The sequence below is a fragment of the Neomegalonema sp. genome (assembly GCF_028688855.1).
In the GTDB taxonomy this organism is placed as follows: domain Bacteria; phylum Pseudomonadota; class Alphaproteobacteria; order Rhodobacterales; family Rhodobacteraceae; genus Neomegalonema.
The window spans coordinates 274,813-327,649 of record NZ_JAQTXI010000001.1; the positions used below are offsets into that span (position 1 = coordinate 274,813).

Annotated in this window: 40 protein-coding genes (1 of these 40 cut by a window edge); 10 read left to right on the forward strand and 30 right to left on the reverse strand. The window is 70.5% G+C overall.

From position 1 onward, the window contains the following. A protein-coding gene (gene pyk / locus PHN62_RS01375; RefSeq protein WP_300145200.1) for a pyruvate kinase crosses the window boundary here: on the reverse strand, positions 1–1,369 show its 5' portion. 59 nt of this gene lie to the left of the window's left edge; only the first 1,369 of its 1,428 coding nucleotides appear in the window; the start codon lies at positions 1,367–1,369; the stop codon falls past the left edge of the window. A 324-nt stretch (positions 1,370–1,693) separates the two neighbouring features. Here pyk and PHN62_RS01380 point away from each other — a divergent pair, with 324 nt between their 5' ends. The 5 genes from PHN62_RS01380 to PHN62_RS01400 all read left to right on the forward strand — a co-directional run bounded on the left by PHN62_RS01380 (position 1,694) and on the right by PHN62_RS01400 (position 5,071). Beyond that, a complete protein-coding gene (locus PHN62_RS01380; protein ID WP_300145203.1) occupies positions 1,694–2,494 on the forward strand; it encodes an SseB family protein in 801 nt (266 codons plus the stop codon). A 172-nt stretch (positions 2,495–2,666) separates the two neighbouring features. Beyond that, entirely contained in the window at positions 2,667–3,281 is a 615-nt protein-coding gene (locus PHN62_RS01385; protein ID WP_300145206.1) for a riboflavin synthase, read from the forward strand. A gap of 13 nt (positions 3,282–3,294) precedes the next feature. Continuing rightward, complete coding sequence (locus PHN62_RS01390) at positions 3,295–3,852, forward strand: 6,7-dimethyl-8-ribityllumazine synthase (RefSeq protein ID WP_300145209.1); 558 nt, start codon at positions 3,295–3,297, stop codon at positions 3,850–3,852. Continuing rightward, positions 3,845–4,387, forward strand: coding sequence for a transcription antitermination factor NusB (gene nusB, locus PHN62_RS01395; protein ID WP_300145211.1), 543 nt, complete (start codon positions 3,845–3,847; stop codon positions 4,385–4,387). Before PHN62_RS01390 ends, nusB begins: the two co-directional genes overlap by 8 nt. Positions 4,388–4,492: 105 nt before the next feature. Beyond that, positions 4,493–5,071, forward strand: a complete 579-nt coding sequence (locus tag PHN62_RS01400; protein ID WP_300145213.1) for a DUF998 domain-containing protein — start codon at positions 4,493–4,495, stop codon at positions 5,069–5,071. 6 nt (positions 5,072–5,077) lie between these two features. Here the strand turns inward: PHN62_RS01400 and PHN62_RS01405 are convergent, their stop codons facing one another. Beyond that, positions 5,078–5,638 carry a gamma-glutamylcyclotransferase gene (locus tag PHN62_RS01405; protein ID WP_300145216.1) on the reverse strand — a complete coding sequence of 187 codons (561 nt, stop codon included), beginning with the start codon at positions 5,636–5,638 and terminating at the stop codon, positions 5,078–5,080. Positions 5,639–5,730: 92 nt separating this feature from the next. On the opposite strand from PHN62_RS01405, the gene PHN62_RS01410 reads away from it, so the two are divergent. Next, positions 5,731–8,214, forward strand: coding sequence for a DUF2125 domain-containing protein (locus PHN62_RS01410; protein ID WP_300145218.1), 2,484 nt, complete (start codon positions 5,731–5,733; stop codon positions 8,212–8,214). A 172-nt stretch (positions 8,215–8,386) separates the two neighbouring features. Here PHN62_RS01410 and recF read toward each other — a convergent pair whose 3' ends face one another. From recF to PHN62_RS01445, 7 genes are all read right to left on the reverse strand, one after another. Next, entirely contained in the window at positions 8,387–9,532 is a 1,146-nt protein-coding gene (recF, locus tag PHN62_RS01415) for a DNA replication/repair protein RecF (RefSeq protein ID WP_300145221.1), read from the reverse strand. Then, positions 9,532–10,659: a DNA polymerase III subunit beta gene (gene dnaN / locus PHN62_RS01420; protein ID WP_300145224.1), complete on the reverse strand. Its 1,128-nt coding sequence runs from the start codon at positions 10,657–10,659 to the stop codon at positions 9,532–9,534. Before dnaN ends, recF begins: the two co-directional genes overlap by 1 nt. 163 nt (positions 10,660–10,822) lie before the next feature. Further along, positions 10,823–11,821 carry a threonine/serine dehydratase gene (locus PHN62_RS01425; RefSeq protein ID WP_300145229.1) on the reverse strand — a complete coding sequence of 333 codons (999 nt, stop codon included), beginning with the start codon at positions 11,819–11,821 and terminating at the stop codon, positions 10,823–10,825. Continuing rightward, positions 11,818–12,711 (reverse strand): alpha/beta hydrolase, encoded by an 894-nt coding sequence (locus PHN62_RS01430; protein ID WP_300145232.1) that lies wholly within the window; start codon positions 12,709–12,711, stop codon positions 11,818–11,820. Before PHN62_RS01430 ends, PHN62_RS01425 begins: the two co-directional genes overlap by 4 nt. A 254-nt stretch (positions 12,712–12,965) precedes the next feature. After that, positions 12,966–14,936, reverse strand: a complete 1,971-nt coding sequence (locus PHN62_RS01435; protein WP_300145235.1) for a lytic transglycosylase domain-containing protein — start codon at positions 14,934–14,936, stop codon at positions 12,966–12,968. 71 nt (positions 14,937–15,007) lie between these two features. Continuing rightward, on the reverse strand, positions 15,008–15,448 hold the full coding sequence (locus PHN62_RS01440) for a DUF2237 domain-containing protein (protein ID WP_300145239.1): 441 nt from the start codon (positions 15,446–15,448) through the stop codon (positions 15,008–15,010). 48 nt (positions 15,449–15,496) lie between these two features. Further along, entirely contained in the window at positions 15,497–16,381 is an 885-nt protein-coding gene (locus tag PHN62_RS01445; RefSeq protein ID WP_300145242.1) for an NAD(P)-dependent oxidoreductase, read from the reverse strand. Between the two features lie 206 nt (positions 16,382–16,587). On the opposite strand from PHN62_RS01445, the gene PHN62_RS01450 reads away from it, so the two are divergent. Continuing rightward, entirely contained in the window at positions 16,588–19,098 is a 2,511-nt protein-coding gene (locus PHN62_RS01450) for a penicillin acylase family protein (RefSeq protein WP_300145245.1), read from the forward strand. Between the two features lie 5 nt (positions 19,099–19,103). Here PHN62_RS01450 and PHN62_RS01455 read toward each other — a convergent pair whose 3' ends face one another. The 5 genes from PHN62_RS01455 to PHN62_RS01475 all read right to left on the reverse strand — a co-directional run bounded on the left by PHN62_RS01455 (position 19,104) and on the right by PHN62_RS01475 (position 24,360). Then, complete coding sequence (locus PHN62_RS01455; protein WP_300145248.1) at positions 19,104–20,327, reverse strand: EAL domain-containing protein; 1,224 nt, start codon at positions 20,325–20,327, stop codon at positions 19,104–19,106. Between the two features lie 87 nt (positions 20,328–20,414). Next, complete coding sequence (locus PHN62_RS01460; protein WP_300145250.1) at positions 20,415–21,047, reverse strand: GNAT family protein; 633 nt, start codon at positions 21,045–21,047, stop codon at positions 20,415–20,417. Position 21,048: 1 nt separating this feature from the next. After that, the gene (locus PHN62_RS01465) at positions 21,049–22,308 is read right to left on the reverse strand and encodes a pitrilysin family protein (RefSeq protein ID WP_300145253.1); all 1,260 of its coding nucleotides are present in this window, start codon (positions 22,306–22,308) and stop codon (positions 21,049–21,051) included. Beyond that, positions 22,305–23,705 carry a threonine synthase gene (thrC, locus tag PHN62_RS01470; protein WP_300145255.1) on the reverse strand — a complete coding sequence of 467 codons (1,401 nt, stop codon included), beginning with the start codon at positions 23,703–23,705 and terminating at the stop codon, positions 22,305–22,307. Before thrC ends, PHN62_RS01465 begins: the two co-directional genes overlap by 4 nt. A 142-nt stretch (positions 23,706–23,847) precedes the next feature. After that, complete coding sequence (locus PHN62_RS01475) at positions 23,848–24,360, reverse strand: DUF3576 domain-containing protein (protein ID WP_300145257.1); 513 nt, start codon at positions 24,358–24,360, stop codon at positions 23,848–23,850. A 331-nt stretch (positions 24,361–24,691) separates the two neighbouring features. On the opposite strand from PHN62_RS01475, the gene PHN62_RS01480 reads away from it, so the two are divergent. Next, positions 24,692–25,816, forward strand: coding sequence for a porin (locus PHN62_RS01480; protein ID WP_300145259.1), 1,125 nt, complete (start codon positions 24,692–24,694; stop codon positions 25,814–25,816). A gap of 277 nt (positions 25,817–26,093) precedes the next feature. Continuing rightward, a complete protein-coding gene (locus PHN62_RS01485) occupies positions 26,094–26,309 on the forward strand; it encodes a cold-shock protein (RefSeq protein ID WP_018631313.1) in 216 nt (71 codons plus the stop codon). A gap of 717 nt (positions 26,310–27,026) precedes the next feature. Here PHN62_RS01485 and PHN62_RS01490 read toward each other — a convergent pair. The 12 genes from PHN62_RS01490 to PHN62_RS01545 all read right to left on the reverse strand — a co-directional run bounded on the left by PHN62_RS01490 (position 27,027) and on the right by PHN62_RS01545 (position 43,985). Then, a complete protein-coding gene (locus tag PHN62_RS01490) occupies positions 27,027–27,275 on the reverse strand; it encodes a DUF1127 domain-containing protein (protein WP_300145262.1) in 249 nt (82 codons plus the stop codon). A 313-nt stretch (positions 27,276–27,588) separates the two neighbouring features. Continuing rightward, entirely contained in the window at positions 27,589–28,980 is a 1,392-nt protein-coding gene (locus PHN62_RS01495; protein WP_300145265.1) for a cytochrome P450, read from the reverse strand. Between the two features lie 117 nt (positions 28,981–29,097). Further along, on the reverse strand, positions 29,098–30,624 hold the full coding sequence (locus PHN62_RS01500) for an oligosaccharide flippase family protein (RefSeq protein WP_300145267.1): 1,527 nt from the start codon (positions 30,622–30,624) through the stop codon (positions 29,098–29,100). Continuing rightward, complete coding sequence (locus PHN62_RS01505) at positions 30,621–32,000, reverse strand: glycosyltransferase (RefSeq protein ID WP_300145269.1); 1,380 nt, start codon at positions 31,998–32,000, stop codon at positions 30,621–30,623. Before PHN62_RS01505 ends, PHN62_RS01500 begins: the two co-directional genes overlap by 4 nt. A 75-nt stretch (positions 32,001–32,075) precedes the next feature. Continuing rightward, complete coding sequence (locus tag PHN62_RS01510; protein ID WP_300145272.1) at positions 32,076–32,957, reverse strand: SDR family oxidoreductase; 882 nt, start codon at positions 32,955–32,957, stop codon at positions 32,076–32,078. A gap of 17 nt (positions 32,958–32,974) precedes the next feature. Beyond that, a complete protein-coding gene (locus tag PHN62_RS01515) occupies positions 32,975–33,724 on the reverse strand; it encodes a sulfite exporter TauE/SafE family protein (RefSeq protein ID WP_300145275.1) in 750 nt (249 codons plus the stop codon). Positions 33,725–33,859: 135 nt separating this feature from the next. Then, positions 33,860–34,816 (reverse strand): cell wall hydrolase, encoded by a 957-nt coding sequence (locus PHN62_RS01520; RefSeq protein ID WP_300145278.1) that lies wholly within the window; start codon positions 34,814–34,816, stop codon positions 33,860–33,862. Between the two features lie 271 nt (positions 34,817–35,087). After that, a complete protein-coding gene (locus tag PHN62_RS01525; protein WP_300145281.1) occupies positions 35,088–36,056 on the reverse strand; it encodes a methylmalonyl Co-A mutase-associated GTPase MeaB in 969 nt (322 codons plus the stop codon). Then, on the reverse strand, positions 36,053–38,872 hold the full coding sequence (locus PHN62_RS01530) for a valine--tRNA ligase (RefSeq protein ID WP_300145283.1): 2,820 nt from the start codon (positions 38,870–38,872) through the stop codon (positions 36,053–36,055). The genes PHN62_RS01525 and PHN62_RS01530 overlap by 4 nt, the downstream gene beginning before the upstream one ends. Positions 38,873–38,995: 123 nt before the next feature. Beyond that, positions 38,996–40,594 carry a PAS domain-containing sensor histidine kinase gene (locus PHN62_RS01535; RefSeq protein ID WP_300145287.1) on the reverse strand — a complete coding sequence of 533 codons (1,599 nt, stop codon included), beginning with the start codon at positions 40,592–40,594 and terminating at the stop codon, positions 38,996–38,998. A gap of 92 nt (positions 40,595–40,686) precedes the next feature. Then, positions 40,687–42,972 (reverse strand): HAMP domain-containing sensor histidine kinase, encoded by a 2,286-nt coding sequence (locus PHN62_RS01540; protein ID WP_300145290.1) that lies wholly within the window; start codon positions 42,970–42,972, stop codon positions 40,687–40,689. Positions 42,973–43,184: 212 nt separating this feature from the next. Continuing rightward, positions 43,185–43,985, reverse strand: a complete 801-nt coding sequence (locus PHN62_RS01545; protein WP_300145293.1) for an undecaprenyl-diphosphate phosphatase — start codon at positions 43,983–43,985, stop codon at positions 43,185–43,187. A gap of 213 nt (positions 43,986–44,198) precedes the next feature. Between PHN62_RS01545 and PHN62_RS01550 the strand changes: the two genes are divergently transcribed. Continuing rightward, positions 44,199–45,194, forward strand: coding sequence for an LLM class flavin-dependent oxidoreductase (locus PHN62_RS01550; RefSeq protein WP_300145295.1), 996 nt, complete (start codon positions 44,199–44,201; stop codon positions 45,192–45,194). A gap of 9 nt (positions 45,195–45,203) precedes the next feature. On the opposite strand, the gene PHN62_RS01555 is transcribed toward PHN62_RS01550, so the two are convergent. The 4 genes from PHN62_RS01555 to PHN62_RS01570 all read right to left on the reverse strand — a co-directional run bounded on the left by PHN62_RS01555 (position 45,204) and on the right by PHN62_RS01570 (position 52,810). Further along, complete coding sequence (locus tag PHN62_RS01555; protein WP_300145298.1) at positions 45,204–45,611, reverse strand: hypothetical protein; 408 nt, start codon at positions 45,609–45,611, stop codon at positions 45,204–45,206. A 72-nt stretch (positions 45,612–45,683) separates the two neighbouring features. Next, the gene (locus PHN62_RS01560; RefSeq protein WP_300145301.1) at positions 45,684–46,187 is read right to left on the reverse strand and encodes a GNAT family N-acetyltransferase; all 504 of its coding nucleotides are present in this window, start codon (positions 46,185–46,187) and stop codon (positions 45,684–45,686) included. Positions 46,188–46,208: 21 nt separating this feature from the next. Next, the gene (locus tag PHN62_RS01565; protein WP_300145303.1) at positions 46,209–46,793 is read right to left on the reverse strand and encodes a uracil-DNA glycosylase family protein; all 585 of its coding nucleotides are present in this window, start codon (positions 46,791–46,793) and stop codon (positions 46,209–46,211) included. A gap of 98 nt (positions 46,794–46,891) precedes the next feature. Then, positions 46,892–52,810, reverse strand: coding sequence for a DUF481 domain-containing protein (locus PHN62_RS01570; protein WP_300145306.1), 5,919 nt, complete (start codon positions 52,808–52,810; stop codon positions 46,892–46,894). Positions 52,811–52,837: the final 27 nt, after the last annotated feature.

Here is a 52,837-nt window from a genome sequence, read left to right on the forward strand (position 1 = left end):
CGAAAGGCACCCCCGCGATGATCGCGATCTTGTCCTCGTCTCCGGCGAACTCATGCGCCCGCACGGCGCGCACGGCCTCGGCGACCGCCTCGCCGAACATCTTCACCTCGGGCACCTTCACGCAATGCAGGCCCCACACGAGGGTCAGCTTGCGCGACGTGGACTCCAGCGGCGTCAGCGCGAGGATCGGCACCCGCGGACGCTCGCGGGCGGCGGCCATGGCGCTGGTCCCCGAATGGCTGAAGCAGCAGATGGCCGCCAGCTGCGTCGTCTCGGCCACCTCGCGGGCGGCGGCGGTCATGGCGGCGGCGGTGGTGGCGGCGGCTGCGCCCCGGGCGGCCTCGACGACCTGACGATGCAGGGGATCCTGCTCGATGGTCACGGCCACGTCGTTCATCACGGTCACGGCCTCGACGGGATATTGCCCCGCCGCCGATTCCGCCGAGAGCATCACCGCGTCCGCGCCCTCGAAGACGGCGTTGGCCACGTCCGAGACCTCGGCGCGGGTGGGGGTGGGGGCCTCGATCATGCTCTCCAGCATCTGGGTGGCGACCACCACCGGGCGCCCGAGGCTGCGCGCCAGCCGCACGATGCGCTTCTGGGTGGTGGGCACCTGGGCCAGAGGCATCTCCACGCCGAGATCGCCGCGCGCCACCATCACGCCGTCGGACATCCGCAGGATGGATTCGAGATCCTTCACGGCGGCGGGCTTCTCGATCTTGGCCATGACGAGGGCGCGTCCGGCGACCAGCTCCTTGGCCTCGCGCACGTCGTCGGCGCGCTGGACGAAGGACAGGGCGATCCAGTCGGCGCCCAGCTCGCAGGCGAATTCGAGATCCTCCTTGTCCTTGGGCGTGAGGGCGGCCAGCGGCAGCACCACGTCGGGCACGTTGACGCCCTTGCGGTTGGAGATGACGCCGCCCACCTCGACGCGGGTTTCGGCGAAGTCCCGGCCGCAGGACTCGACCTTCAGCCGGATCTTGCCGTCGTTGACCAGCAGCGTCGCGCCGGGCTTCAGCGCCGCGAAGATCTCGGGATGGGGCAGAGGGGCGCGCCGGGCGTCTCCGGGCGTCTCGTCGAGGTCGAGCCGGAAGGGGGCGCCCTCCGCGAGTTCGGCGGCGCCGTCCTGGAACACGCCCACCCGCAGCTTGGGGCCCTGCAGATCGGCCAGAACCCCGATGGGCCGTCCGGTCTCGGATTCCAGAGCCCGGATATGCGCCATGCGGGCGCGGTGGTCGTCATGGGAGCCGTGGCTCATGTTGAGCCGGAAGACGTCGGCGCCTGCGAGGAACAGGGCGCGGATCTGGTCGTAACCGGAGGAGGCCGGGCCAAGCGTGGCCAGGATCTTCACATTGCGTCGACGCCTCATCGAACCCTCCTGGCGGCCAGCTGAAAGGGGCGGGGGGGCCGAACCCCCGCAGAGCCCCCTTCAGGCTCTATAGCGCAGCCAAAGCGCTTTGTCTCAAGCGCGGACGGGCCGATTCTTGCTTTGTCTGACGGAGGGCGGAAGAATCGGACCCGCCCGCCCCGCCAGAGGCCCGAAGCGCGCCTCCGCCCGCCCGGAGCGGTCTGCGGAACGGTCTCCGGAGCGGGCGCTCTTGCGGCCATTTGGAGCTTTACAGCCGCTGCGGGGGACGTCATGAGGAAGACCGCGCCCGCGCGCCGAGAGCCCGCGCGCCGAGAGAAGGACGCCATGACCGATTCCCACGCCGCCAACGGAGCCGCGCCGCGCTCCCACACCACGCTCGACGCCGCCTTCCTCGAGGCGCAGCGCAATCCCGAGGCCTCGCCCCGGTTCTTCGACGAGCTCATGGCCACCACGCTCTTCCTGCCCATCCACGAGGAGCCCGAAGAGACCGTCAGCGGCGGACAATCCATCTCGCCCATCGTCTTCGAGGTGGACGGCGAAGAGACCGTCCTCGTCTTCGACAGCGAGGAGCGCCTCGCGGAATGGGCCACCGAGCCGGTGAACTACGTCGGGCTGCCGGGAACGGCGATCTTCGAGATGTTCGACGGCAGCGAGCAGGTCGGCCTGAATCTGGGCGTCGCGCCTTCCTCCCTGATCATCACGCGCGAGAACGTGGAATGGCTCCACGAGCGCGCCCTCGAAGCCACCCAGACCGAAGAGGTGCCCGCGGGCGCCAGCCTGCGCGTCGAGCCTCCGACCGAGGCGCCGCGCGAGGCGGTGGCGGCCCTGACCTCGCGGCTGGCGGGCTTCCGCGCCGAGATCGAGGAGGCGACGCTCTTCCGGCTCTTCGTCGAGGGCGCCGACGGGCGCGAGACCAGCCGGCTGGTTCTGGCTCTGGCGCCGACGGCGCTCGGGGCCCATCGCGCCGACGAGGTGGCGGCGGCTCTGGCGAAGACGGCGCGTTCGTCCTTCTCCATCGCCGAGCCTCTGGAGGTGACGATCCTCCATCCGGGCTCGGAGCTGCTGGAGAAGGCCCGGAGCGTGGGTCTGCGCCTGCCGATCATCGATTTCGGCTCGCTGAACTGAGCGCAGGCGGGGAGCCTGGGCCGCGAGGCCTTGAGGCTTTCCGGAGGCTTTCCGCGCGGGAGGCCGTCGAGCGGTTTCCGGAATGTCGCGCGGTCGTGTTAAGAGATGTCGGGAGAAGGAGCGTCCGGAGGGTCCGACCCGATCCGGCGGCGCTCCGCAGGGAGGCGCGGCGATGTTCACCGGAATCGTGACCGATCTGGGCGAGGTGCTCGACCTGGAGCCCCAGGGCGAAGGCCTGCGGGTGCGCCTGAGGACCAGCCTCGACCTCGGGGACGCCCCTTCGGGCGCCTCCATCGCCTGCGCGGGGGTCTGCCTGACCATCACCGCCCGCCGCCGCGACGGCGCAGGCTGGAGCTTCGACGCCGACGTCTCGAAGGAGACGCTCGACAAGACGACGCTCGGGCTCTGGCGTCCCGGGCGGCGGGTCAATCTGGAGCGCCCGCTGAGGCTCGGCGACGAATTCGGCGGCCATGTGGTCTCGGGCCATGTGGACGGCGTGGGCGAGGTGGTTTCGGTCGCGCCGCAGCGGGACTCCAGCCGCCTGCGCTTCCGCGCGCCGAAGGGCCTCGCGCGCTTCATCGCGGAGAAGGGTTCGGTGGCCGTGGACGGCGCCTCCCTGACGGTCAACGCCGTCGAGGGGGCGGAGTTCGAGGTGAACCTCATTCCGCATACTCTGGCCGTCACGAGCTTCGGCGAACTGACGCCGGGTCTGCCCGTGAATCTTGAAATCGATCTGCTCGCCCGCTACGTGGCGCGTCTGAAGGACGCCGCCGTCGAGGGCGTCTGAGGGAGTTTGCATCATGGCCGAATCCGAGGCCCCCGCCGGCCCTCCGCCGAAGGTTCCCGCCGGCACGCGGGTTCTGCTCGTCGTGGCGCCCTTCTACCGCGACATCGCCGATCTCCTGATCGAGGGCGCCAGGGCGCGCCTGAAGGAGGCCGGAGCCTCCGCCGATCTGGTCGAGGTGCCGGGGGCTCTGGAGATTCCGGGCGCCGTGGCTCTGGCCGCCGGCTCGGGTCGCTACGACGGCTATGTGGGGCTCGGCTGCGTGATCCGCGGCGAGACCACCCATTATGAAACCGTCTGCGAGGAATCCGCGCGCGGGCTGATGGACCTCACCCTGAAGGGCGAGGCCGTGGGCAACGGGATCCTCACCGTCGAGACCCGCAAGCAGGCGCTCAAGCGCGCCAATCCCGAGAAGATGAACAAGGGCGCGGGCGCCGCCGACGCGGCTCTGGCGCTGATCGCGCTGCGGGCGCACTGGGGCGCGCCGGAGCCGGTCGGGGCTCGCAGGTCCAGCTTCGCGCCGGATTCGGAGCATATCGTGGTCGCCTCTGCGGGAGCGGGACGACATGGCTGATCCGGTTCCGGAATCTTCGGGGACGGACCCCTCGGGAGCTTCGGCTCCCGAGGAGAAGCGCCCGCAAAAACCCGGCCATCAGGAGAAGCGCCTGATGCGTTCGGCCGCCCGTCTCGGGGCGGTGCAGGCGCTCTACCAGATGGAGATGACCGGCGTGGGCTGGCGCTCGGCGCAGCTGGAGTTCGAAGCCCACCGGCTCGGGCGGGTGGTGGACGAAGCCGAATACCGCATGCCCGACCTCGGGCTCTTCCGCGAGCTGCTGCGCGGCGTGGTGGAGCGTCAGGGCGAGCTGGACCGGAGCATCGACTCGGTTCTGGCGAAGGACTGGCCCATCGCGCGGATCGACCCGATCCTGCGGGCGGTCTTCCGGGCGGCGGCCTACGAGCTGACCGCCCGCGCCGACGTGCCCGCCCGGGCGGCCATCGTGGAATATGTGGACGTGGCGCGCGCCTTCTTCGACCAGGGCGAGGAATCGCGCTTCGCCAACGGCGTGCTCGACGGGCTCGCGCGTCTGTTGCGCCCCGGCGAGTTCTGATCTCCGGAGCGGAAGCCTTGCGCTGAAAGGGAGCGGTCCTCGATCCGGCGCCGGGAGGGGCGCTCTCGTCCGGGATCTTCCGGCGCCCTTCTCAGGGGGCGCGTGATGACGCAGCTTCTCTTTCTTCTCGCCGGAGCGGCCTATCTTGTGCAGCTGGCTCTGTTCGCGCTGCTGCATCTTCGGGGCGGGCGCGACCCCGTCTCCGAGGCGGTGAGCGATTACGGCGTCGGGCCGGGCCGGCGGCTCTTCGCCCTTTACGGAGCGGCGGGAATCGCGGCGGCGGCCGCGCTCGCCGGGGCGCTGCTCGCGGATGGACGCTTTCCGGCGCAGGGCTGGCTCTATCTTCTGGCCATGGCGGTCCTGAGGCTCGGGGTTCTGGCCTTCCCGACCGATCTGGAGGGCGAGCGCCTCACGCGAAGCGGAAGGGCGCATTATCTCTTCGCCGTGGCGAGCTTCGCGCTGGCCTATATGGCCGTGGACGTCCTGTCGCCCTTCGCCGCGAGCCTGGCGGCGGAAGGGGCGCGGCCTCTGTTGAACGGCCTGGGCCGGGTCGTCGCGGCGTCTCTGGCGGGCGTCGTGATCTGCCTGATTCCAGCGTTGCGCCGGATCTTCGGGCTGGTCGAGCGGATTTTCCTGCTGTCGGTTCTGCTGTGGCTGGGGCTCTTCGCCTTCGCCATGGCCTGACTCCGCTCAGGAGGCTCCGCCTTCCAGCAGCCCCGCGACCCGCACGCCGAGATCCTCCATCTCCTCGTCGCGGACGCCCTCGGCGCGCAGGGCCTCCAGCGTGCTGAAGAGATAGTCCGGATTGGGTCCCCGCCGCCCCTGGGCGCGGGCGATGATCGCCGCCTGCTCCGCGAGGCTGAGGCCTCCGGCGTGCTGCGGATGCCCGAGGCGCGCCAGATAGCAGACCGCCTCCGCCGCGCCGCCCGCCTCGTCGAGCAGCCGGACGGGCCGCCAGGCCTCCTCATAGGCTCCGGTCACGAGCTCGCGCGCCCTCAGCCCCGCGAGAGTCTCCTCGACGGCCCCAGCCGCCACCCGGAAGGCCACTCCCCGACAGGTCGCGCCTTCCGTGGGCTCGAGGGTCAGCACCAGCCCCGGACGCTCCGCCGTGCCCCGATATTCCGTAGACCACAAGGCGAATCTCCGGGCGCATCCCTCCAGCAGCGCGGGACGGCGCTCCACATGGGGAAACCCGGGATTCCACATCAGCGAGCCATATCCGAAGACCCACAGATCCTGTTGCAGCGCCATATTTCTCGCTCCTCGCCTTCTCATGAGCCTGCGAAAGCCTTATATAGGGGCCCGGTGTGAGGAGGGCGAAACTTCGCCGAAGGAGCGTGCATATGGGTAAGATGGGCAAGGGCCTTGTCGCGGTGGTCGCTTTGGCCGCAGCCGCCTGGGCTGGCGGCTGGTTCTACGTCAAGGGCAAGATCCCTCAGGCCATCGCGCAGCAGACCGCCGCGCTGAAGGCTCAGGGTCTGGAGGTCGCCCATGGCCCCGTCACCGTGACCGGCTTCCCCTTCAGGCACGACGCCCGCATCGAGAACGTCGTGGCGACCGCCACGCGCGATCAGCTCGGGCAGAAGGTCGTCGCCGCGACGACCATTCCCTGGATCGAGGGATCCTGGGCGATGTTCTCGCCGAGCAAGGGCCGCGTCACCGGGATCGCCGAGACCTCCAGGGTCGACGTGACCATGGGCGAGCGCCGCTTCGCGGGCGATCTGAAGATCGCGAACCTGCGCGGCGCCGTGGACGGCTCCGATTCTCGGGCCGCGGCCTACGACCTCGCCGCCGATTCGTTCGGCCTGACGCTCGCGGGCGCCCTCACCGACGCGCAGAAGCTGCTGCCCGGTCCGCGCGACGTCTCCGTGCGCACGGGCCCCGTCACGCTGAAGGGGACCACCGGCGGCGCCGAGACCTTCGAGAACGTCCTCGCCGATCTGGTCACGACGGTCCGCAGCTCCCAGCCCAACCCCGACTTCACCCAGGAGGGCCTGGTCGAGAGCGTGGCGACGCTCGGGCTCTCCAGCCTGACCGCCCGGGGCTCGCGCCAGGGCGAGACCCGGACCGGCGAACTCCTGCTGCCCGCGCTGATCGACCTGAAGGTCAAGACCGGCGAGCTCCCCGAGGTCGCCATTCCGATGAAGTCGACCAACGCCCGCCTGAACTTCGTCGACGCCCCCGAGAAGATCGACTTCACCCTGAGCGGCGACGCCCTGAGCTACGCCATGACCCAGAGCGAAGGCCCCATCTCGGTTTCTTCGGACGCCGGCTACGGGAAATTCGAGTTCAAGGGCCATGTGGGCAAGGCGACCCTCGCCGAATTCGACCCCGCCAGACTCGAAGCGGGCGCGATCCCCGATTTCTCGAAGGTGGATTTCCGCGTCGCCTACAAGGCCGACGATTCCCACGTGCTCATGAAGTCGACGCCCAACGAGGCCGCCGAGCCCGATCCCTTCAACGCCATGCCGCCCATTCCGGCCTTCGATCTGGACGTCCGGACCGGCCGGAGCGACGGCGTGATCGCCGTGGAGAAGGGCGTCTTCGATCTTTCGGGCGTTTCGGCGGCCAACGTCTTCACCTTCTCCGGCCCCGCCGAGGTCTCGGGCGAGATCGGCAACATGGTCGCGAAGATCAACGGCCCGCTGCTCGCGGCCGAGGCGCCGCAGCCTTTCGTCGTCGAATACGACCTCGACAAGGTGACGCTCAACGAAGGCGCCTGGGATCTGATCGATCCCACCGGAGCCCTGGACCGCCAGATCAACCGCCTGCGGCTCGCCTTCTCGGGCGACCTCACGCTGAACGCCAGCCTCGGCGATCAGGAGACGCTGGAGGCGGCCATGGCGGCGGGCAAGGAGCCCGTCTTCCCGAACCGCGTCAAGATCGACGACGTGACCATCGACGCCCTGGGCCTGGTGGCCAGGGCGAGCGGAGAAGCCGCCTTCGACGCCGCGAATCCCGCCGCTCCGCCCCGGGGCGCGGCCGTCGCGAGCCTCCGGAACTGGAGCCCCTTCCTGACCTCTCTGGCGAACGCGGGCTTCGTGCCCCCGGACGCCGTCGGCATGGCCGAAGGCATGATCGGCATGCTCGGCGAGACCAACGAGGCGGGCGAGACCATCTTCAACGTGGTCGCGGGCGAAGACGGCGTGCTGACGGTGAACGGCAATCCTCTGGGCGAGCTGCCGGGGATCGGCGGCCCCTCCCTGGAGCCCTCTTCCGATGACGAATGGCCTCTGGAGGAGGAGCTTCCGCTCGACGAGGAGGAGTTCGACGGCGTCGAGGAGCAGGAGCTTCCGCCGATCATCGAGGCGCCCGCGCCCCTGACCCCCGGGATCGCGCCCGCGCCCGCCATCGCCCCCGAAGCTCCGGCTCCGGTGGAGACCGCTCCGCAGGAGGCCGTTCCCGCGCCTGCGCCTGTCGCTCCCGGAACCGAGGGCAGCCTTCAGGATCTGCGCCAGAACCTCGAACAGGGGGCTCACGAGCTCCATCAGGAGGCCGGACAGGAGCTCCAGCGCCTTGAGGAAGGCGCGCGCGAGAGCCTCGAAGGGCTTCAGGAGGCTCTCCCCGGCGGCGAGCAGATCCGCCGCGACGCCGAACAGGGCGTCGAGGGCCTTCAGCAGGGCCTCCAGGACATGCGCGAGGGCCTGCCGAGCGTCGATCAGCTGCGTCAGGGCGCCGAGGAAGGCGCGGAGCGCCTCCAGCAGGGCGTCGAGGAAGGCGCGGATCGTCTCCGGCAGGGCGTCGAGGAAGGCGTCCAGCGCCTGGAGAACGGCGTCGAGCAGCTGCGCGAAGAGGTCGATCCGACCCATCCGAGCACCCATCAGTAAGCCCGCGACGCGGCCTTGAACGTCGCCCCCGACCCCGCGCGGGTCGGGAGGCGGCCCGCAGACCGCAGGTCGGGACGAAGACGAATCGGAACGGCGCCGGAGGGCTTCCTCCGGCGCCTTTTTTCATGTCCATGGGCGGGGAAGGGGCGGAGGCCCGCGCGATCCGCAGGGCTCAGCCCTCCAGCACCGAGCCTTCCAGCGTCTCGCGCACGCTCAGACGCAGGGTTCCGGGCGGCGCGGCCTCGAAGAGCCGCATCTCGGCGCCGGTCATCCAGACCTGGGCCCCCAGATCCGCCAGAGCCTGAAACAGCGCGGCGCGGCGTCCGGCGTCGAAATGGGCGGAGATCTCGTCGAGCAGCAGCACCGGCGGCGCGTCGTCGAACTCCGCCAGAGCGCGGGCGTGGGCGAGGATCATCCCGACCAGAAGCGCCTTCTGCTCTCCCGTGGAGCAGAGCGCGGCGGGCGTCTCCTTCCCGACGTAGACGGCTTCGAGATCCATGCGATGAGGCCCGATCAGCGCGCGGCGGGCTGCGGCGTCGCGGGGGCGGCCCTCGGCGAGGCGGCGGCGGAAGGCGGCCTCGGTTTCTTCGGGGGAGAAGCCCTCGGCGAGCGCCGCTTCCGGCAGGCCGGTCAGATTCAGGCGGGCGACGGGGAAATCTTCGGAAGCCTCCTCCGCGGCGGCGCTCAGGCGGCGCAGGGTCTCCATGCGGGCGGAGGACAGCGCCGTTCCGGCGCGGGCCATCTCGTCTTCGAGGGCGTCCAGCCAGCGGGAATCGGCGCGGGGATCCTCGAGCAGGCGGTTGCGTTCGCGCATGGCCCGCTCATAGGCGAGGGCGCGCTCGCCATGCTCCGGGACGAAGGCCAGCGTCAGGCGATCCCAGAAGCGGCGGCGGTCGCCGGGAGATTCGAGAAACAACCGGTCCAGCGCCGGAGTCAGCCAGACCAGCCGCGCCGGAGCCCCCAGAGCCGAACGCCCGAGCTCGCGGCCGTCGATGCGCGCGAGTCGGCGGCCTTCGGGATCCGCGCCGACGCGCAGCTCCGCCGAGTCGGCCTCGATCTCCGGCGCGCGCCAGAGGGCTTCGACGGCCCAGCCCGCGCGTTCGGGACGGCGGGCGAACTCCTCCGGCGAGGCCCCGCGCAGGCCTCGCCCCGGCGCGAGCAGCGAAAGGGCTTCGAGGAGATTGGTCTTGCCCGCGCCGTTGGGGCCGGTCAGCGCGACCGAGGCTCCGTCGGGAATCTCCAGCTGCAGGGCGCTCCAGGAGCGGAACCGCGCCAGACGCAGCCTCAGAGCCGCCCGCGCCGGAGCCCCGCCCGCCATCACACGCGCATCGGCATGACGACGTAGAGCGCGCTTTCGTCCTCGCCGTCGCGGGCGAGCATGGGCGCGTTGGGATCGGCGAGGAAGAAGGCCGCGTCGCCCTTCTCGATCTGCCCGAGGATGTCGAGCAGATAGCGGGCGTTGAATCCGATCTCCAGCGGCGCGGCGCCATAGCCGACGAGCAATTCCTCGGCGGCGCTGCCGCTGTCGGGGCTGATGACCGAGAGGGTCAGCTTGTCCTCCTCCAGGGTCAGCTTGACGGCGTTGGTCTTGTCGGTGGCGACGGTGGCCACGCGGTCGACCGCGGCGGCGAGCAGCTTCGGATCGGCGTGCAGGCGCTTGTCGTTATGGCGCGGGATGACGCGCGAATAATCGGGGAAGTCGCCCTCCACCACCAGAGAGGTGAGCACCACCGGTCCGCAGGCGAAACGCACCTTGTCCTCGGAGATGGAGACCTCGACTTCGGCTTCGGCGTCCTCCAGCAGCTTGCCCAGCTCTGTGACGGTCTTGCGCGGCAGGATGACGCCCCTGGCGGGCATGGCCTCGGCGCCCGAGGGCGGATCGGTCTCGATGCGGGCGAGGCGATGGCCGTCGGTGGCCACGGCCCGCAGTCGCCGCAAGCCGCCCTCGGCCTGGGCCAGATGCAGATAGACGCCGTTGAGGTAATAGCGCGATTCGTCGGAGGACATGGCGAATTTCGCCTTGTCGAGCATGCGCTTGAGCGCCCCCGCCTTCATGACGAAGCGCGCGGCGTATTCGGCGGTGGCCATGCGGGGGAAATCGGCGTCGGGCAGGGTGGCCAGCTCGAAGCGCGAGCGCCCGGCCACGATCTCCAGACGCGCGGCGGCGGGATCATGGCTCAGCGAGATCTGCGCGCCGTCGGGCAGCTTGCGGATGATCTCGTGGAGCGTCTGGGCGGGCGCCGTGGCGCCGCCCGGGGTCTCGACCTGGGCGGCGGCGCTCTCGACGGCCTCGACGCCGAGGTCCGTGGCGGCGAGGGTCAGGCGTCCGTCTTCGGCGCGCAGCAGCACATGGGCGAGGATGGGCATGGTCTGCCGCCGCTCGACGACGCTTTGCACATGGCTCAGAGCCTTCAACAAGGCGCCGCGTTCGAGAATCGCCTTCATGGAGCCGTCCTTCGCGCTGATCCGACCGTAAATCCGGGTTTTGGGGCCGCAGATTATCCGCCCGATCCGCAAAAGACCAGAATCTTGCGCGCGTTCCGCAGGCGGGATTCGCGCCCCGCCGAGCCTCCCGGCTGGCTGTTCGGCCGCCCGTTCGGCCGCCCGTTCAGCCGCCTGTCGCGAGGGCGCGGGCGAAGACCGCCGGATCGACGTTGCCGCCCGAGGCGACCACGATCACGGCCTCGCCCCGGATCGCCTCGCGCCGGAAGAGCGCCGCCGCCAGAGAGGCGGCTCCGCCCGGCTCCAGCACGATCTTCAGCCGCGCGAAGGCGGCGGCCATGGCGCGCAGGGCCTCTTCGTCGCTGACGGCGAGGCCGGGTCCGAAGGCGCGGCGGCCGATGGCGAAAGGCAGAACGCCGGGGCTCGGCGACATGAGCGCGTCCTGAATCGAGCCCCCCACGGCGTGATTGCTCCGGATGGCGCCGGCCTCCAGCGAGCGCGCCCAGTCGTCGAAGCCTTCGGGCTCGGCGGTGCGGACGGTCAGGCCCGGCGCGCGCTCGGCCAGAGCCAGAGCAACCCCCGAAGCCAGTCCGCCGCCCGAGCAGTTGACCAGGACGCTGGCCTCCGTCACACCCGCTTCAAGGGCCTGATCGGCGATCTCCAGCCCGACCGTGCCCTGTCCGGCGATGACGAAGGGGTCGTCGAAGGGAGGCACGAGCGTCAGGCCGCGCTCCTCGGCGAAGCGGCGGGCGATGGCGGCGCGATCCTCGGTGCGGCGGTCGTAGAGGACCACCTCGGCGCCGTAACGGCGCGTGGCCCCGATCTTGGCGGCGGGGGCGTCCTTCGGCATGACGATCACGGCGGGCATGTCCTGGAGCTTCGCCGCATAGGCCACGCCCTGAGCGTGGTTCCCCGAGGAGAAGGCGACCACGCCGCGCGTGCGGGCCTCGCCCTGGAGCGCCGAAAGCCGGTTCCAGGCGCCGCGGAACTTGAAGCTGCCCGTCCGCTGGAGGCATTCCGCCTTGACCAGCAGGCGGCGTCCGGCCTGTTCGTTGAGGAAGGGATCTTCAAGCAGCGGCGTGCGGCGGACGACTCCGGCCAGCCTTCCGGCGGCGGCGAGGACGTCGCCGAATCCCGGCGGCGCGAGGTTCGCGGCGGCGCTCACAGGACGCGCTCGCGCGAATCGAGCCGCGCCAGGAAGGCGTCCAGCGCGTTGAGCGCCTCGGGCTCGTCGAGGAAGGGCACATGCCCCCGGCCCCGCACGGTGGCGGTCACGAGGTCGGGCTTCACGCGGCGCATCTTCGCCACGGTCTCCAGAGTCAGCAGATCGGAGTTCTCGCCCCGGATCAGCAGGGTCTCCTTGTCGGCGAGGGCGCGGAACTGCGGCCAGAAGTCTCCGCCGGGCCCCGATTTGGCGGCGGCCAGGGCGGCGTCGCGCATCCTGGGGTCGTAGTCGAGCTCGATCCGGCCTTCGGGAGTCTCGCGGAAGCTGCGCCGGGCCCAGGCGAGCCATTGCGCTTCGGTGATCTGGAAATCGGCGGCGTTGTTGACCTTCAGGGCGGCCACGGCGTCGGCCCAGGTTTCGAGCGGCTCGGGCCGGATCCCGAGATAGCCGAAGATCCGCGCCAGACCCTGAGGCGCCAGCTCCGGCCCGACGTCGTTCAGGGCCACGCCCCGCACGAGGTCCGGGCGCACGCCGTTGAGGATCAGCGCCTGAAGTCCGCCCCGCGAGGTGCCGATGATGGCGCAGGGGCGGCGCAGCTCGTTGGAGACGAGCTGCAGCACGTCGCCCACCTCGACGATGAGGTTGTAGTTTTCGAATTTCGGATCGTGGTCCGAGGCCCCGCGCCCGCGCGCGTCGAGCGTCAGCACGCGGCGATCCGCGGAGAGGCGGCGGGCGAGCTGGTCGAAATCCTTGCCGTTGCGGGTCAGGCCCGCGAGGCAGATCACCGGGGTGCGCTGGGAGAAGGGCGAGCCGTAATCGCGGAAGGCGAGGTTCAAGCCGTCGGCCGCGCGGAAGCTTCGGGCCCGATGGCCCTCTTGCGCCGATTCCATAGCCCCCACCCCATCTTGCGCGGCTTGCCTGCAGTCCGTCCGGAGACCCCGCAACGCCCCATTCCGGGACGGAGAGTAACGCAATCGGCGCGCAAGGCAAGGGAAAAGGAACTCGCCTCTCAGGCGTATCCGCGGATTCTCCGCGTCGCGCCGCGCAAGAGGCTTCAGGCCAGGAGATTGAATATGTTCACGAACATCGAAGGCCCTTCAGGCACCGGGAGGGCTCCGGCGCCTTTTCCGGGCGGAAAAACCGTTTACCGTTGGGCGAGTCGATGCTCTGGAGCGGGCTCTCCCAAACGGAAGCGGTAAACGTAATAGCCTTCCACCACGCGCTGAACGTAATTGCGCGTCTCCGAGAAGGGGATCGATTCGATCCAGTCCACGGCGTCCACGCCCGCCGCGCGCGGATCGCCCAGAGCGCCGATCCACTGACGCGCCCGGCTCGGTCCGGCGTTGTAGGCCGCCGCCGCCAGCACCACCGAGCCCTCGAACTGATCGAGCATCCGCTCCAGATAGCAGGCCCCGAGCCGGATGTTGGCGGCGGGGTTCCCCGTGAGCGACGCGGCGTCCGAGGGCGCGCCGACCACGCCGCCGACTTCGCGGGCGGTGGGCGGCATGAGCTGCATCAGCCCGCGCGCGCCCGAGCGGCTGACGGCTTCGGCGTTGAATTCGCTCTCCTGACGGATGATGGCGTAGATGAAGGCGGGCTCCACCCTGGATCCGCAGCCCGAACGCGCGGGCAGGGGAGCCAGAGGATAGGAGGCGTTGGGCAGCAGCACGCCCTTGATCAGGGCCTGTTTGCCGACCGCCACGCCCGCGCCCCAGAGTTCGGCGTCGAGGGCGGCCTGTCCGACGCTGCGCAGCCCCGGTTCGTCGAGATTGCGCGCCAGAGCTCCGAAATACTCCTGGGTCCGGCGGGCGTCGCCGGAGGCCGCGATGGCGAATCCCATGCGCGCCGCGTCGCGCCAGTCGGCGGGGGGCGGAGCCTCGGCTCCGGCGGCGGCGGGCGCGCGCAGACCGTCGACCGGCGCGCCGCCGAGCTTCGTGGCCGCGAGCTGGCCGTAGAAGGTGGTCGAGAAGGCCGCCGCCCTCTGGCGCCAGACGCGGGCCGCCGGAGCGTCTCCCGCGCGGGCCGCGGCCTCTCCCGCCCAATAGGCGCCGCGCGCGCGGCTGATGGGCATGCGGGCGGTGTCGTGGATGCCGCCGAAGAGACTCCGCGCCGCGCCGAAGTCGCCCGTATGGCGCAGGGCCATCCATCCGGCGAACCAGTCGAGTTCGGCCTGATCGCCGCCCGGCGCGAGTCCATGGGGCGTGGCGAAGTCGAAGGCCCGCCGGTATTGCTTCGCCTCATAGGCTTGGCGCGACCAGATCCGCCGCCTTTCGGCCCAGCGCTCCGGCGCGCCGAGCTTCCCTTCGCGGGTGGCTTCGAGCAGCATGGCCTGAGCCTCGGCGATCAGGCCGCGTCCGTTGCGCCAGACCATCCGCCCGTGCGCCACGCCCGGATGGGCCCTGAGGGCGGCGGGCAGGGCGGAGAGCAGGGCGTTGGCCTGATCCTGGCCGCGCAGCAGCGCCAGCCGCGTCTCCGCGAGCCGCCGCGCCTCGGGGCCGACCAGCGGCAGCATGCGTTGCGCCTCGGCGAGACGGCCGTCCCAGAGCAGACGCTCCAGCCGGGCCTCGTGCGCCCCCCGGGAGAGGGCGTCGCCATGACGGGCGGTCATCTCGCGCTCCTCGCCCGCGTCGAAGACCAGCCCCGCCCAGGCCCGCGCGGCGACCGCCGCGGCGTCGGCGGCCCGACCCTGCGCCTTGAGCGCGTCGGCCAGGCGCAGCGCGCCCCGGGCCGTCAGGGGAGCGTTGGCGCCGAAGAAGGCGACCACCTGCGCCGGAGGCGTGGCGGCGGGCGTCTTGCGCTCGGCGATGCGGCGGATGGCGGTTTCGGCGGGCCAGCCGCGATGCTCGGCGAGCCATTCGGCGGCGGAGTCGAAATCGGCGGCGCGTTCGTCCTGCAGGCGCAGCCAGCGGACCATCTGCGGCCCGGCGGCGTCGCCCGAGCGATGGGAGGCCGTGGCGGCCGTTCCCCAGTCGCCCTTGTCGGCGGCGACCCGGGCGGCGCGCAGTTCGCGCCCGGCCGCGTCGGAGAATTCGCTCAAGGGATGGGCCGACGCCTGCGTCGCCGCGCAGAAGCCCGCCAGAAAACCCGCCAGAACGCCGATCCGCCTCATCGCCATCACAATCCCGATTCTTCGCGCGGGGCGCCCTGAAGCGCCATGGGGTCGTCGCGCGCCGCGCCTGCGGGCCTTCAGCGCGCCTCGTCTTCGTCGGTCTCCTCCGGCGGCGGGGCCGCCATGGAGAGCAGGGCTTCGAGGGGCGCCTGGAGCAGCGCCTCCCGATGGGTCGCGGCGAGCACCACCTTCGGAGCGGCTCCGGCTTCGTAGGCCTCGCGCCAGCGCGAGGCGCAGAGGCACCACCGGTCTCCGGGCTTGAGTCCCGCGAACCGAAATTCGGGCCGCGGAGTTGACAAATCATTGCCGCGCGTCTTGGAGAAGGCGAGAAACTCCGCCGTCAGCACGACGCAGACGGTGTGGGAGCCTAGATCCTCGACGCCCGTGTCGCAACAGCCGTTGCGGTAAAATCCCGTGAGCGGCTCGCGCGAGCAGGATTCCAGAGGCCCGCCCAGCACGTTGCGCGAGGGCGCGCGGCGGCGGATCACGATCACGGGAGGATTGGGGGGGCCGCTCATCCGGAATCTCCGGCCGGGGATTCCGGCGTCAAGAGGGGTGGGGGGAGGTCAGTCCTTGAGGCGCATGACCAGGCTGGAGGTGTCCCATCTGCCGCCGCCCATCTTCTGGACGTCGGCGTAGAACTGGTCGACCAGGGCGGTCAGGGGCAGTCTGGCGCCGGTGCGGCGGGCCTCGTCGAGCACGATTCCGAGATCCTTGCGCATCCAGTCCACGGCGAATCCGCGATCCGGCTGGAAGGCGCCCGAGGCCAGCCCTTCGGCCATCCAGCCGTGCCGGTTCTCCATCTGCCAGCTTTGGGCCGCGCCCTTCGAGATCACGTCGATCACGGCGCCGGAATCGAGGCCGGAGGTCTCGGCGAAGGCCAGCGCCTCCGCGAGTCCCTGGACGACTCCGGCGATGCAGATCTGGTTGACCATCTTGCAGAGCTGCCCCGCGCCCGAATCGCCGAGGCGCCGGCAGAGCTTCGCATAGGCGGCCATGACCGGCTCGGCGCGGTCGTAGACGGCCTGGTCTCCGCCGCACATGATCGCGAGGGCGCCGTTCTCGGCGCCCGCCTGACCGCCCGAGACGGGGGCGTCGAGGAAGGCGAATCCGCGCGTCGCGGCCTCTGCGGCCAATTCGCGCGCGACCGCCGCCGAGGCGGTGGTGTGGTCCACGCAGACGGCGCCCGGCGCCATGGCCGCGAAGACTCCCTCCGGCCCGAGGGTCACGGCGCGCAGATCGGCGTCGTTCCCGACGCAGATCATGACGAACTCCGCGCCCTGGGCGGCCCGGGCGGGGGTCGGGGCGCTGGCTCCGCCATGTTTCGCGACCCAGGCCTGCGCCTTCGCGGGGCTGCGGTTGTAGACGGCGACCTCATGGCCCGCCCGCTTGAGATGTCCGGCCATGGGGAAGCCCATGGCTCCCAGACCGACGAAGGCCGTCCGCGCCATGATCCGCGCTCTCCTTCCGCATGAGGCCCGCCCGAGGTCCGGAAAGCGTGGTGCTCCCCCTATCGTTTTGCGCCGCTTCGAGCCCCGCATGGAGCGTTGACCGCTTCGCGCAGGACGGATACGCCCCCAAGGTGGCGGGGCGCGGCCTTCGGGTCAAGCCCGCCGGGCGCAGGTGAGCGGCCGGCGACATGGCGGCGGGAGCGGCGATGGGAGGATTTCTGCGGGCGGTCCGGCGGCTGACGACGGCTCTGCTTCTGGCGGGCGCGGGCGGGCTTCTGCTGGCCTGGTTCCTGGCCTCCCGGTCCCTGCCGGACTACGGCGGGCGGCGGATCGCGCCGGAGCTTTCCGCCGAAGTCGAGATCCTGCGCGATTCGCGGGCCATGCCGCATGTCTTCGCCTCCAGCGAGGCCGACGCCTTTTACGCGCTCGGCTACGTCCACGCCCAGGACCGTCTCTGGCGGATGATTCTCGCGCGCAAGACGGCGCAGGGGCGTCTTGCGGAGCTCTTCGGGCCTTCCGCCCTCGGGCTGGACGAATATCTGCGGGCCCTGAATCTCTCCGGACGCTCCGAAGCCAGCCTGCGGGCGCTGAATCCGGCGACGCGGCGGATTCTGGAGGCCTATGCGGCGGGGGTGAACCTGCGGCTTTCCGAAGCCCGCACGGGCCTCGGGCGCGGCGCGCCGGAGTTCTGGCTCCATCCCGATCCGCTGGAGGACTGGCGGCCCGCCGATTCCGTGGCTCTGCTGAAGCTCTTCGCGCTCGGGGCGAGCAAGGCCCAGGCGGAGGAGCTGCGTCGGGCGCTTCTGCTGAACCGTCTGCCGCCGGAGCGGGCGCTTCTCGTCTTCGAGGCCGAGGGCGCGGCGGATCTGCCGCCGCCTCCGGCGGAGATGGGTCCGCCTCCGCCTCCGCCGGGTCCGCCTGCGCTGCGTTCGCCGCCGCCGGTCCCCGACCGCGACGCCGAGCGCCTGGCGCCTCATGTGGGGCTTGCGGCCCTGACGAGTCCGGGGGCGGCGGGAGCCTCCAACGTCTGGGCGGTGAGCGGCGCGCGCACGGCGGCCCGCACGCCGATTCTGGCCAACGACCCGCATCTTCCCCTGACGGCCCCGACGCAATGGCACATGGCGCGGCTCCAGGCGCCTGGACTGCGCGTGATGGGCGCGACCCTGCCTGGAGTCCCGGCGGTGATCTTCGGGCGCACGGCCCGCGTGGCCTGGGGCGGGGCGGCGCTCGGGGCGGATGATCAGGACCTCTTCATCGAGCGCATCGCGCCGGGCGACGGCTCGGCCTATCTGACGCCGGAGGGGGCGCAAGCCTTCCTGGAGCGCCGCGAGACCCTGAAGGCGCGGGGCGCGGCCTCGCGCGAGGTCGCGATCCGCGAGACGCGCCACGGCCCGGTGCTGCCTCTGGAGCTCTTCGACCTCGCGGCGATCACGCCCGAGGGCCATGTCCCGGCCCTGGCCTGGACGGGGCTCGCCGAGGACGACACGACTCTGGACGCCTTTCTCGGGCTGAACCGCGCCCAGACCCTCGAAGACGCGCTGCGGGCTTCGGAAAGGATCGTGGCGCCGGCTCTGGCTCTGGCGGTGGCCGACGAGGGCGGCGTGGCCATGACGGCGGCGGGCCGGGTGCCCCTGCGCCCCGAGGCGAGCCGCACGCGCGGCTATCTGCCCGCGATGGGCTGGACCGGCGAAGGCGACTGGCTCGGCTGGATGGAGCCGGAGGATCTGCCGCGCAAGGTGCGTCCGCCGGAGGGCCGGGTGGCGGCGGCCAACGCCCGCATGGGCGCCGAGGCCTATCCGCGGCACATCTCCTTCGACTGGGACGCTCCGTGGCGTCTGGCGCGGATCGAACGCCTGCTGGAGCGCGACCCCCAGACGGCGGCGGGCTTCCGCCAGATCCAGAACGACGTCGGCTCCGACATGGCCATCGCGGTTTCGCCCGTGATTCCGGGTCCGCTCTGGAAGGCGGAGTCCGAGGGGCCGCCGCCGACCGATCCGCGCCGTCTGCGCCGTCTGGAGGCGCTCAAGCGGCTGATGCTCGAATGGAACGGCGAGATGCGCGCCGAGGCCGCCGAGCCGCTGATCTTCACCGCCTGGCTCGACGTGCTGACCGGCCGTCTGCTGAAGCAGGGTCTGGGCGAGGCTGCGGCGCGTCTGCCGGGGGCGCGTCCCGAATTCCTGCTGCGGGTCTTCGAGGCGGGTCCGGTCGGCGAGGCCTGGTGCGCGGCGGCGGGATCCTCCTCGGCGCGCGGCTGCCAGGATCTGGCGGGGGAGGCTCTGGACGAGGCGCTCGACCGGCTCTCCGCGACCTGGGGCCCCGACCTCTCCGCCTGGCGCTGGGGGCGGGCGCATCCGGCGATCCACCAGCACGACCCTCTGGGCGAGCGTCGGCTTCTGGGGCTGGATCTCGGCTGGATCTTCGACATCGTGCATGAATCGGGCGGCGACGACCACACGATCAATCGCGGCCTGATGCGCTGGACCGGCCCGCAGCCTTACGCCAACCGCCATTCGGGCGGCTATCGGGCGATCTACGACTTCGCCGACCTCGACCGCTCGCTCTACGCCCTGAGCACGGGGCAGAGCGGCCATTTCCTGTCGCGCTTCTATGCGGATTTCTCGATGCTCTGGCGGGCGGGGGATTACGCGACGCTCTCCATGCTGCGCGAGGACGCCGAGGCGGGCGCCGTGGGCGTGATGCGCCTCACGCCGCCATAAACCTTTCAGCCTGCGTCCTGCGGCCAGGCCTCGCCCATGCGGGGGCGCCATTCGGGCTCCGCCAGGGGCGGGCCGACTTGATGCCCCTGGGCGTAATCGAGGCCCGCCCGGCGCAGCGCTTCGAGATGCCGGGCCGAGCGCGCCCCCTCGCCGACGGTCTCCATCCCGAGCGTCCGCGCCAGAGCCCCGAGGCTCTCCAGCAGCCGCGCGCCCTGAGCCGATTCCGTCGCGCGCTCGACCAGGGCGGCGTCGATCTTGAGCAGATCGGCGGGCAGGGCGGAGAGCCTTTCGAGATCGCTGTGGGCGGCGCCGAAATCGTCGAGGGCCACGCGGAATCCGGCGGCCCGCAGGATCTCCAGCCGCCGCGCCGCCGCGCCGGAATCGCCGAGGGCGGTCGATTCGGTGATCTCCAGCACCAGCAGGCCGGGCGCGCAGCGCGCCTCCGCGCAGAGCCGCAGGGCCATGTCGGGGAAGTCCTCCGCCTCCAGCTGCTGCGGCGCGACGTTCACCCCGAGCCGGAAGCCCGGCGCGGCCTCCCGGCTCCAGCGGCAGGCGGCTTCGGCGGCCATGCGCAGCGCGGCTTCGCCCAGAGGCCGGATCAGCCCGCGCCGCTCGGCGACGGGAATGAAGCTCGCCGGGCCGGGCGCCTGAGCCGCCGTCAGCCGCAGCAGGGCCTCGGCGCCGGAGATCCGTCCTCCCCGCAGATCCAGCAGCGGCTGGAAGAGCAGCGTCAGCCCCTGATCCTTCAGCGCGGCGCGCAGGAGCGCTTCAAGGGCGGAATCGGCGCGCGTGAGCTCCCGGCGCAGCCGCGTCCGGGCCTGGACCGCCGCCGCCCGCCAGATCCCGAGGTCGCGCCGCGCGGCCGCGGGCCTCTCGACGGCGGCCCAGCCCATGGCCAGCTCCGGTTCGAGCCTCAGGCCCCCCACCGCCAGAGAGCCCGAGAGCCGCGTCCTCATCCGCTCGCCGAGCGCCCGCGCGCCCTGGGAATCGGCGGCGGCGGCCACGAGGAATTCGAAGCTCTCCCCGAAGCGGGTCCGCAGACGGTCTTCGGGCCTCAGCCCGTTGCGCAGCCGCGCCCCGAGCGCCGCCCCCGCCGCCCGCCTCAGCGCCGGATCCCGGAGCCTTTCGGCCTCCTCGCACTGGAAGCGGGCCGAAAGCCGGACGAGCGCGCAAGGCGCCTCGCCTTCGCCGCGTCCCCGCCGGAGGCTTCCCCGTCCATCAGATCCCACAGAGCTTCACCCGCGTCGCTTCGCCTGGATTCCGGCGCGTCCGGAGCCTCTGGCGGAAATATCCGGATCACGTGAATTCGGCGGGCATCATCGCGTGAGCGGCGCGTCTTCCGCAAGCAGGGAAAAGAGGAGATGATCCTCCGGACGCCCGTTGACCTCCAGATAGCCGCGCGCGAGCCCCTCCTGCTGGAAGCCCAGACGCCGCAGCAGGCGCTGCGAAGGGAGGTTGGCGGGCAGACAGGCCGCCTCCAGCCGCCGCAGCCCGAGTCTCTGGAAGGCGTGGGTCCGGGCGGCGGCGACGGCCTCGGTCATGAGTCCGCGCCCGGCCCAGGCCTGGCCCATCCAGTAGCCGATCTGCGCCGAAGAGGCCGCGCCGCGCCGGATCTGGGTCATGGAGAGCCCCCCCACCACCTCCTCGCGCCGCTCGCGCAGGAAGAGCAGCCAGAACCGCGCGCGGTCGGCCTCCATCTCGGCGCGCATCCAGGAGAGCCGCCGCCGCCAGGACGAACGCCCGAGATGGTCGCTCGGCCAGAGCGGCTCCCAGGGCTGGAGGAATTCGGCGCTGGCCCGCCGCACGGCGATCCAGGATTCGCCGTCGGCGGCGCGGGGCGGCCGCAGGATCAGCCGCGCCGATTCGAGCCTGTCGGCTTCGCGCGCCGGCGGATCGGGCGGCTCCACCGCCTCCCGGATCCTCCGCAGAAGATCGAGGGGCGCGCGCATCTCAGCCCGCCAGACGTTCGGCGAAGGCTTCGGTCTCCAGCGCCTTGTCGATGGGTCCGTAGAGCGCGAGGGCCGGGGCCTGTCCGAGCAGACCGGCGCCGAACTCCCGGAGCCTCGGGGCGTCGGCGGCGTCGATCCGCGCGAGGGTCTCTTCGGTGGGGACCACGCGTCCATAGGTCAGCAGCTGCCGCGCGAGCCTTTCGGCGCGGCTCATGGGCGATTCGCGGCTCATGAGGATGGAGGCGCGGATCTGGGCGCGGGCGCGGGCGGCCTCCTCTTCGGAGAGATCCGCGGCGCCCTTGCGCATCTCCTCGGCGAGGGCGCCCATGGCCTCGGCGATGCGGGCCTCGCCGACTCCGGCGTAGACGGTGAATTCGCCGCTGTCGCTCTGGCTCTGGGCGAAGGCCGAGACGGTGTAGCAGAGTCCGCGCTTCTCGCGGATCTCCTGGAAGAGCCGCGAGGACATGCCGCCGCCCATGGCCGTGGCGTAGACCTGCGCGAGGGTCAGCCTTTCGGGATCATGCACGCCGGGAGCGGGCAGCGAGAAGGCGACATGGGCCTGCTCCAGAGCCTTCTTCTTGCGCCGGACGCCTCCGGTGAAGCGGGCGGGTTCGAATCCGGCGCGGGCCTCGGGGGCCATGTCGCCGAAGAGCCCCTCCACGAGCCTGAGGATCTGGTCGTGATCCACGGCGCCCGCGGCGGCCACCACGATGGAGCCGGGCTTGTAATGCCGGCCCATGTAGCCCTGGATCTGTTCGCGCTTCAGAGCCTTGACGGTCTTGCGGGTGCCGAGGATGGAGCGCCCGAGGGGCTGGCCCTCGTAGCTGACCTCCTGGAGCCATTCGAAGAGCACGTCGTCGGGGGTGTCGAAGCACTCGCCGATCTCCTGGAGAATCACCTCGCGCTCGCGCTCCAGCTCCTGGGGGTCGAAGACCGAGTCGCGGAGGATGTCGGCGAGGATGTCCAGCCCGAGCGGCGCGTCTCCGGCGAGCACGCGCACGACGTAGGCGGTGGATTCGCGGGCGGTGTAGGCGTTGATCCATCCGCCGACGTTCTCGATCTCCTCGGCGATGCGGCGGGCGCTGCGCCGCCGGGTGCCCTTGAAGGCCATGTGTTCGAGGAAATGGGCGGCGCCGTTTTCGGCGGGGGCCTCCGAGCGCGCGCCGACGTCCACGAAGACGCCGACGGCGGCGCTTTCGAGATGGGCCATGCGTTCGGTGGCGACGCGCAGGCCGTTGGGCAGCTGGTCGACGCGGATCATGCGCGGGCCTTTCCGCGGATATGGGCCTGGACGGCGGCCAGATCGTTGGGCAGGCGCGTCACGCGTTCGGGGCGTGCGTGGAGGTCGGCCAGATGCGGCGGCAGGGCGGGACGCTCGCCCGTGGCGGCCTCGACGGCTTCGGGGAACTTGGCCGGATGGGCGGTGGCCAGGGCGACCATGGGCCGCCGCGAATCGCCTCTGACGCGAGTCGCGGCGGAGATCCCGACCGCGCTGTGGGGATCGACGAGGAAGCCCGCCTCCCTGCGGATCCGCGCGATGACGGCCCGAGTCTCGGCTTCGTCGGCGGAGGCGGAGTCGAATTCGGCCCTCAGCCGCTCCAGAGCCCGGGGCGGCAGGACGAATTCGCCCTTCGCGGAGAGATCCTGCATCAGGCCGGAGGTCGCGGCGCCGTCGCGGTCGAGCAGCTCGAAGACCAGACGCTCGAAGTTCGAGGAGATCTGGATGTCCATGCTGGGGCTGCTGGTGGGCAGGGTGGCGGCGGCGCGGCGATAGGTTCCGGTCTTCAGCGTGCGGTCGAGGATGTCGTTGGCGTTGGCGGCGACGACCAGCCGCCCCACGGGAAGCCCCATGCGCCGGACGGCCCATCCTGCGAAGATGTCGCCGAAATTGCCGGTGGGCACGCTGAAGTCGATCTCGCGGCCCGGCCGCGCCCCGAGCGCCGCCAGAGCCCGGACGTAATAGACGCTCTGCGCCAGGACGCGCATCCAGTTGATGGAGTTCACCGCCCCGAGGTTCAGCGAATCCCGGAACTCGAAATCGTTGAACATGGCCTTGAGCAGGGCCTGGCAATCGTCGAAGTCGCCCTCGACGGCGAGGGCGTGGACGTTGGCTTCGGTGGGGGTGGTCATCTGGCGGCGCTGCACCTCCGAGACCCGCCCATGCGGATAGAGGATGAAGACGTCGACGTTCCCGCGGCCCCGGAAGGCCTCGATGGCGGCGGCGCCGGTGTCGCCCGAGGTCGCCCCGACGATGGCCATGCGGGCGTTTCGCCGCTGCAGGGCCGCGTCGAAGAGCTGGCCGATGAGCTGCATGGCCACGTCCTTGAAGGCGAGCGTCGGCCCCCGGAACAGCTCCATGAGCCAGTCGTTGGGCCCGATCTGGACCAGAGGCGCCACGAGCTTCGAGTCGAAGCGGCCATAGGCGGCTTCGAGCAGCGGCAGCAGCTCGGCGTCGGGGAAGGCCTCGCCCATGAAGGGGCGCAGCACGCGCGCCGCCGTCTCGACGTAGCCCAGGTCCGCGAAGGACTCGAGATCGGCTTGCGAGAAGCCCGGCCAGCTTTCGGGGACGTAAAGCCCTCCGTCGCGCGCCAGCCCCGTCAGCATGGCCTCTTCGAAAGGCAGGACCGGAGCCGCGCCCCGCGTGCTGACGTATCGCATTCGTGAAGTCTCCGTGTTCGATCCTCGCACCCGGAAGGGATGCGATGCGCCTTACTATCTCCGCCTGCGCGGCGATTGAAGGGGAATGAGGCGGCGGAGCCCTCCGCCCCGCCGCCGCTCCGGATTCAGAGGGGCCGCAGCTTCAGCGCCCGGTCTCCTGGATGCGGATCTGCCGGGCGCGGAGCAGGATGGCGTCCTCGAGCCTGCGGGCGGTGTCGGCGGCGACGGGCGCGTCGCGCCATCCGCCCACGCCGTCGCTCACCTGCCGGTTGATCACCACCTCAAGGGCGTTGGCGCTGAGCTCGGCGCTCTTCACATAGGCGGTGGCCTTGACGCGCTCGTTGGGGTTGGGCCCGATTCGCCCCCAGTCAGTGGTGACCGCCCCGCCGAGCGGATCGGCCGAAGCCAGCGGCAGGATCGAGAGCGTGTCGAGCGCCGCCCGCCAGAGATAGGCGTTGACGCCAAGCGTCTCGACGGCCCCGCGCCGCCCCGAGGCGCCGCCGAAGAGCTTCAGTCCGCCCTCGCCGAAGATTCCCGGCTTGGGATTGTGGATCGGATCCGGCGGCCCGATCTCGACGCCCCTGGGGGCCGAGCATCCGCCCAGAACCAGGGCTGCAAGAGCCGCCGTCGCGGCTGCGCGCGCGGATTTCGTCATGCGATGTCCTCTGCAAGGGGCCTCCGCCGACCGGAGCCGCCGGAGCCGCCGCCGTCCTGCGACGAGACGCAGGCGCGGATTCCTTGCGAGAATCTAAACAAGGGCGCCCGGGATGCCAAGCGCCGCAAGACGCCTCCGGAGGGGTAAAATCCGGGGCGTTCGAAGTAAAAACTGTGTCCGGCTTGTAACAACGCGCCTTCGTCGTCAGGGGTGATCCTATTCCGGCTTGACCAAAGAGGGCCCCATCAGGCTACAAAGCGCGAGGTGGAAGAGCGTTAATCGGCTTTCGCCGCGCATGCAAACGAACTCACACTACAGTGCGAGGGACCAAATGAAGAAGATTCTTTTCGGCACTTCCGCCTTGATCGCGACCACCTTCGCGTCGGTCGGCGGCGCCTCCGCGGCCGGCCTCGAGCTGGACTTCTCCGGCAGCTACACCTTCGGCGCCGGCTATCTCCACTCCAAGGCCTTCACCGACCGGACCTCCCGCGGCGCCTTCCTCGCCGACGGCGAGCTGGTCGCCACCGCGAAGGGCACCCTCGACAACGGCCTGACCTTCGGCGCCCGCCTGGTCTTCCCGATCGAGACCTCGACCGGGCCGAGCACCACCGATCACGTCCGCCGCGCGACCCTGGTCGACGCGACCGGCAACCCGATCCTGGATGCGAACGGCAACCAGCAGTTCATCAACTACACGGATCGCGACACCGTCACCGGCCGCGCCGACTGGTACGAAGAGTCCGTGGGCTGGGTCGAAGGCGGCTTCGGTCGTCTCGAGGTCGGCCATGAGGACGGCGCTCACGACCGCAGCACCCCCGGCGTGAAGGGCACCTGGTTCAACGCGGCCAACGGCGGCGGCTTCCTCTTCGACCATTTCGACGGCACCGCCGGCGGCTGGAGCTTCGATGGTCGCGAGACCGGCGACGCGCTGAAGGTCACCTACTGGACCCCGTCGTTCTCCGGCCTGAAGGCGGGCGTGTCCTACGTCCCGAACGCGCGCGGCGGCCGCGGCGCCAACACCGAGCTGTCGAGCACGAACGACGCCTGGGAGTTCGGCGTCCGTTATAACGGCAATTTCAACGACGTCACCGTCGACGTCGGCGGCGGCTACACCATCGACCCGGCCGGCAACCGCACCGACGACGCCTGGGCCGTCGGCGGCAACCTCGGCTTCCGTCAGTTCACCGTGGGCGCGGCCTACGAGGATGACGGCAACGGCTGGGACGGCTTCGGCGTCGGCGGCGCCTACAACACGGGCCCCTGGACCTTCGGCGTCGGCTACGGCCGCGGCGACTCCATCACCCGCGTCAAGGGCGAAGTCGCGCAGGGCGCCTCGCTGGGCGTCGACTACGAGCTCGGCCAGGGCGTCGTGATCTCGGCCGGCGTCGAGTGGATCGACCCGCCGCACGCTTCGGACCGCTTCGGCGCGGGCCTCGTGACGCAGCTCTCCTTCTGAGGATCGCCTGCGCGCGCCAGTATCCGACTTTTGAGCGGGCTTCGGCCCGCTCTTTTTTCGTGCGGAATGTTCTTTTTATGTTCTATAGCGCGGACGTGATGGACCGCCCTCGGCCGCTCTTCTGGAGCGCGAGTTTTCCCTTTCGCGGCGTCCCCCACCCATGGTATAGATCGCACGCTACCGACTTGCGGATGACTTGAGCTTCGGAAACGAGCTGAACAAACGGCCGCTGGACGGCTGAGCTTTCGTTTGGACGCCGAATTTCAGGAGCATTGCGATGACCGCTGGCACCGTCAAGTGGTTCAATCCCGAGAAGGGATATGGGTTCATTCAGCCCGAGACCGGGGGACAGGACGTGTTCGTCCACATCTCCGCGGTCGAGCGGGCGGGCCTCACCACCCTCACCGAGGGTCAGAAGATCAACTTCGAGCTGATTCAGGACCGTCGCGGCCGTTCTTCGGCGGGCGAACTTCGGGTTACGGCGGCGCGCTGAACACGTCCGCCTCATGCTCTTGAAATCGGCGAAAGCGGTCCGCGAGGGCCGCTTTCGTCGTTTCGGGGGGGGCGGAAAGGAGGCGAAATCCCCTGTGAAGACAGGGGCTTGCGGCCTGAAGCGCAATCGGGGCGGGTTGGAGCTGCTGCCCGGATGAACTGCGCCGCCCCGGAGGAGCGGGAGCTCTGGAACGCCCCCGGCCCGGTGGGAAAAACGCTCCTGACCCGGGATCGGGCGCCGCCGCCGGGCGAGCGGCGGGCCGCCCGGAGAGGGGTGGAGCTCGGCTTCCCGAGGCCGCGCCTTGCGGCTTCATGGGCGCAGGGGATCGAGGCGCGCGGCGGCTTCGAAAGCCCGGATCCCCGTCGCCCCAGGGGCGATCCGCGAGGCGTGGCGGCTGGCGGCGTTGCGGAGGAGATCGCCCTCTTCATCTCCGACCTGGTTCCTGAAACATGGCGATCTTCGCCAGGAGCGCGCTCCGGATCCTGAAGATCAGGGGTCAAGTCGGGACCGGATGCGAGGCCGTCGAGAGCCGGTCTGCGCCTGTGGAACAGCGCGCCTGGGGGCGTCTCCCGCGTCATGGATCGTCGTGGATCGCCCGGATGCGGCGGCGCCGCTCTGGCGGCGGGCGCGACGAAAATCCGCCCCGGACGTGGTCCGAGGCGGATCAGAAGGCTTGAGGATGGGGCCGATTCGCCCTGAGCGTCCGGGGTTGCGGCCTCACGCGAGGCGGCTTCCGGCGTAGATGGTCGTCAGGTTGGAGACGCGGGCCAGGTTGCGGCCGTAGACGTCGCCGGCGACGATCTGCTGCTCGGGCTGGGCGCCGTAGCTCTGCTGCACGACGAAGTCGATGTCGCCGCGGCTCAGGCCGATGTCGGCCAGCTGGCGGTCGGTCATGGAGCCCAGTTCGGAGGCGAGGGCGCGGCTCTGGGCCTGGCGGGAGAAGTAGGAGACGATGCTCTTGAACATGGTGAGATCTTTCTAGAAGGCCGGTTGCGAGGCGGCGGTTCTTGCTTTCGGATCCTCCGGCTCTCCGGAGGTCCTCGCCGCTCTCTTGTGCAATGCAATATAGGACGAAACCCCCGCAGCTCCAATCCCGCTCCGGCGCATATCACCCTTGCCAGCGGCGCAAGGCTCTCTCAAAACGATTTGAAAGGGGTTGAACGGGCGAAAACCAGTTTCTTGCGCGCTCAGGGAAAAGCCTGCGTCCCGAGCCTTTCGCTCTTGCGGAAAAGGCGCCTGACTCTCCCGGAGCGAGTTTGTCCGGATCGACAGACGCCTTTCAGGCTCCCCCGGCGGCGGCTCTCGGCGCGACGCGCAACGGGGGTCCTCCGGTCGGCTTGAGGCTCAGCCGCGTGAGGGGCCGCACCTCGACGCCCTCCAGAGGCGCGAAGCTCAGGCGGCGCAGGATCTCCGCCAGAATGAGGACCGCCTCGGTCAGGGCGAAGCTCGCCCCGACGCAGATCCTCGGGCCCGCGCCGAAGGGCAGGAAGGCGCCTTTGGGAATCCGGGCGGCGCGTTCGGGCGAGAAGCGGTCGGGGTCGAAGGCGTCGGGGTTCTCCCAGAGCCGCCGATGGCGATGGATCGCATAGAGCGGGATGATGAAGACGTCCCCCGCGCGGATCTCCAGATCCCCGAGCCGATCCGGACCCGCCGCCGTGCGCAGGGCCGCCGGAATGGTCGGATAGAGCCTCAGGGCTTCGTTCAGCACCTGCTTCAGCCAGGGCAGACGGGCGACGTCGGCGAGGCGGGCGGGGGCCTCGCCGAGAACCTCGCGGATTTCGGCGGCGGCGCGCTCCTGAGCCTCGGGATGGGTTGCGAGGAGGTGGAGGCTCCAGGCCAGGGCCAGAGCGGTCGTCTCATGCCCGGCCACGATCAGCGTCAGGATGTTGTCGACGATGGCTTCGTCGTCCAGCCGGGCGCCGGTCTCGGGATCTTCGGCGGCGATGAGCCGGTCCAGAAGATCCGGCGTCGCGGAGGCGCCCCTCTGCGCCCTGCGCGCGACGGTCATCTCGCGGAAGGCGTCGCGCAGCCCCGCCACCGCCCTGGCGCCTCGCCGGATGCGGGGCCTCGGCAGCCAGGAGGGCGTCGGCGCGAGATCCAGAACCCCGAGCCTCCCCGCCGTGTCGAGATAGACGTCCACCGCCTTGCGCAGCTCCTGACGGTCGAAGCCCGCGCCGCCGCCGAAGAGCGTCGCCATGATGACGTCATAGGTGGCTCTGGCGGTTCCCTCCGAGGCGCGGACGATTCCTCCGGGCGCCCGGGCCCAGGCTTCGGCCAGTTCGGTCCCGGCGCGGGTCATGGCGGCGGCGTAGCCCTCGAAGACGCGGGGCTGGAACAGGGGCGCGATGGCCCGCCTCTGGCGTCGCCAGACTTCATCCTCCGCGAGGATCAGCCCCTCGCGCAGGCCCGGCCCGAGGATTCGCCGCGTCAGGAGGCTCTTGTGATAATTGGCGGCGTTCTCGACGAGCAGACGGCGCGTCTCCTCCGGGCCGGTGGCGTAGAAGACCCGGGGCCCGAACAACACGGGCTGCTCGACGAGGAACTCCTCATAGGCGGTCTGAGGGACCATCTCCATGTCGTCGGCGCCGCGCAGCATGCGCCAGAAGGCCCGAAGCAGGGTCAGAGGGCGCGGCGGCGGCGAGAATCGCGGCGGAAGGGCGGGTTCGGCCATGGGAGAGCCTCCTGAAGCGGCTCCCGGCATATGGGCGCGCGGCCCGGCCTGCGCAATTTCAGAGCATTGTCCGGCGACGCCGAAAGAGCTTCGCGTCGCGAAAATGCGACCACGGATCTAGGAGGCCTTCCGCCGCAGGAGCCGCGCCATGAGGCCGAAGCCGAGCGATTCCGCGCCTTCGGGGCGTCCGGCCGCCCGCCAGAGCCCCCAGAGCGCCGCCACATAGACGACCGCGCCAAGTCCCGCCGCCGCCAGGCAGAGCAGCGCGGGCGGAGTCCCTTCCGGCGCGCGCCGCAGGAAGCTCCAGACGACCAGAGCCATGGCCGCCGTGGCCCAGGGGATGCGGCGTCCCGGCGCGAGGGTCGCCCCCGGAGGCAGATCCAGCCGTTTCAGCGCCGCGCGCAGATTCAGCCCGAAATAGACCGCGCTCATGGCGACCACGCCCCAGGCGCCGCCTTGCAGACCATCCAGCCTGAGCCCCAGCGCCATGCCGCTCGCGCCAACCACGAGAGAAGCGAGCGAGATGGGCGCGAGTCCTCGGGGCGCTCCGGTGGCCATCAGCACGGGTTGGCAGTTCCCCGCCGCCGCCGTGAGGAATCCCGCCAAGGCGAGAATCCGCAGCACGGGGGCGGCCTCGGTCCATTGCGGGCCGAAGGCGAAGGCCACCAGCGGATCGGCGATCAGCGCGACTCCCGCCGCCATGGGCGCCGCCGCCAGAGCCACCGCCGCGAAGGTGACGCCGAAATCGCGGCGCAGGGCCGAAAGGTCGTTCTGAAGCTTCGCGTAGCCCGGCAGAAGCGCCCGCCGCGCCGGAGCCGCGATCTCGGTCGCGGCCAGATGGGCCAGTTCATGAGCCAGCAGATAGAGGCTCACCGCGCCCGGCCCGAGCATCCGGCCGATCAGCAGGGCGTCGAACTTCTGGCGCAGGAACTCCAGAATATTGAAGGCGAACATCCATTTGGCGTAGTCGATCACCGCGCCCAGAGCCCTGAAGGTGAAGCGCGGCCGCCAGGGCGCCAGCCGATAGGAGAGGATCAGCCCCAGAGCCCCGCCGATGAGGATTCCCCCCGTCAGGGCGCGGGAATCGGGCCAGAAGGCCAGAGCCAACCCCATCGAGGAGAAGGTCTGCGTCAGCCTCGGGAGCGCGACGTACAGCGCGTCGCGGCGGAAATCGAGGCCCTTGACGAGATTCACCGCCGCCGGACTGCGCAGGCCCTCCATCAGCGCCCCGAGCGCCAGAGCCCCCGCGATGGCCTCCAGAGCGGGCGCCGCGAAGAACTCCGCCGCCCGGCCCGCCCCCAGCCAGAGCGCCGAAGCGATGAGGAGTCCCCGCAGCAGCGTGAGGGTCCATACGGTGTCGTAATGATCGCGCCCGGCCTGCTGGTCGTGGATCAGCACGGCGTTGAGTCCGAGGTCCGAAAAGGCCTGGAGCGCCAGCATGACCGCCATGGCGAGCGTCACCACGCCGAAATCGGCGGGCGTGAGCAGCCGCGCCATGAGCATCATGCTCATCAGCCCCGCCAGACGCGGCAGAAGCCGCGCGCCGATGGTCCAGAGCGCGCCCCCCGCCATGCGTCGTCCGATGTCGCTCGCGCCCTCGCGCGGAGTCTCCGGAGCCGCGGCGGAGGGGGCGGAGAGGGTCATTCGGCGGCGAGCCGGGCGGGCGAGACGGCGGCTTGCGGCGACGAGGCCGTCGCCCGCGATTCGACGATCCGCCGGAGCCGGTTCTCCAGCGGAGCGAACTGCTCGCCGCGCGAGAGGCCTTCGCGGATGGCGGCGGGCAGGATCGGCGAAGCGCCCTCGGCGCGCTTGCGAAGGAGCAGCCCGCGCAGCCATCCGGCGATCTCCCCCGGATCGGTCGAGACCAGCCCGAGCCCTCTTTCGCGCACGAGCCTTCCGGCGGCGCCTTCGGCCCAGCCGGTGGCGAGGGTGGGGCGTCGGGCGGCGATCAGCTCGAAGAGCTTGCCGGGGATGGTGCCGCCCTCGCGGGGATCGTTCCAGCCGAGGAGCAGATTCACGTCGGCGGCGTATTGACGCGCCACGATCTCGGCGTGGGAGATGGAGGGATGCGCCTCGACGCGGATCCCGAGCCCCCGCGCAGCGGCTTCTTCGGCGGCGGCCTGCAGGCGCGGATCGCCGTAGAGATCGAGCCGGATCGCGGATTGCTCTTCGGGCGTCAGCCGCGCGAGGGCCTCCAGCACGGGGGCCATGTCGCGGCGTCCCGGATAGATCGCCCCGGCGTAGAGCAGATAAAGCCCGCCGGGCTGAAGATCGGGCCTTCCGCTGTCGAGCGGCTGGTCTTCGGGGTCGAAGCCGTTCATGGAGAGGACGACCTTCTCGGGATCATAGAGCCGCCCCAGCTCCTGGGCCCAGAGCGGCGAGACCACGCCGATCAGCGAAGCCTCCTCCATGAGGCGGCGCTCCATGCGGCGGTCGAGCGCCCGACGCCATGCGGGATGGTCGGCGTAGGAATCGCCCGCCCATCGGTCGCGGAATTCGAGTCCCCAGGGCACGTCTCCGGCGAGGCGCGCCAGATCCCGCGCCAGGGAGATCGAGGAATGCGGCGGCGCGCTGACGTAGATCACGTCAGGCCGCCAGCCCCGGAAGATCGACTCGCCCGCCTTCAGCGCCGCCGGACGCCAGCCGCGCTTGCCGTCGGGCAGGCAGAAGGCGAGCTCGTAGCTTCTGCGGGCGAAGGCGCGGGCCCGCTTGCGCAGACTCCGCCGCGCCGGAGGCGGCGCGCCATGGCCGCTGGCGGCCGCGGAGGAAGGCCCGGAGGCGCCGAAGACTCTCGCCAGAGCGCGGTCGGGCAGCAGGCGCCAGTCGGTCCAGTCGGTGCGGAAGACGCGCCAGGGGTCGATTTCGAGGTCGTGCGGCCCGGCCAGAGGCTGGGACTCCGCCGCGCAGAGCACCCGCACGTCCCATCCCGCCGTCAGAAGATGCTTGGCCAGCTTCGACGGACGCCGCGCGCCCAAAGGCGCCTGCGGCGGAAAATGGAAGGAGACGAGCAGGATCTTCACGGGGCGCGGCCTCCGGCTTCGGGAGGCCCGAAGATAGGACGCGCGGGCTTTCGGGAGGGTTTACGCCTGCGGCGCCTAGAGCAATCGCCCCATGGCGGGCTCGCGGGCCAGGATGGCGGCGAATCCCTCGCGATAGGTGGGGTAGGCCCAGGAGATCCCGAGCTCTCTCCGGATCCGCGCGTTCGAGACCCGCTTGTTGTCGGCGTAGAATTCGCGGCCCATCTCGGTGAGCCCGGCCTCCTCCACCGGGACTTCCGGCGGCGGCGCCCGGCCCAGCAGACGCGCGGCGGCGGCCATGGCCTCTTCGGGCGGACAGGGATGGTCGTCGGTGACGTTGTAGACGCGGCCCGGCCTCGGCTTGAGCAGCGAGGCCGACAGCGCCAGAGCGATGTCGTCGGCGTGGATGCGCCCGAAGACCTGTCCGGGCTTCACCGCCGTGAGGCTCCGGCCCGAACGCAGCTTCTCGAAGGGGCCGCGCCCCGGCCCGTAGATGCCCGAAAGCCGGAAGACATGGACCGGAAGCCCCGTGCGGGCGCCCAGATCCAGCCAGGCTTCTTCGGCGGCGACCCGCGCGAGGCCTCGCGCCGAGACGGCCCGCAGCTCCGAATCCTCGTCGACCCACTGGCCGCCCCAGTCGCCGTAGACCGAGGTCGTCGAGAGATAGCCGAGCCAGCCCACCCGCGCGGCCCTCCGCCCGAGGGCCTCGCCCCAGCGGGCCAGCACGGGGTCGACGCCTCCGGCGCCCGGCGCCGCCGAGACCAGAACCGCCGCGCCCTCGCCGAGCATTCCGTCGAGATCGGCGGTCTCCCAGAGCTGCGCCTCGACGCCTTCGGCCTCGGCCTGAGCCTGTTTGCCGGGCGTGCGGGCGGTGGCGAGGAATCGCCATCCCGCCGGCTCCAGACGCCGCCTCAGGGCCGCCGCGCTATAGCCGTAGCCGAAGAAGACCATGCGTTTCACGGGCTCACTCCTCATCTTCACAGGCCCGCGCCGTCCCAGACCAGCTTGAGCCCCGCCCCCAGAAGACAAACCTGCGTCAGGCCGAAGAACCAGCGGTCGGACAGGCGTCGGTGCGCCCAGGCGCCCGCCCAGACGCTCAGCGGCGCGAGCGGCGCCAGAACCAGCGCCATGGTCAGCACATCCGTGCGGAAAAGTCCAAGCGCGGCGTAGGGCGGCAGCTTGATCAGATTCGCGAAGGCGAAGAAAGCCGCCATGGTGGCCTGAAACCGCGTCTTGTCGAGATTCTGCGAGAGCAGATGGATCGTGGCGGGCGGGCCTCCCGCATGGGCCGAGAAGCTGGCGAATCCGGCCAGCGCGCCCCAGAATCCCGCGCGCTTCGCCGAAAACGCGGCGGGGCGCGGCTTGAGCCGCCCCTTGACCAGATTCCAGACCACGAAGCCCAGAGCCAGAGCCCCGAGCATCAGCCGCAGCGAATCGGCGTCGAGCCGGTGGAAGGCGGCCCATCCCGCGCCCACCCCCGCCAGAGAGCCCAGCGCCATGGATTTCACCTGACGCGCGTCCCAGAGCCTCCAGAAGCTGCGCACCGCGAAGAGATCCATCAGACAGAGCAGCGGCAGCATCACGGCGGCGGCGGTGGCCGGATCGCTGGTCAGCGCGAGCATGGGCGTGGCGAGGAATCCGGCGCCGGGGGCGAATCCGCCCTTGCTCACGCCGACGACGACGGCCGCTCCTGCGGCCGCGACCCAGAACAGGGTTTCCGGACTCATGACGGACCTGTTTTCATGGGCGGGGCTCCCCTCCGCAGGACGACGCCGCCCGGAGCGGCGGCTCCGGACGGCGTGGCTGGATTTCAGGACCCTCGCGCGCGCCGGGGGTCAGGCCCGGGCTGCGGTCGGGCGGGATCAGCGGCGGTTCTGCCGGGCGTAGAACACATGCTCGCCGATGGTGGCGGTGCGCTTGAAGGCCTGGCTCCAGCTCGGCGAGACCGAACGGGCGTGATAATGCGTGGCCTTGTCCTTGCCGCCGCCGGCGCTGATTCCGCGCCGCTCGCCGCCGAGGACGAGCTTGGCGATCTCCTGGGCGCGGCGATAGGCGCGCTGGTCGGCGATGACCTCGGGCTTGCCGTCGCAGACGAAGGAGAACTGGCAGGCGAACATGCGATGCTGGCCCTGATAGACCACCTCGCAGACCGAATTCGGGAAGGCGGCCCCCTCGACGCGGTTGAGGATGACCTCGGCCACGGCGATCTGACCATTGTAGGATTCGCCGCGGGCTTCGAAATAGACCGCGTCGGAGAGGCATTTCGTTTCGGCGGCGGCGTTGGCGTCCCTGGTGCGGTCGCGGGCGCGGCCGGTGGGATTGGCGTTGGCGCGGGCCTGGCGCGCCGCCGCGCCGACGGCCTCGCGGCCTTCCTTGAGGAGCGCGTGGGCGCCGGTGTCGAGCGCCGCGAGCCCCGAGAGATCCGCGAGCGAGGCGACGCGCACCTCGGGCTGGGGCGCGGCCTCGGGCGTGGCGATGGAGGGCAGGGCGCCGCCGAGACCGAAGCCGTGGACCACGCCGAGGGCGAAGCTTTCGTCCTGCAGGCGTCCGACGGTGGAATGGGCGTCGGCGGGCGTGGCGGAGACGCCGACGGCGGTCAGCACGGAATCCGCGCTCTCGCCGACGGTGAAGCGCATGGGGGCGCCTTCAGCCAGAAGCAGAGCCATGGGCGGCTCGACTTCGGAGATCTTGTCCAGAGTGGCCGAAGCGTCCACGCTCGCGAAGAGCGACAGGGAGGCGGCGGCGAGGGCGGCTGACCGAAGAGCGAAGCGACGCGAGCCGCCAGGTCGAACCGCCGAAGAGACCTGCGATGTCTCCATGGATCCTTACGCAATGTTTTCGGTCGGCTTGTCAGGCTCTGACCGCGGTTTCGCGGAAGCCGGCCCCCGCAGAGCGGAGCCGCGGCCTTGAGCGCCATTCAAGCGCGATCCGGTGACGGAAAGCTTTACGCGCGCCTCCAGAGAGCAGCTGCGTCAGCGTGAGGGCCATCCGTGACTGGGTTACTGAAAAGTTGCAGAATGAGTTGCAGAACTGGGCGGACTGTAGCTGAATTCAAAACAATCGTCCAGATGGAGGGGGTCCGCTCCGCTCTCACGCGAATCCGTCAGGAATTTCAGTCTCCAGGCGGGCGAAGATCCGCTCGAGACGGGCTTTCGCGGCGGCCTCTGCGACGAAAGGCGCAGGTCCGGAGCTCCAGAGGCCCGCGGGCATGGTGCGGCGCAGCAATCCAAGCCCCGCCCGGCCGTAGGAATCCCGCAGGGAGTCCCGCATCCAGGAGGCGGCCTGATCGGCGCGTTTCTCCTGAAGGGAGTCGGATTTCTCCAGAAAGGCGAATCGTCCTTCCGTCTGCGCGACGAATTCGGCGAGCCCCTCGCCGGTCTGGGCCGAGAGCAGCAGGGTGGGGGTCTTCCAGCCGTCGGGGCGCGGCGGCGCCAGCGACATGGCCGCCCGCAGATCCGCGGCCGCGCGACGCGCGGGGGCGCCGAGGTCCGCCTTGGCCACGGCGAGGACGTCGGGAGTCTCCATGAGACCCGCCTTCATGAATTGCAGGGCGTCGCCGGAGGCGGGCTGCAGGCAGACCGCCGTCACGTCGGCCAGGGCGGCGACGTCGATCTCCGATTGCCCGACGCCGACCGTCTCCAGGATCACGCGGTCGTGAACCGCCCGCATGAGGATCGCCGAGGGCCAGGCCAGAGCCGCCAGCCCCCCGAGCCTGCCCCGCGAGGCCAGCGAGCGCACGAAGACGCCGGAATCCTCCGGCGAGACGCTGAGCCGGGCGCGATCTCCGAGGAGGGCACCGCCGCTCTGCATGGAGCTGGGGTCCACCGCGATCACCCCGACGCTCAGGCCGCGCCCGCGCCAATGGCGGATGAGCGCGTCGGTGAGGGTGGATTTGCCGACGCCCGGCGGTCCGGTCAGCCCGAGGACGAAGCCTTGCGGATCGGCCCAGGCCTCGTCGAGCAAAGCGAGGGTTTCGGGCGCGCGGGGCGCCCGCTCGATCAGCGTCAGCGCCTTGGCGAGGGCGGGCTTGCCGCCCGCGCGCAAAGCCGCGAGGCTCACGAACCCTTCTCCATCCCGGCGAGCCGCCCCAGAGCGCCGCGCAGGCGCTCCAGATCGGCGCGGAGCTGGCCGAGGCGCTCCTCCTGCTCCTCGATGACCTCGGGGGGGGCCTTGGCGCGGAAGGCCTCGTTGGAGAGGCGCCCGGCGAGGCCGGATTCCTCTTTGGCGGCCTTCTCGACGGCCTTCTCGAGCCGCGCGCGCTCGGCGGCGACGTCGATGACTCCGGCCACCGGCAGATGCGCCACGCCGTCGCGCAGGGTCACGGCGAGGGCTCCGGCGGGGGGCTTGCTCGCCACGGCCAGTTCGCTCAGCCGCGCCAGACGCCGGATCAGGGCGCCGTTGCGCTGCATCCGGAGGGCGGCCTCCTGGGTGAAGTCGGTGAGGACCAACTCAAGCTGCGCCGAGGGCGGCACGTTGACTTCGTTGCGGGCCGAACGCACGCCCTCGATGAAGGCGACGATCCAGCCCATTTCATCATCGGCTTCGGCGTCGGCGAAATCGGCGGCCGCGTAGGTCGGCCAGCGGGTCAGGGCGAGGGCGTCCTCGCCGCCGGTCAGCCGCCAGAGCTCTTCGGTCACGAAGGGCGCCGCCGGATGCAGCAGCTTGAGGATCTCGGCCAGAGCCCAGGCGGTGACGGCGCGGGTTTCGGCCTGGACGGCTTCGTCCTCGCTGGTCAGCAGGGGCTTGGCGAACTCCAGATGCCAGTCGCAGAAGACGTTCCAGATATGGGCGTAGAGCGTGTTGGCGTAGTCGTTGAAGCGATAGGCGCTCAAGGCGGCGTCGAGGGCTTCGCGGGCGCGGGCCGTCTCGCCGACGATCCAGCGGTTGGACGCCTGCTTCACGCTTTTCGGATCGAAGCCCGGCACGCGGAAGCATTGATTCATCTCGCAGAAGCGCGCGGCGTTCCAGAGCTTCGTCACGAAGTTCCGCGAGCCCTCGATGCGGCCTTCCGCGAGCCGGATGTCGCGGCCCATGGCGGCCATGCTCGCCAGAGTGAAGCGGGTGGCGTCGGCGCCGTATCTGTCGATCATCACCAGGGGATCGATGACGTTGCCGATGGATTTCGACATCTTGCGTCCCTTTTCGTCCCGCACGAGGGCGTGCAGATAGACGTCGGGGAAGGGAGTCTCCTCCATGAAGTGGCGGCCCATCATCATCATGCGGGCGACCCAGAAGAAGAGGATGTCGAAGCCCGTGATCAGGACGTTGTTGGGATAATATTTCGTCAGCTCGGGAGTCTGGTCGGGCCAGCCGAGCGTCGAGAAGGGCCAGAGCGCCGAGGAGAACCAGGTGTCGAGAACGTCGGGATCCTGGGTCAGGCGCACGCCGGGGCCCTTGGCGGCGCGGGCCGCCTCATAGGCCTGGGTTTCGGTCTCTTCGCAATAGAGGTCGCCGTCCTCGTCGGTCCAGACGGGGATCTGATGGCCCCACCACAGCTGGCGCGAGACGCACCAGGGCTGGATGTTCTCCATCCAGTGGAAGAAGGTCTTGTCCCAATTGGCGGGAAAGAACTTGGTCGCGCCGTTCTGCACATCCTGAATCGGCTGGGCGGCGAGCTTCTTCGCGTCCACGAACCATTGATTCGTCAGATAGGGCTCGATGACGACCTTGGAGCGGTCGCCATGGGGAACCTTGTGGGGATGGTCGTCGATTCCGTCGAGGAGGCCCTGCTCCTCGAACCAGGCGACCACGCGCTTGCGGGCCGCTTCGCGGTCGAGTCCGCGCAGATCCTCCGGGATGCGTTCGAAGACCCAGCCCTCCGCCGGGGCGGAGCCGTCTCTCGCCTGATCCTCGAAGCTCGCGTCGGCCTTCAGCCTGGCCGAGGGCGTGAGGATGTTCCAGAGCTGCCGGGCGGCGGCTTCGGGATCGGCCGCGGCGAAGCGCTTCCAGACGTCGAAATCGTTGAAGTCATGGGCGGGGGTGATCTTGACCGCGCCGGTTCCGGTGGCGGGGTCGGCGTAGTCGTCGGCGATGACCGGGATGCGCCGGTTCGTCAGAACCAGCGGCAGCTCCACGAATTTCCCGACCAGATCCGCATAGCGCGCGTCTTTGGGATTCACGGCCACGGCCATGTCGCCGAGCATGGTCTCGGGGCGGGTGGTGGCGACCACCAGATAATTCCGCTCCTCCCAGGCCGTGGGCTGGCCCTCCTCGTCGAATTCGACGGGGTGGCGATAGGAGAGCCCGTCCGCCAGGGGATAGCGGAAGCGCCAGAGCTTGCCCTTGACGTCCACCTGCTCGACTTCGATGTCGGAGATGGCGGTCTCGAAATGGGGGTCCCAGTTGACGAGGCTTTTCGCGCGATAGATCAGCCCTTCCTTGAAGAGCTGCGTGAAGACCCGCGCCACGGCCCGGCTGAGTCCTTCGTCCATGGTGAAGCGCTCGCGGGTCCAGTCGCAGCTCGCGCCGAGGCGCTTGAGCTGGTTCACGATGGTCCCGCCCGATTCGGCCTTCCAGTCCCAGACGCGCTTCAGGAACTCCTCGCGGCCGAGATCCCGGCGCGAGGGCTGCTGTTCGGCGGCGAGCTTGCGCTCGACCACCATCTGGGTGGCGATTCCGGCGTGGTCGGTGCCCGGCTGCCAGAGCACGTCCTGGCCCTGCATGCGCTTCCAGCGGACGAGGATGTCCTGAAGGGTGTTGTTGAGCGCATGGCCCATGTGCAGGCTGCCCGTGACGTTGGGCGGCGGGATCACGATGCAGAAGGGTTCGGCTCCGGGTTCGGCTCCGGCTCCGGCGCGGAAGCATCCGGCCTGCTCCCAGAGCGCCGCGACGCGCCTTTCGGCCTCGGCCGGATCATAATGCTTCTCCATCGTCATCGCGGCTCTCCGAGGCTTTCCGTGTTCTTCCGGGATCGGAGGCTAGAGCTAGACGATTCCGCAGGCGCGAGACAAGAGCCGCGAAGGCGCGGCGGCCCGGGCGCTGCCGGGCGCTGCGGGGGCTCAGCCGGTCAGGCGGGCCTCCCGGGCTTCGGCCTGAGGCAGGCGGATGGTGATGGTGGTGCCGCGATGGGGCGCCGAATCGATGTCCATGGTCCCGCTCATGCTTTCGATGAGGCGCACGGCTCCGGCCAGACGCAGCGTGGCGCCGAAGCCGATGTCCACATAGGCGGTGCGCTCGGCGAGGAAGGGCTCGCGCACGCGGCGGAGCATCTCCTCGGACATGCCGATTCCCTCGTCGTCGATGACGATGGCGATGGCCGCGTCGCGGATCTCCGCCGAGATGCGCACCGTCCCGCCCGGCGAGGTGAAGGTCACCGCCTGGGCGATCAGTCCGCGCAGGGTCTGGGTGAGCGGGCGCGAATCGGCCCGGACCATGAAGGGCGCCGCCGAGAACTCCAGCCGCACGCCGCGCTTCTGGGCCGAGCCCTCGGAGAGGGCGGCGCAATCGGCGAAGATCGCGGCGACGGAGGCCTCTTCGTTGGAGGGCGCGCCGGGTCCGCCGTCCTCCTCGGCGAGGGAGAGCAGATCCTCGACCAGCCGCAGCAGCTGCCTGCCGCCTTCGAGGATGGCGTCCAGATGGGTCTTGATCTGGCCGTTGGAGGCCTCGGCCTGCTGGGCGGCGTGGGTCTCCTGCTGATGGCGCAGCAGCTCGGCGAATCCGAGGATGGCGTTGAGCGGCGTGCGGAATTCATGGCTCATGTTGGCGAGGAAGCGGCTCTTGCTCGCCTGGGCGGCCTGAGCGCGCTGCACGGCTTCGGTCAGGCGGCGCTCCTGCTCGATGGTCTCGCGGGCGTCGCGCGCCAGAAGCAGGCATTCGAAGAGGTCGCCCGGACGCGGCGGACCCAGAGGCCAGAGCGCCAGATTCAGCGGCGCCTCCTCGCGGCGGGTCTCGTGGCCCCGCAGACGCAGCTTGCGCCCCGTCTCCTCGTAGAGCGCGCCTTCGAGCGCCAGGCGCAGTTCGGGCGCGTCCTCGGCGGCGATCAGGGCTTCCAGAGGCCGCCCGACCGCCTCGCAGGGATTGAATCCGAAGACGCTGCGCATCGCTCCGTGAGCGGCGCGGATGCGGCCTTCCGAATCGACCTTCAGCACGGCGTCTCCGCCATGCTCCTCGATGAGCGCCATGGCGGCGCGGGCTTCGGCTTCTCCGGCTTCGGCGCGTCGGGTCTGGGCCTGGCCGAGGGCGAGCGCGAGGAAGGCCAGGGCCCCGAAGACCGCCGCGCCGAGCGCAGGCCCCATGGCTCCGGCGCCCGAGGCCGCCGCCGCGATGGGCGCCGCCGCCAGAGGCGCCATGCAGAGCGCCAGAAGCGGAGCGGGCGCGCGGGGCGCGTCGGGTTCGAGCAGGGGCGCGAGGGCCCAGAGCGCGAGGATCACGCCTTCCTGTCCGGGGAAGGCCGCGGCGAGGGCCGCCGCCGCCAGAGCCTGGGCTCCGGCGACGATTCGCCAGATCTTCTCGCGGGCCTCCGCGTTGAGTCCGAGCGTGAGCCCCGCGATCCCCGGTCCGAGCGCGAGCAGCGCGAAGGGCCAGGGAGCCCCTGCGGCCAGCGTCGAGCCCGCCAGCCCGAATCCCGCGGCCAGACGGAAGATTCCCCGCCGCAGCATGGGCCTGCGGCGGGGAGCCGGCCGCCCGCGCGCGCCCGTCGCGACGGAAGCGGGAGGGACGGCTGGAGGGACGGCTGGAGGGACGGCGGTCATCATCCTGCGGCCTTGGCGGAGTCGCGCGCGGCGCGGCCGAGCCGGTTCATGGGCAGCCAGACGATCATGTGCGTGCCGACGCCCTTCTTGGACTGGATCTCCAGCTCGCCGCCATGCAGCTTGATGAGCGATTCGGCGATGGGCAGGCCGAGTCCGGTTCCGTCGCTCTGGCGGGCGAGTTCGCTGTCGAGCTGTCCGAACTGCTCGCGGGCGATCTCGACCTCTTCGGGAGTCATGCCGATGCCGGTGTCGATCACCGCGATGCGCAGGCCCTTGGGCTCCAGCACCTCGGCGCGCAGCGTGACGCGTCCGCCGGGCGGGGTGAACTTCAGCGCGTTGGACATCAGGTTGAGGATCACCTGCTTGAGGCGGCGCTCGTCGGCGGTGAGGCCGGGCAGGGGCTTGGGCACCTCCATGCGGATGTGCAGTCCGGCGCTGGCGGCGCGGTCGTGCATGAGGGTGCGGCATCCGGCGAGCAGCGCGGGCAGGTCCACCGCCTCCTCGACCAGCTCGATGCGTCCGGCCTCGATCTTGGCGAGGTCGAGCACGTCGTTGATCAGCGAGAGCAGATGGCGCCCCGAGGAATGGATGTTCTGGGCGTAATCGCGGTAGCGGGCGTCCATGGGCCCGAAGAGCTGGTCCTTCATGACCTCCGAGAAGCCGATCACGGCGTTGAGCGGCGTGCGCAGCTCGTGGCTCATGTTGGCGAGGAACTCGGATTTCGTGCGGTTGGACTCCTCGGCGAGGGCGCGGGCCTCCTGGAGGCGGCGCTCGGCCATCTTGATCTCGGTGACGTCGAGCATGAAGCCATGCGCGAGCATGGGCTTTTCGCCCTTGTCGCCCTTGCCGCGCGCGGCCACGAGGGTCATCATGTTGCGCAGATAGACCACGCGGCCCGAAGCCGAGCGCACGCGGTATTCATAGGTCGTGAAGTCGCCCGAACGCAGCTTGCGCATGCCGTCGAAGATGACGGTCTGACGGTCGTCGGGATGGACGTGCTCGACCCAGAATCCCACCGCATACCAGGAATCGGGCGGATATCCGGTGAGCGTCTCGATCTGGGGGCCGATGTAGGTGAATCTCTGCTCCTTGAGGTTGGCCTGCCAGGGGATGACGCCGGTGGATTCGGCGAGGCGCTTGAACTGCTGCTCGCTGATCTTCAGCTTGCGCAGGTTCTCCTTGTACTGGGTCTCCTGGGCGCGGAGGGCCCTGGCGGCGACCTGGCCGCGCGAGCGTTCGCCCTGGAGGAGGATCCAGGCGAGCGCCGTGAGTCCGCCGCCCACCGCCAGCACCAGCAGCGAGGCGACCCGCCCGACGCCCGGCGCGCCCGGCGTGGCGCCGATCAGATCGAAGCGCTGGGCGTTGAGGCCGAAGGAGAGGCTCCAGGGGGATTCGGCGCCGCGCATGAGCGCCATGCCGCTGGGCTGGACGAAGACCGGCTTGGCGGCGGAGGCGCCGAGCGGTCCGGAGAGGATGCGGGCGTTGGGCGTCCCGGCGAGGGCGCGGGCGTCGATCAGGGCGCCGATCACGCCCTTGAGCCGCCCGAACTCTCTGGGCGGCGCGGGGATCTCGACATATCCGGATTCCGGATCGGCGGGGTCGATGAGGCGCCTTTCGGGAGGCGCGGCCTCGGGGGCCGCGATCAGGGGGGCCAGCATCCAGACGACCGCCTGCGGCCCGCTCTCCAGCCTGAGGGAGGGGATGGGGTCTCCGTTGGGGGCGATCAGCGCCGAGACCACGGCGCGTTCTTCGCCGATGGCTGCGCGCAGCGCGTCCTGAGCGGCCTGCATGGCGACGTAGGCGGCGGGCAGGCGGTTGCCTGCGGTGAAGGGGAAGGCTCCGCGCTGGGCGTCCTGGCCGGGCGCGAGGAAGCGCAGGGGCAGGAAGAGGCTTTCGGCGCCTCGCGTGAGGCGGGTCATGCCTTCGGCGTTGTGCATGGCCATGAGCTCGGCGGCGGCCTGGTCCTCGACGGCCTGGAAATAGCCGACGGCCCGGATGGCGGGCGAGGCTCTGGCGGCCTGGGCGGCGGCCTCGCGGAAGATGCGGGCGAACTCCGGCGCGTCCTGCGGCTCCCGCGATTCGGCGAGGGCGGCCTCCAGACGGTCCAGGGCGCTGCGGACGGCTTCGAGCCGGTCCGCTGCGGCGGCCTGGGCCTCCGCGAGCTGCCGCGGAGCGTCCACATGACGGTTCAGGGTCTTGGACGAGCCAAGGAACAGCAGCGCCGCCGCGGCGAAAAGGACGCCGATCGCCGCCACGGCGAGAGTTTGCGAAAGTCGCCCCAACATGTCCGGCTTGATCCATCATCTGAGAAAGCGCCTGCTGAGGGCGCGGACCTACAATGGAAAGACGAGGGCTAAATTTTGGTGAACGCGGCCCGGAGCCCGAGGCGGATTCCTCCGGGCCGCGGCCTCCGGGCGCGTCTCTCCTGCGCGCAAAGGGACCCGCACAGGGCGGAATCCGGCCGAATCCGGCGTTTTCTCGCCGGGTTTCGCGGGATTCAGGCGACGGCGAAGAGGAATCCCGCCAGCAGCAGGCGATAGATCACGAAGACGGTCATGTCCGCCTTCTGGAGATAGCGCAGCAGCAGCTTGATGGTGGCGCAGCCGACGAGGAAGGTCAGGAAGGCGGCGATCAGGGCGTCGCGCAGGAAGGCGGCGTCGGCCTCCATGGCGAGTTCTCCGGTTCCGGCGGCGCCCGCCGCGAGGATCAGCGGAATCGAGAGCAGCAGCGAGAACCGGATGGACTCGGTGCGCGTCAGCCCGAGGAATCGTCCCGCCGTGGTGGTCACGCCCGAGCGGCTGGCGCCCGGAATGAAGGCGCAGGCCTGCGAGAGTCCGATGATCAGGGCCCCGCCCCATCCGAGATCCTTGATCTCCTTGTCCTCGGGGAAGAACTTGTCCGCGACGTAGAGCGCCACCGCGAAGACCGCCATGCCGACGGCGATGACCTTCAGCGACCGCATGTGCGCGCCTTCTCCGCCCATGAGATAGAGCCCGAGCCCCGCCGCCAGACCCGGAACCGAGGCGAGGATCAGCAGCAGCGCGAGCTTCGCATCCGGTTCGTGGAAGCGGCCCCGCAGGGCGAGCCAGAGTCCCCGGAAGGCCCGCCGCACCTCCGGCCAGAGACAGACGAGGATCGAGCAGAGCGTGGCCAGATGCAGCGCCAGATCCACGAGCGGCCCCTGATCGGGGAATCCGCCGAGCTTGCTGACCAGCACCAGATGCGCCGAGGAGCTGATGGGAAGGAACTCGAAGACGCCCTGAACGAGCGCCAGCACGACGATATGCAGAAGGGACATTTCGGATGCGGACTCCGCCGAGAGGCTCCGGAAGGGGAGCGGCGGCGCAGGCTAGTCCAATCCTCGCGGCGGCGCGAGGGCGCGAAAGCGCCTTGTCCTTCCTGAGGGGGATCGGCCAGAGGGGGGGGCGAAGGGCGCGGCCTGGCCCGGCTTGACCCTTCGGCGCTGCGGCGCCCATATGAGGGGCCTCATTCCTGTCGAGGACCTTCCCCCATGGCGTCTCCCATCGTTCCCCTGTCGATTCTCGAACTCGTCCGCGTGACGGAGGAGACCGACGCCCGTCAGGCCCTGCTGAACGCGCGGGATCTGGCCGCCCACGCCGAGGACTGGGGCTATGGCCGCATCTGGGTGGCCGAGCATCACAACATGTCCGGCATCGCGAGCGCGGCGGTTTCGGTGGTTCTGGGCCATATCGGCGCGGGCACGACGAAGATCCGGATCGGCGCGGGCGGGATCATGCTGCCCAATCATGCGCCCTATGTGATCGCCGAGCAGTTCGGCACTCTGGAGCGGCTGTTTCCGGGGCGTGTGGACCTCGGGCTCGGGCGGGCTCCGGGCACGGATCAGCTGACTCTGCGGGCCTTGCGCCGCAAGCCGGAGGACGCCGACCGCTTCCCCGACGACGTGCTGGAGCTTCAGGCCTTCCTCGCGCCTGCGGGCGAGGGCCAGCGCATCCGGGCGGTTCCGGCGGCGGGCACGGAGGTCCCCTTGTGGATTCTGGGCTCCAGCCATTTCGGGGCTTCGCTGGCGGCGATGCTGGGCTTGCCCTACAGCTTCGCCTCGCATTTCGCGCCGGACGTCCTGCTGACGGCTCTGGAGATGTATCGTGCGCGCTTCCAGCCCTCGGAGCAGCTGCAGAAGCCCTACGCCATGGTGGGCGTGAACGTGATCGCCGCCGAAACCGACGCCGAGGCCCGCCGCCTCGCGACCACGCAGCAGATGTCCTTCGTGAACATGTTCCGGGGCGCGCGTGGCCTGAGCCAGCCGCCCATCGACGACATCGAGGCCTACTGGACGCCTCAGGAGAAGGCGCAGGTCTCGCGGATGCTGGCGCGTTCGGTCTACGGCTCTCCGCAGACGGTGCGGGCGGGCCTGGCGGCTCTGGTCGAGGAGACGAAGGCCGATGAGCTGATCATCGTCTCGGACGTCTACGACCACCAGACGCGGCTGAAGAGCCTGCGTCTGATCTCGGAGGCCATGGGGCTCTGAGTCCTCCGCTCAGGGGATCCGGATCGCCTGCCCGTGCCGGAAGACGACCACGCCCTCTTCGCCGGAGAAGGTCAGGTTGAGCGTCAGCCTGACTCCGTCTCCCGTGAGGGACTTCCGGCAGGCGATCCGGGCCGCGCCCGCCCCCTGGCAGAGGAATCCGAAATCCTCCATGCGCGAGGCGAAGACCTTCTCCGGCAGCCGGAAGGCGACGTCGAGATCCGCGCCCCTCAGCCCGAGCGACGGACGGCCTTTCCGGAGGGCGGCGCCATGATCCTCCAGCACGGCCAGGGAGATCCTTTCGATCCTGGTCGCGAAGGAGGAATCCCTGACGCTGGCGCTTTCTCCGTGGAAGGCCTTCGCGAGGATGGCGGCGGAGAGCGTCAGGCCGATCAGAAAGAGCTTCAGCATTCCCGACATTCCGTCTCCTTCCCGTCGTCGGCTTCTCTCCGGGAGAGGGTTAAAGGCGAATGCTGGCCTTCCGGTTAATCCTCAGGAGGCGGAGAAGGCCGGGTGGAAGACGACGCGTCCGGAGGGGCGCGGCTCCTCGAAGGCCAGGGCGAGGAGATATTCCGGCGGCGCGCCCTCCAGCTTCAGGTCGGGATCCTGCGCGAATCCGAAGCGGCGGTAGTAATCGGGAAAGCCGACCAGGACGCAGCCTTTCGCGCCCTGCGCCTTCAGCCGTGCGAGGCCCTCGCGGATGAGGGCGCCGCCGATTCCCCGTCCATGCAGATCGGGCCGCGCCGAGACCGGACCCAGCCCGAACCATCCCCGGTCCTCGCCCTCGATGGTCGTCGGCGAGAGGGCGAGATGTCCGACGGGCTCGCCTTCGTGGATCGCGACCAGCGAGAGGGTGAGGGCTCCGGCCGCGCGCAGGGCGTCGAGGACCGCGCCTTCGGTTCCCCGGCTGTGGGGATTGAGCCTGAAGGCCGCCTCGGTCAGCAGACGCAGGGCGGGGGCTTCTTCGGGACGCTCCTCGCGGATGTCGATCTTCATGGTTGTCCTCCGTGATGTGGATCAGGCCTTCAGGGCGCGCACCTGCTCCTGAAGCGCGGGGATCATCTCGGCCTCGACCCAGGGCCTTCGCGCGAGCCAGCCGTTGTTGCGTCCGCTGGGATGGGGCAGCGGCAGGATCTCCGGCCAGAGCTCCCGCCAGGCCTCGACGCTGGCGGCCACGCCGCCGCGCCATTGCGCGCCCAGAACCCATCTTTGCGCGAAGAGGCCCAGAGCGAGGGTCAGCCGGATCTCCGGCAGGGCCTTCATGAGCCTCGGCCTCCAGGTGGGGGCGCAGATGGCGCGCGGCGGCAGGTCGCCGCCCTTTCCGGCTCCGGGATAGCAGAATCCCATGGGCGCCAGAGCCACGAGATCGGGATCGTAGAATTCTGCGCGCGTCAGCCCGAGCCAGGTCCGGAGCCTCGTTCCGCTGGCGTCGTCGAAGGGGCGTCCGCGCTCATGGGCGACGTGGCCCGGCGCATGGCCCACGACGAGGATCCGCGCTCCGGCGCCCGCCTGGAGGATCGGACGCGGCCCGAGCGGCAGATCCGCGCAGATCCGGCAGGCGCGGATTTCGGCGAGCAGGGAGTCGAGGCTTTCGGCGATCATGGCCTCAAGCTCGGCGCGAGGCCCCGGAAAAGCAAGAGGCGCAAAGCAAGAGGCGCGGAGTCTCCTCCGCGCCTCCGGACTTCACCCGGCCAGAACCGTCAGAACTTGCCCACGGCGTTGATGAACCACCCATGGGCGTTCTGGTTCACGTCGAAGAGGTCGTCCCCGAAGGCGGCGAAGTTGTAGCCCGCGCCGAGTTCGAAGTTGTCGCCGAAGCGCCGGTAGACCGCCACCAGAGCGCCATGACGGGTCATGTCGGTCTCGATGTCGTGGAGCACGCGCCATTCGGCCATCGCGTCCCAGTTCTCGAAGAGCCGGACCTTGGCGTGAGCCGCGCCATAGGTGAGCCGCGTGGCGGCCCATCCTCCGGCGTTGCGCTCCTCGCGGATCTCGCCCTGCTTGTAGGCGCCCTTGGCGCCGAAGGTCAGGCGCGGCGTGACCCGGTAGGAGGCTTCCGCCGAGACCAGATGCGCGCGCTGGTCCACGTCTCCCGAGACCTGATCCGGAGCGGGCAGGTCGTAAAGATAGGTGTAGCGGGCGAGCAGGTTCAGACGGTCGTTCTCGACGGGGCGATAGGCCAGCCCCACCGAGGCCTCCCAGAAGCGGGCGTCGCGGGCGGAATCCGCGCGGTTGTCGGTGTGCGAGACCGAAGCCTTGGCCAGCAGCGTGGTGGAGGGCGTGGCTTCGTATTTCGCGCGGGCCGTGGCGAGCCACTGATCCGTATCCTCCTCGCCCCGGTCGCGGCGATATTCCGCCTTGCCCGAGAGCTCCAGCCGCGAGGTCTTCCAGCGGGCCGAGGCCGAAACGGCGTCGCGTTCGGCGTCTCCGCCGTCGAGGTCCAGATCCGAGCGCTGATAGCTCAGGCCGAGGCTCAGATCGTCCAGGGGCCGGATCTCGGCGCCATAGAGCTGGCTGGTCTCGAATCCGCCGTCGCGCCGGACGCCGAAGAGGTTCTCCTGATAGACGTCGAGGCCGTTCGCGACGTTGGCGCGCTGGCCGAGGGTGAAGGCGTGGCGCCGCTCGTCCTCGCGGTCGGTGGAGTGGGTGTAGCTGCCATAGACCACGTGATCGGGGCTGCGCCGATAATCCACGCCCACGGTGGCGCCGTTTCCGCGCTCCTTGAAATGGGCGTATTCGGCGTGGGCGGTCAGGGTGTCGGAGAGCCTGGCCGAGAAGCCCACCGCGCCGCCGGTGGCGTCCACGTAGTCGCCTTTCTCCATGACCGAGGTCTGACCCCGGACGTAGAGCTTCGCGCCGTCCATGACTTCATAGGAGAGGCGTCCGCCGAGGATCAGGGCGGAGACTTCCGGCTGACGACGCTGGATCTCGGCCTCGTAGCGGGATTCGAAGGAGAGGCCGAAGCGTCCGAAATCCTTGTCGATCTGGGCGGCGGCGGCGCGTTCCTTGTCGCCGTCGAGATATTCGCCTTCATGGGCGCGCAGGGCGAGGCGCAGATCCTCGTTCGGGCGCAGCTCCACCGAGCCGCCGAAGCTGCGGCGGAAGCCGTCGAGGGCGCTCTGGACGTTGGAGTATCCCGCGTCGCGTTCGCGCCACCAGGCTTCGGCTTCTCCGGCCCATCCGCCGTCGAAGATCTCGGCGAAGTCGGCGCGGGCCTCGACCGAGAAGGCGTCGCCTTCGACCGGGCGTCCGAGCGAGCCGGAGAGCTCGTGGAAGGTCAGGCCGCCGTCCTCCGAGGCGCGGATGTCGGCGCGTTCGAAGGAATTGCTGCGGGCCCATTCGCCGCGGATATAGGTGCCGGGCTTCCAGCGCAGCGCGACGTCGGCGCCCATGAGCTCATAGGCGCGGGCGTTTTCGGCGTTCTCCTCGATATAGGTTCCGCCGATCTTCAGATGATCGCCGAGCCAGGCGAGGGCGCGGCCGCCGTAGGTCCATTCGTCGGCCTCGCCGAAATCGGGGACATATTCGTAATCGGCGACCAGAAAGACCATGTCGTCGCCGAGGGCGCTGGTGGAGATCACGTTGGTTCCCGAGCGCCCGGCGAAGCTGCGCAGCGGATTGGTCAGCAGCACGCGGCCCTGGATGTCGTTGATCTCGTAGTCCTTGCCGGGGACCAGCGCGACGCTCTCCAGCACGCGGCCGCTGTCGCGGTCGCGGACCTCGACGCGGAGCTTCTCCGAGCCGGTCACGATGTCGCGCTGACGCAGGTAATAGAGGCTGCCGCCGGTGCCGATGAATTCGTTATGCGCGGCGGCGGTGTTGGGCTGCGAGGCGAAGGCCTTGGCCTGGAGGCGGGCCTCGCCATAGCTGGTGGCGGCGCGGCTGACGTATTCCGCCCGCGCGCCGTAGAGCGAGCGCTCGTAGCGGGCGAGTTCGGTTCCGGTGAAGCCGGTGTTGTAGTTGCCCCACATCAGACTTGAGTCGCCGTCCTCGACGCGGACGTAGAACTTGCCCTGGGTGTCCACGTCGGAGCGCGCGACCGAGCCGTCGCCGTAGACGGGATAATAGCGGTCGGGATCGAGGCGGCGGAACATCTTCCGGGGATCGCGGTAATCGACGAAATCGTCGAAGAGATGCTTGATCTCGTTTTCGTGGGTGTCGGCCTGGGCCGTGATGAGGTAGCGGCCCTGGATCTTGCCCTTCAGATAGAAGGCGAGGCGTCCGTTGGCGAAGACGTCCTCCTCGAAGCCGTCGGTCCCGACGGCGGCCTCCAGCGAATCGGAGACGAAATCCTGGCCGATGGTCAGATCGGCGAGACCGACCATGAAGAAGCTGTTCTCGGGCACCTGCGCGGCGACGTTGCGGGTCCAGACCACGCCGTCGGGCGCGGCCAGCTCGACCGGAATCTCGTAGACGCCGGGGCGGCGCAGGCTCTCCCAGACGAATTCGCCCTTTTCATTGACCGGGATCTCCTCGCCGGAGACCGCGACCAGCCAGCCCGGAGGCACGCCGGCGCCGCGCACGGCGACTCGTCCGCCCATGATCGGAATGGACTGCCGCGCCAGCGAATCGCGGCCATAGGCCGAGCGCGCCGGACGCTTGAGCGTGGGATGGTCCGGATCGGCGGTGAGGAGCAGATCGCGGGGCTTGGTCTCGTCGCGGCGGCCTTCGGCGTCATAGGCGCGCACGACGTATTTCAGGTTCTCGCCGGGGCTCAGCGGGCGTCCGTCCGAGACGGCGCCGTCCCAGACCACGGGGTCTCCGAGCCGGGCGCCGGTCAGCGTGGCGAGGGGCCGGGCGCGATTGCGGTCGGCTTCGCGGAAGAGGACGACCTCCCAGCGGTCGATGAAGGTCGGGTAGTTCGAGAAGCTGTGGAAGACGGCGGGCTCGGCCAGGCCGCTCCCGGCCAGCAGGACGGCGCTGGGCGCGATGGCGTCGAGCCGGGGATCGGCGCTCTGGGCGTCGGCGGTCGCGGTCAGGCTGGCGCCGAAGGGCAGCTCGACGAGGCTGCGGACGCTGACGTCGGCGCATTTGGCCTCGGGGCAGATCTCGCGCGGCCTGGTCGTGAAGGCGGGCTTGGGCGGCTCGACCACGACCGGCGGCGGCGGGGGCGGGGGCGCGACGACCGTCGCCTGGGGGACGGGGCAGGCGGCGCCGACCGGCACGGTGATTCCCGTGTCGAGGCAATAGCGCCCCGTGACCACCGGCTGCGGCGCGGGCGTCAGGATCGGGGCGGGGATCGGACAGGCTTCGCCGGGCCTCAACGCCCGCCCGAGGGTCGGGCAGAAGGGCGCGGGCGCCATGGGCCCCACGAATTGCGGCCTGGGCGTCTCGATCACGCCGCGGCTCAGCGGGACCGGGACGGCCTTTCCGGCGCCGGGGGCGTCGGCTCTGGCCTCTTGGGCGCCGAGCAGCGCGCCCGCAAGGGCGAAGGCGCGCATGGGTCCGGCGCTGGTCGCGTTTGATCCGAAGATCATCTGGAAGAGACCCTTCGAAGGTTCGGGCTGGGGCGCAGGATGCGGGAGCGGAAGCAGGGTCGGACCGCCCGCCGGGATCGGCGAGAATCCGCCCTTGAGGCCGCCATGGGCGGGTCCGCCCATGCCCTGGACTTCGGAACGGACGTGGACCCGGCTCATGATCTCGGCGGGCAGCATCCCGGCGAGGGCCTGATGGACGGCGGCGACCCGCCCGGCGTTGAGCGCGGCGTCGACGTTCCCCTCGCAGGGACGGCACTCCACGACGACCTCTCCGCCGCCCTGCATGAGCAGATGCTCGGCTGCGGCGGTCAGGGCGCCCGCCTGGGCGGGGTCGATGGAGGCGGTTCCGGGCAGGAAGCAGACGGCGCCGATCTCCGCGACCTGCTCTGTGAAGAAGCCTTGCGGGGCGGGGCAGCTGACGGCGAAATTCGCGGCCTGCATGGGGCCTCCGGTCAGGCGCAGGCGCTGCGGATTGACCGAGACCACGCGCGAGCCCATGGGCAGCGAGGCTTCGTCGAGCTTGATCAGCATGTTGCTGCCGCGCAGACGATCGGTGAAGCGCCCGTCCGCGATGTGATAGCGGCCATGGGCGTCGGTCTCGATGACGAGTCCCTCCACCGTGGCGAGCCGCGCCCCGGCGACGCCGCTTTCGGCGCGGCATCCGCTCGTGACGACGATGGTGAGCAGATGTCCGCCGCCCGGCGCGGGGGTCACGGCGCGCATCATGCGCAGATCGCCGCAGCCCGCGAATCCGCTCGGCAGCGGCGCCTGAGCCCATGATCCGTCGGGCGCGAGGGCGGCGTCGAATCCCTCGGCGGTGACGAGCCGCAGGGCGGGGATCTCGGGCCGGGCGAGCCGGGCGCGGATGACGATCTTTCCGGCTTCTCCGCCCGCCCCGACATGGAGCGGCGCGAGATCGCCGAGCGTCAGCCCGGAGGCGAAGTCTCCGGCGAGGGGCTCGGGGCCGGCTCCGCGGTCGACGGTCAGCCCGCCGGGCAGGAGCGCGCCGGGCGCGAATCCGCCCGAGAGCGTGATCCGCGAGGCCATGGGCTGATCCTGCCAGCCGTTCATGTCGCAGTCGTACCAGACCTTGCCGAAGACGACGGAGTCGTCGAAGACCGTCGAGCCTTCAAGGATGATGATTCCGCTGCGGCCGGTCTGGATGGGCAGGAAGCGCCCGAATCCGTCGCGGCGATGCAGAACGGCGAGGTTCTCGGCGTAACCCGGAGGCGCGGCGTGGGAGATCCGCATGGCGTAGCCGACCCTGAGGCTTCCGCCGGGCTGCAGCGTGATCGGCCCGAAGATCGGATTGCGGCCTTGCAGCGAGAAGGGGACGACCTCCTCCACGACGCCGCTCGCCTGCTCGACCGAGAAGGACTCGGCGACGTAGTTCAGCCAGGGGGAGGGGCGATCCTCGATATAGACGACTTCATTCGCCGATCCGGTGTTGCTGACGGAGATGCGGAAGACCACGGCTTCGCCCTGCGCGACGGCCTTGTCCGGCGTCTCCTTCGTGACGCGCAGATCGACGACGGCGAAATCCAGCGCCAGATCGACGTCGCCGAGGTCTCCGTCGGCGACGATTTCGGTGCGCGTGGAGAGATCGACGCCGAAATATCCCGAATCGGCGGGGGGCTCGACATGGGCGGTGTAGCGCCCGCCCGGGGGGCAGGTCTGATCCTCTCCGAGCCGCAGCCGCACGCCATAGGCGCCGTCGGCTCCGGTGGTCTGGGGCAGCGAGCCTTCGGCGAAGCAGATGGAGGCCAGCGGGCCGCCGAGCGGCCCGGTCAGGCTGACCAGAGCGCCGGGGATGATCTCGCCGGTGGAGGCGTCGCGCACCACGCCGCCGAACCAGATGGTCGGGGGGCCCGCCGGAACGGGGGTCAGCTCCGGATCCACCTGATCGCGTCCCCCTGCGGAGAGGGGATCGGAGGTCCGGGAATCGACGGCTGCCGGAGGATATGCGGTCGAGCCTGCGGGAGGCCTCGCCGTGGCCGTATAGATTCCGCCGCTGGGGCAGGCCGCCGCATCAGCGCCCAGATCGATGTGGTAGACATGCCTTCCTGCGGCGTCTGCGGTCTGGGCGGCGTTTTCGCCGAAGAGGCAGGCGTTGGGCAGGGGCTGGCCGTTCGGCCCGCTCACGACGACCCTTGCGCCGGGGATGGTTTC

Bases quoted from the DNA above. Each gene is read 5' to 3' on its own strand.
- recF (WP_300145221.1), bottom strand. From the start codon at position 9,532: ATGGCGGGCGGGGCTCCGGCGCGGGCGGCTCTGAGGCTGCGTCTGGCG.
- PHN62_RS01445 (WP_300145242.1), bottom strand. From the start codon at position 16,381: ATGGCGCGGACGGCCTTCGTCGGTCTGGGAGCCATGGGCTTCCCCATG.
- thrC (WP_300145255.1), bottom strand. From the start codon at position 23,705: ATGCGATACGTCAGCACGCGGGGCGCGGCTCCGGTCCTGCCTTTCGAA.
- dnaN (WP_300145224.1), bottom strand. From the start codon at position 10,659: ATGAAGGCGATTCTCGAACGCGGCGCCTTGTTGAAGGCTCTGAGCCAT.
- PHN62_RS01550 (WP_300145295.1), top strand. From the start codon at position 44,199: ATGGCGTCTCCCATCGTTCCCCTGTCGATTCTCGAACTCGTCCGCGTG.
- PHN62_RS01480 (WP_300145259.1), top strand. From the start codon at position 24,692: ATGAAGAAGATTCTTTTCGGCACTTCCGCCTTGATCGCGACCACCTTC.
- PHN62_RS01465 (WP_300145253.1), bottom strand. From the start codon at position 22,308: ATGATCCGCGTCGACCAGCTGCCCAACGGCCTGCGCGTCGCCACCGAA.
- PHN62_RS01495 (WP_300145265.1), bottom strand. From the start codon at position 28,980: ATGGCCGAACCCGCCCTTCCGCCGCGATTCTCGCCGCCGCCGCGCCCT.
- PHN62_RS01545 (WP_300145293.1), bottom strand. From the start codon at position 43,985: ATGTCCCTTCTGCATATCGTCGTGCTGGCGCTCGTTCAGGGCGTCTTC.
- PHN62_RS01515 (WP_300145275.1), bottom strand. From the start codon at position 33,724: ATGAGTCCGGAAACCCTGTTCTGGGTCGCGGCCGCAGGAGCGGCCGTC.
- PHN62_RS01535 (WP_300145287.1), bottom strand. From the start codon at position 40,594: ATGCTGCGGCGGGGAATCTTCCGTCTGGCCGCGGGATTCGGGCTGGCG.
- PHN62_RS01560 (WP_300145301.1), bottom strand. From the start codon at position 46,187: ATGAAGATCGACATCCGCGAGGAGCGTCCCGAAGAAGCCCCCGCCCTG.
- nusB (WP_300145211.1), top strand. From the start codon at position 3,845: ATGGCTGATCCGGTTCCGGAATCTTCGGGGACGGACCCCTCGGGAGCT.
- PHN62_RS01500 (WP_300145267.1), bottom strand. From the start codon at position 30,624: ATGACCCTCTCCGCCCCCTCCGCCGCGGCTCCGGAGACTCCGCGCGAG.
- PHN62_RS01450 (WP_300145245.1), top strand. From the start codon at position 16,588: ATGGGAGGATTTCTGCGGGCGGTCCGGCGGCTGACGACGGCTCTGCTT.
- PHN62_RS01380 (WP_300145203.1), top strand. From the start codon at position 1,694: ATGACCGATTCCCACGCCGCCAACGGAGCCGCGCCGCGCTCCCACACC.
- PHN62_RS01440 (WP_300145239.1), bottom strand. From the start codon at position 15,448: ATGAGCGGCCCCCCCAATCCTCCCGTGATCGTGATCCGCCGCCGCGCG.
- PHN62_RS01490 (WP_300145262.1), bottom strand. From the start codon at position 27,275: ATGTTCAAGAGCATCGTCTCCTACTTCTCCCGCCAGGCCCAGAGCCGC.
- PHN62_RS01485 (WP_018631313.1), top strand. From the start codon at position 26,094: ATGACCGCTGGCACCGTCAAGTGGTTCAATCCCGAGAAGGGATATGGG.
- PHN62_RS01400 (WP_300145213.1), top strand. From the start codon at position 4,493: ATGACGCAGCTTCTCTTTCTTCTCGCCGGAGCGGCCTATCTTGTGCAG.
- PHN62_RS01540 (WP_300145290.1), bottom strand. From the start codon at position 42,972: ATGTTGGGGCGACTTTCGCAAACTCTCGCCGTGGCGGCGATCGGCGTC.
- PHN62_RS01530 (WP_300145283.1), bottom strand. From the start codon at position 38,872: ATGACGATGGAGAAGCATTATGATCCGGCCGAGGCCGAAAGGCGCGTC.
- PHN62_RS01405 (WP_300145216.1), bottom strand. From the start codon at position 5,638: ATGGCGCTGCAACAGGATCTGTGGGTCTTCGGATATGGCTCGCTGATG.
- PHN62_RS01475 (WP_300145257.1), bottom strand. From the start codon at position 24,360: ATGACGAAATCCGCGCGCGCAGCCGCGACGGCGGCTCTTGCAGCCCTG.
- PHN62_RS01390 (WP_300145209.1), top strand. From the start codon at position 3,295: ATGGCCGAATCCGAGGCCCCCGCCGGCCCTCCGCCGAAGGTTCCCGCC.
- PHN62_RS01460 (WP_300145250.1), bottom strand. From the start codon at position 21,047: ATGCGCGCGCCCCTCGATCTTCTGCGGAGGATCCGGGAGGCGGTGGAG.
- PHN62_RS01435 (WP_300145235.1), bottom strand. From the start codon at position 14,936: ATGGCGATGAGGCGGATCGGCGTTCTGGCGGGTTTTCTGGCGGGCTTC.
- PHN62_RS01385 (WP_300145206.1), top strand. From the start codon at position 2,667: ATGTTCACCGGAATCGTGACCGATCTGGGCGAGGTGCTCGACCTGGAG.
- PHN62_RS01520 (WP_300145278.1), bottom strand. From the start codon at position 34,816: ATGGAGACATCGCAGGTCTCTTCGGCGGTTCGACCTGGCGGCTCGCGT.
- PHN62_RS01565 (WP_300145303.1), bottom strand. From the start codon at position 46,793: ATGATCGCCGAAAGCCTCGACTCCCTGCTCGCCGAAATCCGCGCCTGC.
- PHN62_RS01430 (WP_300145232.1), bottom strand. From the start codon at position 12,711: ATGGAATCGGCGCAAGAGGGCCATCGGGCCCGAAGCTTCCGCGCGGCC.
- PHN62_RS01410 (WP_300145218.1), top strand. From the start codon at position 5,731: ATGGGTAAGATGGGCAAGGGCCTTGTCGCGGTGGTCGCTTTGGCCGCA.
- PHN62_RS01555 (WP_300145298.1), bottom strand. From the start codon at position 45,611: ATGTCGGGAATGCTGAAGCTCTTTCTGATCGGCCTGACGCTCTCCGCC.